The organism is Mycobacterium sp. 852002-51163_SCH5372311, assembly GCF_001667115.1.
In the GTDB taxonomy this organism is placed as follows: domain Bacteria; phylum Actinomycetota; class Actinomycetes; order Mycobacteriales; family Mycobacteriaceae; genus Mycobacterium.
This window is the reverse complement of sequence record NZ_LZIJ01000203.1, coordinates 1-56,371: the sequence shown is the minus strand read 5'-3', so window position 1 is coordinate 56,371 and position 56,371 is coordinate 1. Positions and strand designations below refer to the sequence as shown.

The window sequence follows — 56,371 nt, the reverse complement described above, 5'->3', positions numbered from 1 at the left end:
TGGACGACGTGGCGCAACGTGCGGCCGCCGTGGTCGGGACGCGCGCCTCGACCGCCTACGGCGAGCATGTGGCGGCCGAGCTGGCGGCCGGACTGGCCGAGCGCGACGTCGCAGTCGTCTCCGGTGGCGCCTACGGCATCGACGGGGCGGCTCACCGGGCGACGCTGGACGCCGACGGTATCACTGTTGCCGTCCTCGCCGGTGGGATCGACATCCCTTACCCCGCAGGGCATTCGGCGTTGCTGCATCGCATCGGTCAGCACGGGCTGCTGTTCACCGAATATCCGCCCGGTGTCCGTCCCGCCCGGCACCGATTCCTCACCCGAAATCGCCTGGTGGCAGTCGTCGCGGGGGCGGCCGTCGTGGTGGAAGCGGGCCTGCGCAGCGGTGCCGCCAACACCGCCGCCTGGGCGGCCGCATTGGGCCGGGTGGTGGCCGCGGTGCCGGGGCCCGTGACGTCGTCGGCGTCGGCGGGTTGTCACGCGTTACTGCGCAATGGCGCGGAACTGGTCACCCGGGCCGACGACGTCGTCGAGCTGGTTGGCCGCATCGGTGAGCTGGGGCCAGAGGAGCCGCGGCCCGGCACGCCGTTGGACGGGCTCAGTGCGGCAGAGCGTCAGGTGTACGAGGCGTTGCCAGGCCGCGGCGCCGCCACCGTCGACGAAATCGCCGTGGCATCGGGGCTGGTGCCGGAGCGGGTGCTGGGGCCGCTGGCCCTGCTTGAGCTGGCTGGGCTGGCCGAGCACCGCGACAGCCGATGGCGGATAGTCCGCAGTCGGCCCGGCAAGGCACCCGCCGGGGGCCGGGCGACCCGGCTCGTATAGTCGACGGAGGGTCGGGTCTGGACAGGAGGATAAGTGGCAGGTCGACCGCTGCAAACTTTCGAAGTTGTCGGTATTCAGGAACTCGCACCGCATATGGTTCGCGTAATCCTCGGCAGCAACGATTTCGACAGCTTCGTGCCCAGCAAGTTCACCGACTCCTACGTCAAGCTGGTCTTCGTCGCCGACGACGTCGACGTCGCCGCTTTGCCGCAGCCGTTGACCCTGGACAGCTTTGCCGGGCTACCCGCCGCTAGACAGCCTTCGGTGCGGACCATGACAGTCCGTCACGTCGACGAGGCCGCGGGCCAGATCGCGATAGACATCGTGGTACACGGCGAGCACGGGATAGCGGGGCCATGGGCGCTCTCGGCCCAACCGGGCCAGCGGATCTACCTGATGGGTCCAGGGGGTGCCTACACACCCGATCCGGCAGCCGATTGGCACCTGCTGGCCGGCGACGAGTCCGCGCTGCCCGCCATCGCGGCGGCGCTGGAAGCGCTCCCCGCGAGCGCGGTCGGCAAGGCGTTCATCGAAGTCGCCGGGCCCGACGACGAGATCCCTTTGACGGCACCCGAATCGGTCGAGGTGAGCTGGATATATCGGGGCGGCCGGGCCGATTTGGTTCCCGAGGACCGCGCCGGCGATTGCGCGCCGTTGATCGAGGCGGTCACCACGGCGCCATGGCTGCCGGGTCAGGTGCACGTCTTCATCCACGGCGAGGCGCAAACCGTCATGCACAATTTGCGGCCCTACATCCGCAGCACGCGCGAAGTGGACGCGAAATGGGCGTCGATCTCGGGTTATTGGCGGCGCGGGCGCACCGAGGAGACGTTCCGGCAGTGGAAGAAGGAGCTCGCCGAGGCTGAGGCCGGGACTGAAGTAGCCGGCTGAACCTTAGCTGGCATTCTCTTTCGCATGGCATTTACGCCCCATTTCGGGGACTACCAAAACGAGATCTACTTTCAGGGCCTGGCAGGGGTGGTGCCGTCGCTGCCGATGGCCTTTGCCGAGCTGGAGGCCAAAGCGGAGAACGCGATGCCGCCGTCGGTGTGGTCCTACGTCTCCGGGGGAGCCGGCGACGAACGCACGCAGCGGGCCAACCGCGAGGCCTTCGACCGCTGGGGCCTGATGCCGCGTATGTTCGTCGGCGCCAAGAAGCGCGACCTGTCCATCGAGCTGTTCGGAATGACCCTGCCGTCGCCGCTGTTCACGGCGCCGATCGGGGTGATCGGCCTGTGCGCCCAGGACGGCCACGGCGACCTGGCCACCGCTCGCGCGGCGGCGCGCACCGGCGTTCCAATGGTCGCGTCCACGCTGACCGTCGACCCGATGGAAGACGTCGCCGCCGCCTTCGGTGACACTCCCGGCTTCTATCAGCTGTACACGCCCACCGACCGTGAGGTGGCGGCCAGCCTGGTCGCTCGCGCCGGAGCGGCCGGATTCAGGGGCATCGTCGTCACGCTGGACACCTGGGTCACCGGCTGGCGCCCGCGTGACCTCAGCACCGCCAACTTCCCCCAGTTGCGCGGCCACTGCCTGGCCAACTACTTCACCGATCCCGTCTTCCGGGCCGGTCTGCAACGCCCGCCCGAGGAAGATCCGCAAGGTGCGGTGCTGCGCTGGGCGCAGATCTTCGGAAACCCGCTCACCTGGGATGACCTGGAGTGGCTGCGCTCGCTGACCGACCTGCCGCTAATCATCAAGGGCCTCTGCCATCCCGACGACGTCAGGCGCGCCAAGGACGGCGGCGTCGACGGCATCTACTGCTCCACCCACGGCGGCCGGCAAGCCAACGGCGGGCTGCCCGCGCTGGACTGCCTGCCCGGCGTGGTCGAGGCGGCCGACGGGTTGCCGGTGCTGTTCGACTCCGGGATCCGCAACGGAGCCGACGTCGTCAAGGCGCTGGCGATGGGCGCGACCGCCGTCGGAGTCGGCCGTCCCTACGCGTACGGGCTGGCTCTCGGCGGCCTGGACGGCATCGTGCACCTGCTGCGCATGATCCTGGCCGAAACCGACCTGATCATGGCGGTCGACGGCTATCCGACGGTGAAAGATCTCACCCCGGACACACTGCGGCGCGTCGACTGACACCCGGGACATGGCCTGCGACGGTAGGGACATGCCGGACAAAAGCGAGGCTGTGCTCGAGGAGTTCGACGAGTATCTGAAGCTGCAATGCGGCCGGTCGGCGCATACTCGTCGTGCGTATCTGGGAGATGTGCGTTCGCTGCTGGCATTTCTCGTCGCGCGCGACCTGGAGATGGACGCGCTGAGCCTGCAAATGCTGCGGTCGTGGCTGGCCAGCGCGGCCGGCGCCGGCGCGGCGCGCACGACGCTGGCCCGGCGCACCTCGGCGGTCAAGGCGTTCACCGCCTGGGCCAACCGGCGCGGCCTGCTGTCCAGCGACCCAGCAGTCCGCCTGCAAGTGCCGAAGGCACACCGCACGCTGCCCGCGGTGCTGCGCCAGGACCAGGCCCTGGCCGCCATGTCGGCCGCGAAATCTGGTGCCGAGCAGGGTGACCCGCTGGCGCTGCGGGACCGGTTGATCGTCGAGTTGCTGTATGCCACCGGGATCCGGGTGAGCGAACTGTGCGGTCTCGACGTCGACGACATCGACACCGACCATCGGCTGATACGCGTGCTCGGCAAGGGCAACAAGCAACGCACCGTGCCGTTCGGCCGGCCGGCCGCCGAGGCGGTGCGCGCGTGGTTGCAGCACGGGCGTCCCGCGCTGGTCAACGCGGAGTCGGGGCCGGCGCTGTTGCTGGGCAGCCGTGGGCGGCGCCTCGACGTACGCCAGGCGCGCACCGTGGTACACGAAACGGTCGCGGCGGTGGACGGCGCGCCGGACATCGGGCCGCACGGGCTGCGGCACAGCGCCGCTACCCATCTCCTCGAGGGCGGGGCCGACCTGCGCGTCGTTCAGGAGTTGCTCGGCCATTCCAGCCTGGCAACAACCCAGCTGTACACACATGTCGCGGTCTCGCGGTTGCGGGCCGTGCACGATCAGGCCCATCCGCGGGCTTGACCCCGGCTTTCGGGGCGTCGGCTGTGAACTCAGGGCGTTGAGCGTGAAGCTAGGGCGTCGAGGGTGAAACCAGGGCGGAGAAATGGCAAATCGGCCGCCCTCACTTCACTCCCAAAGCCGTGACTTCACGCTCAAGGCCCTCCGCCCGGTACCGCGGCTTCATCCCCGCAGCGGCTTGAGCCGAATAGGTGTCGACTTCAGCAGGCCCATCGGATCGACGTAGTCGGCCCCCGACGCCGGACCCCACATCGCGCCCCAGTGCAGACACGCCGCGGCCCGGCAACCCGGATGCCCGGCAATCAGCTCACCGATCACAGTTCTCCCGGTGACCAGTTGTCCTACCTGGACCGCCGCCCTAACCGGCTCGTAGCTGGTATGCAAACCACCGGGATGAGCCAGCGACACCACCGGCCGGCCCGCGACCAGCCCGGCGAAGACCACCACCGCACTGGCCGCGGCGTACACCACCTGCCCCGGTACACCGGCCAGATCCACCCCCCGATGCCCGGGATGCCAATCGGGTGACGGCGCGTCGAAATCCCGCACGACGGCAGGGCGCGGCCGCAACGGCCAGTCGAGCCGTCCCCCGTCCGCATGCGCCGCGGCGGCCGTCACAACCGCCCAGCACAGCATCAGCGCGACCCAACGCATCGCTTCAGTTCAGCGCCCCGACGACCAGCGGGCCAGTCACCGCGCAGCCCCTGTGGAATACGACGTGTAAACTTCTCCACGCAGCTCGTTCAGGCGGGCTGACTTCGCGCGTCTGCACCGCGACTCCCGTTGTATTAGGAATTCGCACCGCATGCCGGGCGGTCCCGACCGGGTTTTTCTCGGCTGGGTCCGGCATCGCAGCAGGCGCCAGGGCCTGGCCTCACCCGACGCCGGGCGACAACCGACAAATGAAAGCTGGGCGTGACCATGGCCGTAGTGACCATGAAGCAGCTGCTCGACAGCGGCACCCACTTCGGGCATCAGACCCGTCGCTGGAATCCCAAGATGAAGCGGTTCATCTTCACCGACCGCAACGGCATCTACATCATCGACCTGCAGCAGACACTGACCTTCATCGACAAGGCGTACGAGTTCGTCAAGGAGACCGTCGCCCACGGTGGGACGGTGCTGTTCGTGGGCACCAAGAAGCAGGCGCAGGAGTCCGTCGCTGCCGAGGCGACGCGCGTCGGCATGCCCTATGTGAACCAGCGCTGGCTGGGCGGCATGCTCACCAACTTCTCCACCGTCCACAAGCGGCTGCAGCGCCTCAAGGAGCTCGAGGCGATGGAGCAGACCGGTGGCTTCGAGGGCCGCACCAAGAAAGAGATCCTCGGTCTGACCCGGGAGAAGAACAAGCTGGAGCGCAGCCTGGGCGGTATCCGGGACATGGCCAAGGTGCCCTCGGCCGTCTGGGTCGTCGACACCAACAAGGAGCACATCGCCGTCGGCGAAGCCCGCAAACTGGGCATCCCGGTGATCGCGATCCTGGACACCAACTGCGATCCCGACGAGGTGGACTACCCGATCCCCGGCAACGACGACGCGATCCGCTCGGCCGCGCTGCTGACCAAGGTGATCGCCTCCGCGGTCGCCGAAGGCCTGCAGGCCCGCGCCGGCCTGGGCCGCGGTGACGGCAAGCCAGAAGCCCCGGACTCGCTAGCCGCCGAGCCGCTGGCCGAATGGGAGCAGGAGCTGCTGGCCTCGGCAACGGCGACAGCGGCGCCTGCCGACCCCGCTGCAGGCGCAACCGAACCAAATCCAACGGAAGGCTGAGCATTGGCGAACTACACCGCTGCCGACGTCAAGCGACTTCGGGAGCTGACCGGCGCCGGAATGCTCGACTGCAAGAACGCGCTGGTGGAAACCGACGGCGACTTCGACAAGGCCGTCGAGGCGCTGCGGATCAAGGGCGCCAAGGACGTCGGTAAGCGCGCCGAACGGGCGACGGCCGAGGGTTTGGTCGCCGCCAAGGACGGCGTGCTCATCGAGCTGAATTGCGAGACGGACTTCGTCGCCAAGAACGCGGAGTTCCAGGCGCTCGCGAACGAGATCGTGGCGGCTGCGGTGGCCTCCAAGGCCGCCGACGTCGAGTCGCTCAAGAGTGCGAGCGCGGACGGCCAGACCGTCGAGGAAGCCATCGCCGCGCTGTCCGCCAAGATCGGCGAGAAGCTGGAACTGCGCCGCGTCGCGGTATTCGACGGCACCGTCGAGACCTATCTGCACCGGCGCTCGGCCGACCTGCCGCCCGCGGTGGGTGTGCTGGTCGAGTACCAGGGCGGCGCCGCCGCAGCCAAAGAGGCGGCGCACGCGGTGGCCCTGCAGATCGCCGCGCTCAAGGCGCGCTACCTGTCCCGCGACGACGTGCCGCAAGACGTCGTGGCCAGCGAGCGCCGCATCGCCGAGGAGACGGCCAAGGCCGAAGGCAAGCCGGAGCAGGCGCTGCCCAAGATCGTCGAGGGCCGGCTGAACGGCTTCTTCAAGGATGCGGTGCTGCTCGAGCAGCCGTCTGTGTCCGACAACAAGAAGACCGTCAAGGCCCTGCTCGACGAGGCCGGCGTGACTGTGACGCGGTTCGCTCGGTTCGAGGTGGGCCAAGCCTAGAAATACTTGGGTCGCCCGCTAGCGTCGTTGTCATGCAACGCATCCACGCTTTCGGCGACGATGCCCTCGGCGAGCTGGACGCCGTCGGCCTGGCCGACGCCATCCGCGCCGAATGGGTCAGCAGGACCGACGTGGTCGAGGCGGCCATCTCGCGGACCGAAGCCGTCAACCCCGCCCTCAACGGCCTGGCGCACGAGGCGTTTCAGCGCGCACGGGCCACCGCGTCGCGGGGCGTGGGACGCGGCTTCTTCGGTGGCGTCCCGACGTACATCAAAGACAACATCGACGTCGCAGGGCTGCCCACCATGTGCGGCACCGACGCCTGGGCCCCCTACGGCGCCGTCGCGGACAGCGAGTTCACCCAGCTGTACCTGGCCACCGGGCCGGTGTGCCTGGGCAAGACGCAGTTGTCGGAATTCGGGTTCAGCGCTTCGGCCGAACACCCGCGGTTGGGTCCGGTCCGCAATCCGTGGAACACCGACTACACGGCCGGCGCCTCGTCGTCGGGGTCGGCGGCCTTCGTCGCCGCCGGAGTGGTGCCGATCGCGCACGCCAACGACGGCGGTGGCTCGATCCGAATTCCGGCGTCCTGCAACGGCCTGGTCGGGCTCAAGCCGTCGCGCGGGCGGTTGCCGCTGGACCCGGAGTATCGCCGGCTGCCGGTGGGCATCGTCGCCAACGGCGTGCTGACCCGCTCGGTGCGTGACACCGCTGCGTTCTACCGGGAGGCCGAGCGCATGTGGCTCAACCCCAAGCTGCCGCCGGTCGGCGACGTCATGCGACCCGGCAAGCAGCGGTTGCGGATCGCCGTGGTGACGCGGTCGATCCTGCGCGATTGCAGCCCCGAGCTGCGCGAGCTGACGCTGAAGACGGCCGGGCTGCTCGAGGAACTGGGGCACCGGGTCGAGCAGGTGGACACCTGGGTGCCGACCAGCTTCGTCGATGACTTCGTCATGTACTGGGGCTTTCTGGCGCTGGCGCAGGTGAGCATCGGCCGGCGCAGGTTCGGCAAAACCTTCGACCGCACCCGGCTGGACAACTTCACCTTGGGGTTGGCCCGCCACACCAGACGCAACATGCACCGGCTGCCGACGGCGATCGCGCGGCTGCGCACTCTGCGCCGGCGCAGCGCTCAGTTCTTCGGCACTCACGATGTCTTGCTCACGCCCACGCTCGCCGATCCGACGCCGCCGGTCGGTTACCTGGCGCCCACCGATTACGACCGTCTGCTGGAACGGCTGACCAGCTGGGTCGCTTTCACGCCGCTGCAGAACGTCACCGGGGAACCAGCGATTTCGCTGCCGCTAACGCAATCCGCGAACGGCCTGCCGGTGGGAATGATGCTGGCGGCCGATGTCGGAGGCGAGGCACGGCTGCTGGAACTGGCCTACGAGCTAGAAGAAGCGCGGCCGTGGGCGCGCATCCAAGATTGACCGCTCAGTCGGACCCCAGCCTGCCGAGCAAGCGTTTGAACTCGCGTTGCTGGGCCGCGGTCAGCTTGGCCAGGATGCGGGCATCGGCGACCTGAACAGCGGCCTCGGCGCGCTTCAGCAGGGCCCGGCCGGGGGCGGTCAAGGTGGCCGGCAGCGCCCGTCCCGACGACACCGACTCCGGCCGCGCTACTGCGCCAACGTTTTCCAGCTTGCGCAGCACGGTGTTCATCGCCTGCGGCGTGACGTTGGCGTTGCGGGCCAATTCGGCGCTGGACAATCCCGGAGACATCGAAAGTGCACGCAGGCAAACGAATTCGGGCAGGGTGAGGCCGAGCGGCCGCAGCACGGTGGAAACCTCTGGCCTCAGCGCGGCGGCCACGCGGTAGAGCAGGTAGCCCAGCGGGGCGTCTTCGGCCTGACCCATGTCAACGATATTGACATATCCGCGGATTTACGCCGAGCAGCACGGGGTAATCATGCCGAATGCCCAAGACGACCAAATCCGGCCAGCCGAAGAAGAGCGAGATGCCGAGCACCCTGCAACGGTCCAACGCCAAGGCGCAACGCACTTTCGGCAAAGCGCATGATGCCGCGGCCGAACAATATGGCAGCGAGGAGCGGGCGCACCGAGTGGCCTACTCCGCGCTCAAGCACAGCTTCGAAAAAGTCGGTGACCATTGGGAGCCCAAGGAGGAGAAAGGGCCTTCGGACGAACTCGCCGAGGGTGGCGGTCTGCACAACACCGGCCGCTCAGCCGAGGGCGTGAATGCCAACGCCAGCAAAAAGCATCTGCTCGACGTCGCGCGCCGGCTCGATGTGCGGGGCAGGTCGACGATGACCAAGTCGGAGCTGGTCGAGGCGATCATGAGGGAAAACCGCCGCGTCAGAGGACGTTGAGCGCACCCTCGCCCGCCGGCAGATCGTCAAAGAATCGGCCGGCCGCCGGTGACCGCGACCCGTGCTCCCGAAGATGTAACTGGACTCGTCGGAGGCCAACAGCACATAGATCGGGGCCAGCTCCGCCGGTTGGCCGGCGCGGCCCAGCGGCACATTGTCGCCGAAGGATTCGACGCTTTCAGCGGGCATGGTCGCGGGAATGAGCGGTGTCCAAATCGGGCCCGGTGCGACGCTGTTGACACGAATTCCTTTGTCGCCCAACAGTTGGGCGAGGCTGGCCGAGAAATTGGCGATCGCAGCCTTGGTCGCCGCATAGGGCGCCAGGGTGGGATTGGGCGAATCGGAGTTGACCGAGGAACTCCCGATGATCGACGAGCCCGCGCCCATGAACGGCAAGGCCGCCTTGACGAGATAAAAATAGGCGCCGACATTCAGCCGGAAGGTGTACTCCCATTCTTCGTCGCTGATCTCCTCGAGGCTTTTGCGCATCATCTGGTAGGCGGCGTTATTGACCAGGATGTCGATGTGGCCGAACTCTTCGGCGGCGCGTTCGACCACCGCACGGCAGTGGGCCGGGTCGGACAGATCGCCGGGAACCAGCACGCATTTGCGGCCCGCAGCTTCGACATAGCGCGCCACGTCCCGCGCATCCTCGTCCTCGTTGAGGTAGGAGATCAGCACGTCCGTACCCTCGCGGGCGAACGCGATCGCGACTGCGCGGCCGATCCCGCTGTCGCCGCCGGTGATGATCGCCCGCTTACCGGTGAGTTTTCCGGAGCCCTGGTAACTGTTCTCGCCGCAATCTGGCACTGGATTCATCCGAGCCTGTATTCCGGGCACTTCTTGCTGCTGCGGTGGAAAGCTCATCTCGACTTCCTCTCTGATTCCTCTGAATTCTTCTTGTGCGTCGAATCCCGGACTAAGGCAAATGTTTTCGTAGTTGACGACTCACACGTCTCCGGGTTTTACGATTCGCGGTTGCACAGGACCCGCGGTGGGCACATCCCTGTCGTCGTCGGCCGGCGGCTCCGGATCACGCCATTCCTCGGCGCGGCTGGAGCGGTTGCCCGCCAGTGTGCCGCTCAATTCGTGTTTCAGTTGGTCGTCCTCGCGTGGGCTGTGTTTGGCGTTTCCGCGTTCCATGGACAGTTCTCCTCAGGTGATGGTTCATCGACGTGCCGTATCGATCGGCTACCCGCCAACTGCCCGGCCAATCAACGGCTTCGGCGCCGCCGCATTGGCGGACTGTGGATTTGGTGACATTTGATGCCGATGTTAAGCAAGTGCTGGAACTTAACTTGACGAAAAATATTGGAAAACAACGAAAAACTGGCTGTTTGCGCAGGTAGTTGCGGTGCGCCAGCACATTTCGCCTCGTTGTCCGTGTTTGGCGTTCGGCCAGTTGGGTATCGGACGACCCGTGCGGTTTTAGTACCCGCGTGCTCAGAAGCGGGACAACTGCTCGAACGACACGAATGAAAGGAGTCAACGTGAAGTTCACCGGTAACACAGTGAAAACCTCTGCCAGGACGGCTCTTGCTGCCGCGGGCATTGCGGCGGTTGGTTTTTTCACGGCGGCACCGGCTTCGGCGAATCCCATCATCCAGGGACTCGGTACCAGTGAAACGCTGGTCGACGGGCCACTTGTCACCGCCTACACAGTCAACGATCTCGAGCCGACCAATGTCATGGTCCCCGGCTACACGCCTACCGGACACCTCTGGCAGGCCGACGTCACCGTGCGGGCGAACAGCGGGACCGTCACCCCTGTGGTGTCCAACTTCAACGCCCGGACCAACGACAATCAGACCTACCGGGTGATCAGCACGTCACCGACGCCGAACGCGCTCAGCCCCGCGCCCATCGCTCAGGGCGCCCAGGCGAGCGGGAAGGTCTACTTCGACGTGACCGGCGCACCGCCCACCAGCGTCGTGTACAACGACGGCGTCCAGGACGTCCTGGTGTGGACTTCCAACGCGACGCCGAACTCGGCGCCCGGTCAGGCGCCCAACGGGACGGCACCCGGCACCGCGCCCGGGACAGCGCCCGGCGCATCGCCGAGCCCGGCCCCTAACGCGGCGCCGACGCAGTCGTAAGCACTTCCAGTTCGCGGCAATCGAGTTCCCCGTGCCACAGACCGTGGCACGGGGAACTTCGTGTAGAGACCCGATCGCGTGGGGTACCCCACCGCAATGACTCACACCGATGAAAGGCCATCGAAAGTTCGCAAACAAGCGGAGCACCACGCCGAGGATGCGCGGGCCGCGATGCGGAAACGGCGGCGCGAGCAGGACGGCGGGCTGAGTGGCTGGGTTGCCGAGCGTGCCGGACAGTGGGATCTCGGCGGTCAGGACGAAGCCACCCTGCAACGCCAGAAGTTTTTCTGGAACGTGCTCGTCGACTACTGGTTCCGCATGGAGATCGACGGCTGGGAGAACGTCCCCTCGCCGCCGGCGCTGTTGGTGGGCATTCACTCCGGCGCTCCGTTCGTGTGGGACGCCTGGACCGTGGGGTTGCAGTGGTGGCGGCGTTTCGGCCAGGACCGTCCACTGCACGGCACGGCGCACGACGCGCTGATGGCGATTCCCGTCATCGGACGGTATTTCCGGGCGATGGGAGTGCTTCCGGCCGCCCCGGATGCGATTGCCACGGCACTGGCGCAAGGGCGTGACGTGGCGTTGTGGCCCGGCGGCGAGGTCGATTCGCTGCGGCCTTGGACCGAGCGTGATCGCGCAAACCTCGCCGGACGCAAGGGCTTCGTGAAGATGGCGATTCGGGCAGGCGTGCCGATAGTGCCGATCGCGACCGTCGGCGGCGCCGACGCGATGCCCGTGCTCATCCGCGGTGACCGGCTGTCGCAGGTCTTGAAGCTCGACCGTGTGCTGCGACTCAAGGTGTTCCCGCTGGCGGTCTCGCTGCCCTGGGGCATCGCGCCGGCGGCTCTGCCGCAGTTGCCACTTCCGGCGAAGATCAGGACCCGCTTCATGCCGCCCGTCGAGCTGGACCGTGACCCCGCGCGGGCCGAGGACGACGAGTATGTGGAGCGCAAGTATCACGAGGTGCAGGACAGTATCCAGCGGGGTATGGACGCGCTGGCGCGCAAGCGCGCACTGCCGCTGTTCGCCTGAAGCCGCTATCGCGCGATCGAGTCGGTGGGCGGCGACGGGGCCGGAGTCAACATCGGTTCGCTGACGACCCATTGCGGCTGCGGCGGTGTCACCGCCATGTAGCCCACCCCGCGGACGGTGTCGACGATCGACTCGTACTCGGGCCCCAGCTTGGCCCGCAGGCGCCGCACGTGGACGTCGACGGTGCGCACCCGTCCATTGCAGTCATATCCCCACACTTCGTGCATGAGGCGGGTCCGGCTGAATGCCCGACCCGCATGCTGCACAAGGAAATTCAGCAATTTGAACTCGGTCAGCGTCAGGCCCAGGTCCTTGCCCGACAACGACGCCGTGTAGTTTGCCGGATGCAGGACGAGGTCACCAAATTTCAGAGTGCCGTCCAGTGCGCTGCGCCGACGGGTGATGGCCAGCCGCAGCCGTGTCTGCAATTCCACCGAGCCAGTGGCCGGCAGCAGCACGTCGTCGAAATGCCAGTCGATGTCGACGGCCATGAAATCCGATGGCGCGACGACACCCACCACCGCCACGCCCGGCAGGTTGGCTGTCAGCCGCCTGGACACCCTGCGTGCCGCCGCGGGATCGGTGCGCGCGTCGACAATCGCAACGTCGACGCCGTAGCGGAGCGCGTCAAGGTGGTCAGTGAGCGGTACCTGACGGGTCGTCTGCGCGAACGAGTCCAGCGTCGGCAAAGCCAATTCGAAGTCGTCCGCATCGGTGAGTAGTAGAACGTCCACGGACATCTCCAGACCTCATGCCGGTGAGCCGCCCCTTCGGCGGGATGGGCATCTCCTACGGAGATGTCTGCCGGCGCAGCGCTGAGTACCCGGTTGACCGCAGAACTATTCCACCGCTGTACAACTACCTCGGCTTACCTCGGCTTACCTCGGCTCAGGTCGGCCGAGCCGCAGAAAGTCGATGGATCCGGCCCGTTCATCCGGGCCGGACCCATCCTTCCAACAAGCTAACCGGCGGGACTTCTTGACGTGCTCTAGCGCACTCGACGGCGGTCGATCCGATGAAGCGACGCCGACCGGCCCTTATTCTCAAGGCCGTGGTTTCGCGCCGCGTTGCTCCGGAATTCCCAGGCCGCCAGACGCCCAAACCTGCGAGTCCGGTCGGCTGCCTAGCAGTCGCAGAACCTCCGATTCGCAAGCGTGTGCGCGTGGTGTGGCGCGGTCGGCGATCCGGGGTCACCAGCTGTGCTGATGGTCCACCCGGCCCGTCCCACGCAGCGGGGATGAGGCAGGATGTCAAATGCCGTCCGGGCGGGTGGCCGGGTTGGCACTCTCACGCAAGGAGTCTGATGACGGAGGCCCAGCCGACGAGCACCAACGGGGTGCGTTCCAAGTACGCGCGAGTGTTGCTGAAGCTTGGCGGCGAGATGTTCGGCGGCGGCCAGGTCGGCCTGGATCCCGATGTGGTGGCGCAGGTGGCCCGTCAGATCGCCGAGGTAGTCCGCGACGGCGTGCAGGTCGCGGTCGTCATCGGCGGCGGCAACTTCTTTCGCGGCGCGCAGCTTCAGCAGCGCGGTATGGAGCGCACCCGGTCGGACTACATGGGGATGCTCGGCACCGTCATGAACAGCCTTGCGCTGCAGGACTTCCTCGAAAAGGAAGGCATTGTCACCCGGGTTCAGACGGCGATCACCATGGGCCAGGTGGCCGAGCCCTACCTGCCGTTGCGGGCGGTCCGCCACCTGGAGAAGGGGCGGGTGGTCATCTTCGGCGCCGGCATGGGCCTGCCGTACTTTTCGACGGACACGACGGCAGCTCAGCGGGCACTGGAGATCGGCGCGGACGTGGTGCTGATGGCCAAGGCGGTCGACGGGGTGTTCGCCGAAGACCCGCGGGAGAACCCGCATGCCGAACTGCTCACCGCGATCAGTCACCGCGAGGTCATCGACCGCGGACTGCGAGTGGCCGATGCCACCGCGTTCAGTCTGTGCATGGACAATGGCATGCCGATTCTGGTGTTCAATCTGCTGACCGATGGCAATATCGCCCGTGCGGTCGCTGGTGAGAAGATCGGAACGCTGGTCACCACCTGATCGGCGGCGGCAAGCGATGGAGGAGGAGCGGCGCAAATGATTGAAGAAGCTCTCTTCGACGCCGAGGAGAGGATGGAAAAGGCCGTGTCGGTGGCCAGGGACGATCTGTCGACCATCCGGACCGGTCGCGCGAACCCGGGCATGTTCTCCCGGATCACCATTGACTACTACGGCACCCACACCCCGATCACGCAACTGGCCAGCATAAATGTCCCCGAGGCGAGGCTGGTCGTGATCAAGCCTTATGAGGCGAATCAGCTGCACGCCATCGAGACCGCGATCCGCAACTCCGACCTGGGAGTGAACCCCACCAACGACGGGACGCTCATCCGGGTGGCGGTGCCTCAGCTCACCGAGGAACGGCGACGTGAGCTGGTCAAGCAGGCCAAACACAAAGGTGAAGAAGCCCGTGTCTCGGTGCGCAACATCCGCCGCAAGGCGATGGAGGAGCTGCATCGCATCCGCAAGGACGGCGAGGCCGGAGAAGACGAGGTAGGCCGGGCCGAAAAAGATCTCGACAAGACCACTCACAACTACGTCAACCAGATCGACGAGTTGGTCAAACACAAAGAAGGCGAGCTGCTGGAGGTCTAGCGGTCCCAGCAGCCAAGTCCGTTTCCGCCCGTGGCAACCACCGATGCCGGTACCGGCAGTCCGCCCGACGAGCCACCGCCGGGGGACGATCAGAGCTCGCAGGAGCCTAAGAAGTCCTCGCGTGCGGGACGCAACCTGCCCGCCGCGATCCTGGTCGGGGCAGGTATCGGCGGCGTTCTCATCGCGACTCTGTTGTTCGTTCCACGTTGGTGGGTGGTTTTGTGCTCCGCTGCCGCCCTGGTGGCCACCCATGAGGTCGTCCGGCGACTGCGCGAAAACGGCTACCTGATTCCGGTCATCCCGTTGTTGATCGGCGGGCAGGTCACCATCTGGCTGACCTGGTGGCACCATGCGGTCGGCGCGTTGGCCGGCTTCGGCGGCATGGTGGTGGTGTGCATGATCTGGCGGCTGTTCATGCAGGACAACACCGCACGGGATGCCACGGGTGCGCCGCCGTCGAACTATCTGCGCGACACGTCGGCCACCATATTCCTGGCCGCGTGGGTACCGCTGTTCGGTTCGTTCGCGGCATTGCTGGTGTACCCGAAAGACGGGGGGGCGCGGGTCTTCTGTTTGATGATCGCGGTGGTCGCATCCGACGTGGGCGGCTATGCCGTGGGCGTCCTGTTCGGCAAGCACCCGATGGTTCCCAAGATCAGCCCGAAGAAGTCCTGGGAGGGATTCGCCGGTTCGCTGGTCTTCGGGATCACCGCGACCATCCTGACCGTGCATTTCCTGGCCCATCGCGAGCTGTGGGTGGGCGCGCTGCTCGGTTTGCTGCTAGTGCTGACCTGCACGCTCGGCGATCTGGTGGAGTCCCAGGTCAAGCGTGACCTGGGCATCAAGGACATGGGCCGGCTGCTGCCGGGACACGGCGGACTGATGGACCGGCTGGACGGGGTGCTGCCGTCGGCCGTGGCGACCTGGACCGTGTTTACGCTGCTTCCCTGATACTGGACAGGTCATGGTCCAAGAATTGATCTTTGATGCGCCGCGCCGGGGAAAGCCGCCGCGGCACCTCGCCGACCTCGACGCGGAGGGCCGCGTGTCCGTCGTCGCCGAACTGGGCCTGCCGGCGTTTCGCGCCAAGCAGCTCGCGCACCATTACTACGGCCGGCTCACCGCCGACCCGCGGCAGATGACCGACCTTCCTGCCGGTGTCCGCGACCGCGTCGCCGAGACCATGTTCCCGACCCTGCTCACGGCGGCCGCCGAAGTCACCTGCGATGCCGGTCAGACTCGAAAGACGTTGTGGCGGGCCGTGAACGACCCTGCTGGCACGACCTTCGAATCGGTGCTGATGCGCTACCCGCAGCGCAACACGATCTGCATCTCCTCGCAAGCGGGCTGCGGGATGGCTTGCCCGTTCTGCGCGACGGGCCAGGGCGGTTTGAACCGCAACCTGTCCACCGCGGAAATTCTCGAGCAGGTGCGTGCCGCCGCCGCGGCGCTGCGCGACGACTTCGGCGGTCAACGGCTGTCGAACGTGGTTTTCATGGGGATGGGGGAGCCGCTGGCCAACTATCCCAGGGTGCTGGCCGCCGTCCGGCGCATCACGGAGCGTTCCGGTTTCGGAATCTCGGCGCGGGCGGTGACGGTGTCGACGGTGGGATTGGCTCCGGCGATCCGGAAGCTCGCCGACGAGCGGCTCGGCGTGACGCTGGCGTTGTCGCTGCATGCGCCCGACGACGAGCTGCGCGACACGCTGGTGCCGGTCAACAATCGCTGGAAGATCGCGGAAGCACTGGACGCGGCCCGCTACTACGCCGAGCTGACCGGGCGGCGGATTTCGGTCGAGTACGCCCTGATTCGCGATGTCAACGATCAACCGTGGCGGGCCGACTTGCTCGGCAAGCGGTTGCATCGTGTGCTGGGGCCGCTGGTGCATGTGAACCTGATCCCGCTCAATCCGACCCCAGGCAGTGACTGGGACGCCAGCCCGAAGGCGGTGGAGCGCGAATTCGTCCGACGGGTCCGGTCGAAAGGTGTGTCCTGCACGGTGCGCGATACCCGCGGCCGCGAAATCAGCGCGGCCTGCGGACAGCTGGCCTTCGAAGGAAAGTGAGCGGGCGGGACCCAAGCCCGATCGTCGAGCCCGCAATCGTGGCGTCCAGGCTGCGCTGAAGGCACCCAAACCGCGGGCAGGGCCACCGTCATCGCAGTCTCGATGCCCGCCGAACGGCGATGAACCATCCTGGCGGCTGCCACGTCATCTAGAACATCCGACCAGCAAATGAGGTATGTCATGATTCTTCGCTTGATGTCCCCGCTCAGGTTGTTTGCCGCGGCCGTTTTGTCGGTCGCGGTGTTTTTTGCGCTGGTAAGCGCGCCGCGGGCGGCAGCCGCGGATGACCGTCTGCAATTCACCGGAACCACCCTCAGTGGTGCGCCGTTCAGCGGCGCGACTCTGCAGGGCAAGCCCGCGGTCCTCTGGTTCTGGACGCCATGGTGCCCGTTCTGCAATGCCGAAGCTCCAAGCGTCAGCCAGGTGGCGGGCGCCAACCCGGGAGTCACGTTCGTCGGTATCGCGGCGCACTCGGAAGTTGGTGCGATGCAAGACTTTGTCTCCAAGTACCACCTGAACTTCGTCAACCTCAATGACGCCGACGGTTCGATCTGGGCCCGGTACAACGTGCCGTGGCAGCCGGCATATGTGTTCTACCGGGCGGACGGCAATTCGACGTTCGTCAACAACCCGACCTCGGCGATGTCGCAGCAGGAGTTGTCCGGCCGGGTTGCGGCGCTTGCGTCCTGACTGCCTGAGCGTCCAGTGAACCGCGGCCTGATCGGCCTGGCCTTCGCCGCCGGGCTGGTTGCAGCGCTGAACCCCTGTGGGTTTGCCATGCTGCCCGCGTACCTACTTCTGGTGGTACGCGGGCAGCAGTCCGGCGAACAATCACCGGCGAATCGAGCGGGTCCGGCCCTGCTGGGGGCATCGGCCCCGTTGGGCCGGGCACTGGCGGCCACCGTCGGCATGGCGCTCGGCTTCTTGACGGTGTTCGGTGTGTTCGGCGCGCTGACCATATCGGCGGCCACGACGGTGCAGCGTTACCTGCCATACGCCACGGTGGTGATCGGTGCGCTGCTCGTCGGCCTCGGGGCCTGGTTGCTGGCGGGCCGAAAGCTGACGATCCTGCGACCGCTTGGCGCTCGATGGGCGCCGAATCTGCGGCAGGGCTCGTGGATGACAGGTATGTACGGGTACGGCGTCAGCTATGCGATCGCGTCGCTCTCGTGCACCATCGGGCCGTTTCTCGCGGTCACGGGGGCCGGGTTGCGGGGCGGTTCGGTCCTTGGGACGGTTGCGATCTATGCGGCCTATGTGGCCGGTCTGACCCTGGTCGTCGGCGTCCTTGCGGTGGCTGCCGCGACCGCGAGCTCGGCGCTGGCCGACCGCCTGCGGCGGATCCTGCCCCTCGTCACCCGGATTGGCGGCGTGTTGTTGGTGATCGTCGGACTTTATGTGGGCTACTACGGCCTCTACGAGGTCCGGCTTTTCACTGCCAATGCGAATCCGCAGGACGCGGTGATCACCGCAGCCGGACGCATGCAAGGCGCGCTGGCCGGCTGGGTGCACCAGCACGGCGGATGGCCGTGGGCGGTCGCTTTGCTCGTACTGGTGGGCTGCGTCGTCGCGGGTGCCTGGTACCGCCACCTGCGCCGCAGGGCCTGACACCACCTTTGCACCAGAATGACACTTGCTATGACATCAGAATAGTGTCACCATGACACCATGGATCTGCAACCCTATGTCGACGCTGTCCGTCACGAGCTGAGCGTCGCCGCCGCGGCCGGCGGAGCCGCCGCCCAGGAACTGGCCGACCGGCTGAGCGCCCCGCTGGATTCGGCCGTCCGGCTGGCACTCCTGGAAGCGCTGTCGGCCGCCGCCGAAGAGATCACCGGTGAATTGGCGCCCCGATCTGTAGAGGTCCGGCTGCGCGGGCGTGACCCCGAGTTCATCGTCAGCGCCCCCGTCGACGAGGGGCCGGGTGACACCGACAACGCCAACCACCTGTTCGGCGCCCAATACGACGACGACGGCGGAACCTGGCGCGTCACCCTGCGGCTTCCGGAAGGGCTGCGCACAGTGGTCGAGGGCGCCGCTCGACGCGAGGGCGCGTCGATCAACGCCTGGCTGGTCCGCGCCGCTGCCCTGGCCAGCCAGGGAGCCGCTCAGGCGGGCAGTCAGCACGGCCCAGGCCACGCCGGCCGTAGCGGCGGACGCCGTGTCACCGGCTGGGTGCGCTGACATCATTCCTTCCCCATAACCACAGGAGACTGAAATGCCGACTTTCGAAACCCCCGCGGCGATCGACGCGTGGATCGAAGCCGCCGGTGGTTCGGTGCGCATCGCCGCGACCGATCGCGCCGACACCGTCGTCGCGGTGCGCCCCTGCGACGAATCACGTAGTTCCGACGTCTGGACGGCCGAGCACACCCGCGTCGACTTCCGCGACGGGAAGCTCTCGGTCACCGGTCCCAAACGCGGCCTGCCGCGCTCTCTCGGCGGTGACACCGATATCGAGATCGGTTTGCCCGCCGGATCGCGTCTGCATGTATCGGTGGCCTCGGCCAGCATGCGCGCCGAAGGCGAATACGCCCACGTGCGGTTCGCGGGTGCAAGCGGGGAAGTGGAGATCGACAGCGTCACCGGAAAGCTCAAGGCCACCAGTGCATCCGGGTCGGTCAGCGTGCGAAGCGTGCAAGGTAATGCCTCGATCGCGACGGCTTCGGGCAATGTGGCGATCGGTGAACTCGACGGCAATCTGAGATTCAAGGCCGCCAGCGGCTCGCTGACCGTCGGCCGGCTGCGCGGCAGCGTGAAGTCGCGCTCCGCGTCGGGGTCGGTGGACATCGTCGCGGCCGTTTCCGGTGCGGTGTCGGCGGGCAGCAGTAGCGGCGACGTCGAGGTCGGGGTCGCCGAGGGCACCGCCGCCCGGTTGGACATCAACACCGGATCGGGTCACGTCACCAGCCAGCTGCAGCCGGCGGACGGGCCCCAGGAAGGCGACGAAACCCTGCTCGTACAGGTGCGCAGCGGGTCCGGCGACATCAGGATCCATCGCGCCGTCGAACCGGCGCGCGAGACCGTGACTACCTGATCCAGCCGCGCCGGCGACCCCAGAGGTCACGGACCAGAACGACGAGCGTCAGCGCGGCGAACACGATCAGGAACCAGTCCTCGACGTGGCCGACGTGGTTGCCGCGCAACATCGCCAGCAGAAAGCCAAAGATTACGAACCCGGTGATGTGCCAGGTGCGGTGGTTGATTCGGCTCCATCCCCACCCTGCGGACGGCACCTCGGCGACGTCGACGCCGTCGTAGTGCTCCACCTCTGTACTGGCCACGACGATTCCTCCGGTCGGATTCCTGATGGGAGATTTCTCGACATTCTGGCACATCGTGCGTCCGCAGCAGTGGGGACTTTGCCGTGGGCGACTACATGGGCGGCATCAGGACGGTGTCGATCATGTACACCACCGCGTTCGCGGTCTGCACACCACCGCAGACCACGGAAGCGTTGTTCACCTTGAGGTTGTTACCCGAACCGGTGACCGTCAGGGAAGCGCCCTGCAGGGTGTTGTGTGTGCCGCCGACCTGGGCGGGGCTCATCTGACCTTGCACCACGTGGTAGGTCAGGATCTTGTTCAGCAGCGGCGCATCGGTTTTCAGCCTGTCGACGGTGGCCGCATCGAGCTTGCTGAACGCCTGATCCGTCGGAGCGAATACCGTGTACTGCCCGCTGTTGAGTGTGTCCACCAGGTTCACCTGCGGGTTGAGCTTGCCCGACAGGGCCGACGTCAACGTGGTCAGCATCGGATTGTTCGACGCCGCCACCGCTACGGGGTCGTTCGCCATCCCGGCCACCGACCCAGGTCCGCTCGGCACCTGCTGCGCGTAGGCCGCGCAGCCCGGGCCGACGAGATTGGTGGCGGGGCTGGCCACCGCCGCCGGGGCGCCGATGAGGGCCAGGCCCACGGCCGCGGCCGCCGCGAAACCGGTTGTCGCACAACTCTTCTTGAGTTTCCTGCTATTGGTCTTCATTTGCGTTGCTCCTGAAAGTAGGAATTGACTGACATGAACGATTCGGAGCCACATGCTCTTTGGATGGGTCCTAAATTGACCACCGTGAATTTTTAATCAGCCGTAAGTGAACGAATACACCTGCAGCCCGCGGCTGGGACGCACCTCGACCGTCCCGGAGGCCACCTCGTTGCCGGCGACGACCTGGCGCGATGTCGGCGGTCCGCCGACCGGTAGGGTGAGCGACTTTCCGTCCCGCGTCACCGTCAGGGTTCCGGCGCCGCCGACGACGATGTAGACGTTCTTGGCGCGATAGCTGAGTCGGATGCCGGAGCCGTCGCCATCGGCCGTCGCGCCCTGGTAGTCGAGTTTCCACGGACCGCTCAGCGCGAACGTGTCCCCCGGCTGGGCCGGTGGGTAGCTGAACGCCGCCGAGCCACTGTCATAGACCCCGCCGCCGGCGAAGTTGATCGCCTTGCCTACCCCCAGATACGTCTCGGGCGTCAGTCCTCGGGTCGGCGTATTGTCCGGCGCCCCCACCGGCGGCGGCAGCTTGGCCGAGGGATTCGCGTCGAGCAGCAACTGCCTGATCAAGCGCTCGGCGCCGTCGTAGTCTCCCTCGCCGAACTTGATGTGCCGCACAGTTCCGTTGGCGTCGACCAGATACTCGGCCGGCCAGTACCGGTTGCGGTAGTTCGTCCACGTCGAGTAGTTATTGTCAAGCGCGACAGGGTATTTGATGCCCAGGTCGGCGGCCCCGGCCGCTACGTTGCCGGTGACCTTCTCGAAGGCGTACTCCGGAGTGTGTACGCCGATCACCTCGAAGCCGGCAGCCTTGTAGGCCTGATACCAGCCGACGATGTGCGGGATGGCGCGTTGGCAATTGATGCAGGAATACGCCCAGAAGTCGATCAGCACGACCCGCCCCCGCAGCGAGTGCAGGTCGACCGGTTTGTTGCCGGGAGTGTTCAGCCAGGCGGCGATGCCTTTGATATCCGGTGCGGGACCGCAGGTTTCGAGCCGGGCCGCTCCGTCGGTGCAATTCGACAGTTGCGCGTTCTGGTCGTTGACGATGCCGCCGAGATTGAGCTTCTCCCGCAGCTGGTTCGAGCCGCCGACCTGTTGTTGCAACGCGCTGGTGTAGTCGGGGACGGCCCGCTGCAGCACCGCAGGCAGGTCGAGCACCAGCGCCACCGCCAGCAGGATCGTCACCACCCCGGCCGCGATGCGGATCTCGCGCTGACGGCGCCGAAATGCGCTGACCCGCGCTGCCACCTGCCGGCCGGCAAGTGCGAAAACCAACAACGGCAAGGCGGCCCCGACCGCGAACGCCGCGGTGAGCACGACGGTATTGACACCGATCGTCGAGGTTGCCCCGGCCACCACGATCGCGGCAAGCACCGGGCCCGCGCAGGGAACGTAGAGCACACCCAATGCCAGGCCCAGACCGAACCCGTTGCCGCGGGTGCGGATCTGTCTTTGCGGGATGCGGGAAAAGGGCCGCTCCAGCAATTGCTCGAAGCGGGGAAAGATCAGCCCGGCGCCGATCGCCACCAGCGCGACCAGCGCCACCCAGCGGATCGCGTCCTGCCGAATGTGCAGCAGGGACAACAAGGCCGAGCCCGCCAAGGTGACCAGGCTGAAGCTGAGCACCAGCCCGCCGATCACCCGGTACGGGCGCAGCGCCTCCGACCGGGAACGTTTCGGTGTGGTCTCGATCGCGACAGCAGCCGCTGGTGCGGCCGGCTCAGCGGCGACCGTGCGCGCGCCGGAGAAGAAGATCACCGGCAGCACCGGCAGGATGCACGGGGATATGCCGGTGATCAGGCCCCCGACCAGGCCTATGAGTGCGAGGGTCAACATACCGGCTATTCGCAGCCGCGATACGCACGGATGGGTCCGATCGGGGTATCCGCTTCCGCGTCACCCTTCCAGCGGGTGCCTCCATCGCAGACGCCGAAAACGTGCGGCGCATAAGCGGCCAGATATGCGTCCGCGACATCATTGCCACGCGCTTCGATATCGTTCTGCGAGCTGACGGAACAGCGTCCAATGGCGCTTACCTGTGACGACCCGCATCGTTGCGGGCGCTGCCAGTAGCGCATCGACGGATGCCCAGGCAGCTTCCGAGCTTGTCGGTTGGATGAAAATGCGGCGGTCCGTCACCACCCGGACGAAGCTGCCTCAGCACGCTGGGGCGCGCTCTCGGCGATTGACGACGTCTGGCGGCACAATGGTCAGATGACAAACGAGAGGGTCAGATGACAAACGAGAGGATCGGGTGACAAGCGCCGACCGCCGCCTGCGCGTGCTGGTACTGGGCAGCACCGGCTCCATCGGCACCCAGGCCCTCGAGGTCATCGCCGCCAATCCCGACCGCTTCGAGGTGGTCGGGCTGGCTGCCGGTGGCGCGCATCTCGACACACTGTTGCAGCAGCGTGCCGAGACCGGGGTCAGCAATATCGCCGTCGCCGACGAGCAGGCCGCACGGCTGGCCGGCGACGTCCCGTTCCACGGACCCAATGCGGCGACCCGGCTGGTCGAAGAGACCGAAGCCGATGTCGTCCTCAATGCCCTGGTCGGTGCCCTGGGGCTGCGCCCGACGCTGGCAGCCCTGCAGTCCGGCGCCCGGCTGGCCCTGGCCAACAAGGAATCGCTGATCGCCGGCGGTCCGTTGGTGCTGGCCGCGGCGCAGCCAGGCCAGATCGTGCCCGTCGACTCCGAGCACTCGGCGCTGGCCCAGTGCTTGCGCGGCGGCACGCCCGGCGAAGTCGCGAAGCTGGTCCTGACCGCGTCGGGCGGGCCGTTCCGCGGCTGGTCGGCCGCCCAGCTGGACAGCGTCACGCCCGAGCAGGCCGGCGCCCATCCAACCTGGTCAATGGGCCCGATGAACACACTGAACTCGGCGTCGCTGGTCAACAAGGGGCTCGAGCTCATCGAAACCCACCTGCTGTTCGGCATCGCCTACGACCGCATCGAGGTCGTGGTGCACCCCCAGTCGATCGTCCATTCGATGGTCACGTTCATCGACGGCTCGACGATTGCCCAGGCCAGCCCGCCCGATATGAAGCTGCCCATCTCGCTGGCACTGGGCTGGCCTCGGCGGGTAAGCGGAGCCGCTCCCGCCTGTGATTTCACTACCGCTTCCACCTGGGAATTCGAGCCGCTGGACAGCGACGTCTTTCCCGCGGTGGACCTGGCCCGGCACGCCGGACAGCTGGGTGGTTGCATGACAGCCGTCTACAACGCGGTCAACGAAGAGGCTGCGGCTGCCTTCCTCGAAGGCCGGATCAGCTTCCCCGCAATCGTCCGCACCATCGCCGACGTCTTGCACGTCGCCGACCGATGGGCCGCCGAACCCGCTACCGTGGATGACGTACTCGATGCCCAGCGCTGGGCCCGGGAACGAGCCCGGCGCGCGATCGCCACGGCAAGCCCGGCCCCGGCTGCCGGGACGGCCTCCAGCATGGTCTTAGAAAGGTCCTGACAGCGCAGATGATGTTCGTTATCGGCGTCGCCCTGTTCGCGCTCGCCATCCTGATTTCAGTGGCGCTGCACGAATGCGGCCACATGTGGGTGGCGCGGGCGACCGGAATGAAGGTGCGGCGCTACTTCGTCGGCTTCGGCCCGACGCTGTGGTCGACACGTCGGCCCAACAAGCTGGGATCAACCGAGTACGGCGTCAAGGCGATTCCGTTGGGCGGATTCTGCGACATCGCCGGCATGACGTCGGTCGAGGAACTCACGCCGGACGAAGCCCCGTACGCGATGTACAAGCAGAAGGTATGGAAGCGCGTCGCGGTGCTGTTCGCCGGGCCGGGCGCCAACATCGTCATCGGGCTGCTGCTGATCTACGGCATCGCCGTCGCATGGGGGTTGCCGAACCTGCACGCGGACACCCGCGCGGTCGTCGGCAAAATCTCTTGTGTCGCACCACAAGACGCGAAGGACAAGGAGCCCGCCTGCAATGCGGTGGCGCCCCGCCCGGCCGGGGAGGCCGGTATCCGGCCAGGCGATGTGATCGTCAAGGTCGGCGATCAGGACGTCAGCACTTTCGACCAGATGGCAGCCGAGATCCGCAAGCACTCGGGGCCCACGCAATTCGTGATCGAGCGCGACGGCAAGCGGCAATCCCTCACAGTCGACGTCGTGGCCACCCAGCGTTACCTCGACAACACCGACAAGTCGTCGAGGGTCGGCGCCATCGGGGTGGGTCCGGCGCAGGTCGAGCCGACGCACTACAACGCGCTGACGGCGGTCCCGGCGACGTTCACGTTCACCGGTGACCTGGGGGTCGTCCTGGGTAAGTCCCTGGCCTCCATCCCGAGCAAGATCGGCCCGCTGATACAAGCCGTCAGCGGCGGGCAACGCGACAAGGACACTCCGATCAGCGTGGTCGGCGCGTCGCGGATCGGCGGCGAAACCGTCGACCACGGGCTATGGGTGGTTTTCTGGTTCATCCTGGCGCAGCTGAACTTCGTGCTGGCGGTGGTGAACCTGGTACCGCTGCTGCCGTTCGACGGCGGCCACATCGCGGTTGCCGTCTTCGAGAAGATTCGCAACATGATCCGGTCGGTTCGCGGTATGGCCGCGGCTGGGCCGGTCAACTACGTCAAGCTCATGCCGGCCACTTACGTAGTGTTGGTGGTCGTCGTCGGCTTCGTGCTGCTGACCGTCACCGCCGACGTCGTCAACCCGATCAAATGGTTCCAATAGGAGACACTCATGACCGTCGGCTTGGGATTGCCGACACCCCCGGCTCCCGTGCTGGCCCCGCGGCGCAAGACGCGCCAGCTCATGGTCGGTGACGTCGGCATCGGCAGCGATCACCCGATCTCGGTGCAGTCGATGTGCACCACCAAAACCCATGACGTCAACTCGACGCTGCAGCAGATCGCCGAGCTGACGGCGGCGGGTTGCGACATCGTCCGGGTGGCCTGCCCGCGCCAGGAGGACGCCGACGCGCTCGCCGAGATCGCCCGGCACAGCCAGATTCCCGTCATCGCCGACATCCACTTCCAGCCGAAGTACATCTTCGCCGCCATCGATGCCGGGTGCGCCGCGGTACGGGTAAACCCCGGCAATATCAAGGAATTCGACGGCCGGGTGGGGGAGGTCGCCAAGGCCGCCGGAGCGGCGGGCATCCCGATCCGCATCGGCGTCAACGCCGGCTCACTGGACAAGCGGTTCATGGAGAAGTACGGCAAGGCCACGCCCGAGGCGCTGGTGGAGTCCGCGCTCTGGGAGGCCTCGCTCTTCGAGGAGCACGGCTTCGGCAACATCAAGATCAGCGTCAAGCACAACGACCCGGTGGTGATGGTCTCGGCCTACGAGCAGTTGGCCGCGCAGTGCGACTACCCATTGCACCTTGGTGTCACCGAGGCCGGGCCGGCCTTCCAGGGCACCATCAAGTCCGCCGTCGCGTTCGGCGCGCTGCTGTCGCGCGGCATCGGCGACACGATCCGGGTGTCACTGTCGGCGCCGCCGGTGGAAGAGGTCAAGGTCGGCAACCAGATCCTCGAGTCGCTGAACCTGCGCCCGCGTTCGCTCGAAATCGTGTCCTGCCCGTCCTGCGGCCGCGCCCAGGTCGACGTCTACACGCTGGCCAACGAGGTCAGCGCCGGACTGGACGGCCTTGAAGTGCCGCTGCGGGTGGCTGTGATGGGCTGTGTCGTCAACGGTCCAGGTGAAGCCCGCGAGGCCGACTTGGGCGTGGCGTCGGGCAACGGCAAAGGCCAGATCTTCGTCAAGGGCGAGGTGATCAAGACCGTGCCGGAGGCGCAGATCGTCGAGACGCTGATCGAGGAGGCCATGCGACTCGCCGCCGATCACGGACCTGACACGACAGCGGGCGGTTCGCCTATTGTGACCGTAAGCTGATAGGGGCCAGCGCCCTTTTAGCCCGGCTCGTTTTACCCAGTTCGCACCACTAGAGAGTCACGAGATGTCGGCTCCGCCCATCTTTCGCCTGGTCGGCGAGCGGCGGGTGTCCGTGGTGCGTGACGCCGCCGCCGTCTGGCGGGTATTCGACGACGACCCGGTGGCAGCGTGCATGGTTGCGGCCCGGGTCGCGGACCACGGCGTGGACCCGAACTCGATCGGCGGCGAATTGTGGACCCGTCGCGGCGCGGACGAGTCGCTGTGCTTCGCCGGTGCCAACCTGATCCCGCTGCGCGGCGGCCCGGCCGACCTGAACGCGTTCGCCGAGGAGGCGATGAGTGGGGTGCGGCGCTGTTCATCGCTGGTCGGCAGGGCCGAGCTGGTGTTGCCGATGTGGGAGCGCTTGGAGTCGGGCTGGGGTCCCGCGCGCGACGTGCGCGACGACCAACCGCTGATGGCGCTGACCACCCACCCGAGCTGCGAGGTCGACCCCGAGGTGCGTCAGGTTCGGCCGGACGAGCTGGACGCCTATCTGGTGGCGGCCGTCGACATGTTCATCGGCGAGGTCGGCGTCGACCCGCGCATCGGTGACGGCGGACGCGGCTACCGGCGACGGGTGGCCAACCTCATCGCCGCCGGACGGGCGTGGGCCCGTTTCGAGCACGGCGAGGTCGTCTTCAAGGCCGAAGTGGGATCGCAGTCGCCGGCCGTAGGGCAGATCCAAGGGGTATGGGTGCATCCGCAGTGGCGCGGCCTGGGCCTGGGCACCCGCGGCACCGCGATGCTGGCCGCCGTGATCGTCGCCGGCGGTCGCATCGCCAGCCTGTACGTGAACAACTTCAACACGGTGGCGCGTGCCGCCTACACGCACGTCGGCTTCAAGGAGGTCGGCACTTTCGCCACTGTGCTGCTGGACTGAACGAGCACGTTGCGGCGCTGTCGAGTGTGAAGTGCCGTTGTGCGGTTCAGACGGCGTTGCCGGCGGCGAGTGTGAATCCTGGGATTTGCGCGTGAACACAGGGCGAGATTCCGGCGCGGGTTTCCGCTCAGGCTTCACACGCAACGCCCAGGCTTCACACCCGAAGGCGAGACGACGAATGCCCCCACCGGGACGCACCGGCGAGCGCGCTGCCGACTCGACCTAAACGCGCGGTTGTAACGGTCCGGTCTCGGTGTGCCTCCGGCTTGGCCGCCCGCAAATTGCCTAACATCAGCCTCAATGGCAACTTTAAACTCATCAGTATCACGAGTCGCGGGTCTGCTGGCAGTGCTCGTCGTCGCCGCCGCGGCTCAGGGGTGCACCCCACGGCCCGAAGGCCCGGGCCCGGCTGCGGAGAAGTTCTTGCGCGCGTTGTCCATTGGCGACACGGTTACCGCCGCGCAACTCAGCGACAACCCCAACGAAGCGCGCGAGGCGCTCAACGCCGCGTGGTCCGGCCTGCAGACTAACCACCTGGACGCGCAAATCCTCAGCTCGAAGTACGCCGAGGACACCGGCACGGTCAGTTACCGCTTCACCTGGCATCTGCCCAAGAACCGGACCTGGAGCTACGACGGCCAGCTCAAAATGGCCCGCGACGAGGGGCGCTGGCACGTCCGCTGGTCTCCCACCAACCTGCATCCCAAGCTCGGCGAACATCAGACCTTCGCGTTGCGAGCCGACCAGCCGCGGCGCGCGTCGGTGAACGAACTCGGCGGCAGCGACGTGCTGGCGCCCGGCTACGTGTATCACTACACGCTGGACGCCACCCAGGCCGGACCCGCCCTGATGGGGACGGCGCACGCGGTGGTGGAGGCGCTGCATCCCTTTAACGACACGCTGAACGATCCGCAGCTGCTTGCCGAACGAGCCAGCTCGGCGACCGAGCCGCTGGACCTGGGGGTCACGCTGCATCCCGACGACAACGACAAAGTCGCGCCGGCGATCGGCAGGCTGCCCGGCGTCGTCATCGTCCCCCAGGCCGACATGCTGTCGACTGATCCACATTTCGCGCCCGCGGTCGTCGCCGAGGTGAAGAAGTCCGTGAGCGACCATCTGGACGGCCAGGCCGGCTGGCGGGTGGTCAGCGTCAACCAGAACGGCGTCGACGTCGAAGTCCTGCACGAGGTGGAAGGGTCGCCGGCGCCGTCGGTGTCGCTCACCCTGGACCGGATCGTGCAGAACGCTGCTCAGCACGCGGTGGATACCCGGGGCGGCAAGGCGATGATCGTGGTCATCAAACCGTCGACCGGGGAGATTCTCGCGATCGCGCAGAACGCCGGGGCCGACGCCGACGGCCTGCTGGCCACCAACGGCCTCTTCCCGCCCGGGTCGACGTTCAAGATGGTCACCGCCGGCGCTGCCGTCGAGCGCGACATGGCAACTCCCAACACGATGCTGGGCTGCCCGGGCCACATCGACATCGGCCACCGCACCATCCCCAACTACGGCGGCTTCGACCTGGGCGTGGTCCCGTTGTCGCGGGCTTTCGCCAGCTCGTGTAACACCACGTTCGCCGAGCTGAGCAGCAGGATGCCACCCCGGGGTCTGTCGCAGGCGGCCAGAAGCTACGGGATCGGGCTGGACTATCAGGTCGACGGCATCACCACGGTGACCGGTTCGGTGCCGCCGACGGTGGATCTGGCCGAACTCACCGAGGACGGCTTCGGTCAGGGCAAGGTGCTGGCCAGCCCATTCGGCATGGCTCTGGTGGCGGCCACGGTGGCGGCCGGGAGAACCCCGGTGCCGCAATTGATCGCCGGCCACCCGACGACGGTCGACGGCGACACCACACCGATCTCCTCGAAGATGATCGATGCCCTGCGGCCGATGATGCGGCTGGTGGTCACCAACGGGACCGCCAAGGACATCGCGAACTGCTGCGGCGAGGTGTTCGGCAAGACCGGTGAAGCCGAGTTCCCGGGCGGGTCGCATTCCTGGTTCGCCGGATACCGCGGCGATCTGGCATTCGCGGCGCTGATCGTCGCGGGTGGCAGCTCCGAATACGCGGTCCGGATGACCAAGGTGATGTTCGAGTCGCTGCCGCCGGGCTATCTGGCTTGACGTCGGCCTTCCAACATCGGTAAGCCCGCTCGACAGCGGTAAGTTGCGAGGGTGGGCGAATTTCACGGGGACATGGTGTCTCCGACCTCACTGCGCGTCTCCGACGCCGATCGCAACGGCACGATGCGCCGACTGCACAATGCCGTCGCGCTCGGGCTGATCGACATCGACGAATTCGAACAGCGCTCGTCGCGCGTGTCCTATGCGCGTACCCGCAGCGAGCTTGACAGCCTGGTCGACGACCTGCCCGGACCCGGCGCGATCGTCACCTCCGCGGCCGACCGGGTGGAACTGCGGGGCTGGGTCGGGTCCCTGAAACGGCACGGCGAATGGACCGTGCCCACCCATCTGGCGCTGGTGCGCCGGGTCGGTTCGATCGAACTCGACCTCACCAAGGCGCGCTTCGCGGGGCCGGTGGTGGTCATCGAACTCGACATGAAGTTCGGTTCGCTCGACCTTCGGTTGCCCGACGGCGCCAGCGCCTCGATCGACAACGTCGAGGTTTACGTGGGCAGCGCCAGCGACCGCCGCAAGGATCCCCCGGCCGAGGGCACACCGCATGTGGTGCTGACCGGACGGGTGGTGTGCGGCTCGGTGATCATTCGGGGAGCACGCCGCAAACTGCTGCGCCGGCAGTTGCCGGGAATGCCCTGATCACCCGCATCGCGCCGGCAGCCGGTGGGTCTGGTTAAGCTGAACGGCATGCCCGGCCGCACCGCCCTCTCTCCAGGCGAACTGTCCCCGCCGCTGCCGGTGCCGAAGTCGATCGAGCGCCCGGAATACGTCGGCAAGCCCACGGCCCGGGAGGGCACCGAACCGTGGGTGCAGACGCCGGAAGTAATCGAGAAGATGCGCGTTGCCGGTCGGATCGCGGCCGGGGCGTTGCAGGAGGCCGGCAAAGCGGTCGCGCCCGGTGTGACGACAGACGAACTGGACCGCATCGCACACGAGTACATGGTCGACCACGGCGCATACCCATCAACGCTGGGCTACAAGGGATTTCCGAAGTCGTGCTGTACCTCTCTCAACGAGGTCATCTGCCACGGAATCCCCGACTCGACGGTGATCGCCGACGGCGACATCGTCAACATCGACGTCACCGCCTACATCGACGGCGTGCACGGCGACACCAACGCCACCTTCCTGGCCGGCGACGTCTCCGAAGAACACCGGCTGCTGGTCGAGCGGACCCGGGAGGCGACTATGCGCGCCATCAACGCCGTCAAACCCGGGCGCGCGCTGTCGGTGATCGGCCGCGTCATCGAGTCGTATGCAAATCGGTTCGGGTACAACGTCGTTCGCGACTTCACCGGTCACGGCATCGGCACCACGTTCCACAACGGGCTGGTCGTCTTGCATTACGACCAGCCGGCCGTGCAGACGATCATGCAGCCGGGAATGACGTTCACCATCGAGCCGATGATCAACCTGGGCGCGCTGGATTACGAGATCTGGCCCGACGGATGGACAGTGGTCACCAAGGACCGAAAGTGGACCGCGCAGTTCGAGCACACCCTGTTGGTCACCGACACCGGCGCCGAGATCCTCACACTGACGTGAATTTTTCGGCGCGAGCAGACAGAGAATCGCATTACCCGGGCCCGAATCGTGCGATTCTGCGTCTGCTCGCCGCAATTAGGTTGGCCGCAATTAGGTTGACCGCAATTAGGTTGGCCGCAATTAGGTGAGTGGCGCGTTGCTGGTGGCGGGCACCAGCTCGGACGCGGGGAAATCCGTCGTGGTCGCCGGCCTGTGCCGGCTGCTGGCCCGTCGCGGGATCCGGGTCGCGCCGTTCAAGGCGCAGAACATGTCCAACAATTCCGCGGTCACCGTCGAAGGCGGCGAGATCGGACGGGCCCAGGCCATCCAGGCCCGGGCGGCCGGCCTGCAACCCAGCGTGCGATTCAACCCGATCCTGCTCAAACCCGGCGGCGACCGGACCTCGCAGCTGGTCATGCGTGGACAGGTCGTCGACACCGTCACTGCGGCAAGCTATTTCACACACCGGGACCGGCTCGCCGACCTCGTCGTCAGCGAGCTCTCCGGCCTGCGCCGTGACTTCGATGCGGTGATCTGCGAGGGCGCCGGATCGCCGGCTGAGATCAACCTGCGGCCCACCGACGTGGCAAACATGGGACTGGCCAGAGCCGCCAACCTGCCGGTGGTTCTCGTCGGCGACATCGACCGTGGCGGCCTGCTGGCCCATCTTTTCGGTACGGTCGCGGTGCTTCACCCTGAGGATCAAGCGCACATCTCCGGCTTCATCGTCAACAAATTCCGCGGCGACCCCGCGCTGCTGGAACCGGGGCTACGGCAGCTGTCGAGCATGACCGGCCGTCCCATCTACGGGGTGCTGCCGTACGCGGATCAGCTGTGGCTCGACGCCGAGGACTCGCTGTCGGTGGTTGCGCACCGGGTTGTCGGCACCCCGTCGCCACCGGTGGGCGAGCAGTGGTTGCGGGTGGCCGCGGTCCGGTTGCCCCGGATTTCCAACTCCACCGACGTCGAGGCGCTGGCCTGCGAGCCCGGTGTGCTGGTGCGCTGGGTCACCGACGCCGCCGATTTGGCCGACACTGACCTGATCGTGCTTCCGGGCAGCAAGGCCACGGTCGCCGACCTGGGCTGGCTGCGGGATCGGGGCCTGGCCCGGGGGATCGCCGATCACGCGAGCGCCGGCAAACCCGTGCTGGGTATCTGCGGCGGCTTCCAGATGCTGTGCCGGCGCATCGAGGACCGCGTGGAATCCGGGACCGGGCAGGTCGAGGGCCTGGGACTGTTGGACGCCGACATCGTCTTCGCGCCGGACAAGGTGCTGCGCCGCTGGCATTCACCGCTGAACGGGTACGAAATTCACCATGGGCGCCTGGCCCGGTGCGCCGAGACGGCCTGGTTCGACCTCGACGGCGAGCCACCGGAGCCGCCGGGGGTCATGCGCGGCGCGGTGTTCGGCACCCACTGGCACGGCCTGCTCGACAACGACGAATTCCGTCGCTGTTGGCTCACCCGGGTCGCCGAGGCCGCGGGACGCGGTGGGTTCGCCGTCGCCGGCGACGTGAACGTCGGCGCGCGCCGCGACTCCCAACTGGAGCTGGTGGCCGACCTGTTGGCATCGCATCTCGACGTCGACGCCGTGCTCGGCCTGCTCGACGGCCCACCGCCGCGCAGGCCCCACATCGCCAGCAAGCTGCGCCGCACAGCGCCGTAAAGTGTTGCGCGACAAGGATTTCACCGCAAAACGTCGCGCCGGGCGCCCTGTTCGCTGTAACGTTCGACAATGCCCTCGATGATGACCACGCTCGACGGCGTTCCTGTCCAAGTGGCCGTAGCCGGTCCTGAGAAGGGTGTAGTCGTCGTGATCCTGGGCGCCGAACAGCGCGCGCCCGCCGCCTATGACGCGGTCTGCGAGCGGCTGCACACGGCTTCCCTACGCACGGTCGTCATTGGCCCCGAGCCGCGGCTGACCGCCAAGTCGGTGATCGGCATCCTCGATGTCCTGCGGATCGGGTGGGCGGTGGTGGTCGGCGACCGTACCGGCGGTGAGCTGGCCTGGGAGCTGGCGGCCACGAGGTTGGGACGGTTCGTCGCCCTGGTGGCCATCGACCGCGGGCATCCGCGGGTCGCCGGCGCCGATGGGGTGGTGCAGGACGCCGACTGCCCACCGGTGGAGATCAGCACCACCGTCCTGGTCAGTTCGTCGGCCGCCCGTGCGGTGGCCCGCGACAGCCAGCAATTCGTCTATGCCGACTACCGCATCGTCGATCTCCTCGGGCGGCGCAGCGCACAGGAGTCGACCGCCCAGCTGGCCGCCGAGATCGTCTTGCGCACCAGCACCTGGTAGCGCACTTTCGAGGAGGAAGTGTTGTGACCGGTCCGGGTTCTGCGTTGTTGTCGTGGGCCGACCTGGAACGACTGGTCGGGGCCGGCGACGTCGACACCGTCATCGTGGCGTTCACCGACATGCAGGGCCGGCTCGCCGGCAAGCGGGTGTCGGCCCGGCTCTTCATCGACGAAATGGCCGAGCACGGCGCCGAGTGCTGCAGTTACCTGCTGGCCGTCGACGTCGACATGAGCACCGTGCCCGGGTATGCGCTGTCGAGCTGGGACACCGGCTACGGCGACATGGTGATGACACCGGACCTCACCACGTTTCGCCTCATTCCCTGGCTGCCGGGGACCGCGCTGGTGGTCGCGGATCTGGGCTGGGCCGACGGCAGCGCGGTCACCGTTTCGCCCCGAGCGGTTCTGCGCCGCCAGCTGGACAGGCTCGAGGAGCGGGGACTGACCGCCGATGTCGCCACCGAGCTGGAGTTCATCGTGTTCGACCAGTCCTACCGCGACGCGTGGGCCAGCGGCTACCGCGGCCTTACCCCGGCCAGTGACTACAACATCGACTACGCGATCCTGGCGTCGTCGCGCATGGAGCCGCTGTTGCGCGACATTCGGCTGGGAATGCAGGGTGCGGGCCTGCGATTCGAGGCCGTCAAGGGTGAGTGCAACAAAGGCCAGCAGGAGATCGGGTTCCGATACGACGACGCGCTGGTCACCTGCGACAACCACGCCATCTACAAGAACGGCGCCAAGGAGATTGCCGACCAGCATGGCAAGAGCTTGACGTTCATGGCGAAATACGATGAGCACGAAGGCAATAGCTGTCACATTCATCTCTCGCTGCGGGATACCGACAGTGCGGCGGTATTCGCCGATGACCAAGGGCCGCACGGCATGTCGGTCACCTTCCGCCGTTTCCTCGCAGGCCTGCTGGCCACGCTGCGCGAGCTCACCTTGCTCTTCGCGCCGAACATCAACTCCTACAAGCGCTTTGCCGACGGCAGCTTCGCGCCTACGGCGGTGGCGTGGGGACTGGACAACCGCACCTGCGCGTTGCGAGTTGTCGGCCGGGGATCCAACATCCGCGTCGAATGCCGGGTTCCCGGGGGCGACGTCAACCAGTACCTCGCGGTGGCGGCGCTGATCGCGGGCGGCCTGTACGGTATCGAGCAGGACCTCGAACCGCCGGAGCCGTATACCGGCAACGCATACCAAACCGTCGAGGCCGAGCGGCTGCCCGCCACCCTGGCCGAGGCCGCGGCGCTGTTCGAAGCGTCGGAGCTGGCCCGGGAGGCGTTTGGCGACGACGTCGTCGCGCACTACCTGAACAACGCTCGCGTCGAGCTGACGGCCTTCAACGCGGCGGTCACCGACTGGGAGAGGACGCGTGGCTTTGAACGCCTCTGAGTCCAATGGTGGCGACCCGCAGCGCCCGGCTGCGCCGCGCTCGCGATCGCCACTAAGCCGCCCGGTCGTCGGCTTGACGACCTACCTGGATCGGGCGCAGACCGGAGTGTGGGACGTCATGGCAGGTCTCCTGCCGGCGAGCTACTTCAACGGCATCACCATGGCCGGCGGAATCGCGGTGCTGCTGCCGCCGCAACCGGTCGATCCCGACGCCGCGGGGCGAGTGCTCGACGGCCTGGACGGCCTGGTGATCACCGGCGGCAAAGACGTCGACCCGGCCGCCTACGGCCAGCAACCCCATCCGGAAACCGACCCGCCCGGTGCCGTCCGCGACGCCTGGGAGTTCGCGCTGCTAGCGGGTGCAGTCCAACGCAATCTGCCGGTGCTGGGCATCTGCCGCGGCGCCCAGGTGCTCAACGTCGCGTTCGGCGGGACGCTGCATCAGCACCTGCCCGACGTGCTGGGGCACCACGGCCACCGGGCCGGCAATGCGAGGTTCACCGCGCTGCCGGTGCGCACCGTGGCGGGCACCCGGTTGGCCGGGCTGATCGGGGAGTCCACCGAGGTCCGCTGCTATCACCACCAGGCGGTCGCCGAAGTCGGCGCGGACCTGGTGGTCAGCGCGTGGGATGCCGACGGCGTCGTCGAGGCGCTCGAGCTGCCGGGCGAGAACTTCGTCCTTGCGGTGCAGTGGCATCCGGAAGAGTCGCTGGACGACCTGCGGCTGTTCAGTGCGATCGTCGATGCCGCGCGGGCCTATCGCTTGAGCTCGGTACGGCAGTGACCAACACCGCTCAGCTGATCAATCCCGCCACCGAGGAAGTGCTGCGATCGGTCGAGCACACCGACGCCGCCGCGGTCGACGACGCCGTGGAGCGGGCCCGGGCCGCGCAGCGGCGCTGGGCGCGGTTGTCGCCGGCGCAGCGGGCGGGGAGCCTGCGCGCGTTCGCGGCCGTCGTCGACGCGCACGTCGACGAGCTGGCGGCACTGGAAGTGGCCAATTCCGGACATCCGATCGCGTCGGCCGAATGGGAGGCCGGCCATGTCCGTGACGTGCTTGCGTTCTATGCCGGCAGCCCGGAACGCCTGTCCGGCAAGCAGATTCCCGTCGACGGCGGACTCGACGTCACCTTCAACGAACCGCTGGGCGTAGTGGGAGTGATCACGCCGTGGAACTTCCCGATGATGATCGCCTCCTGGGGCATCGCGCCGGCCCTGGCCGCCGGCAACGCGGTGCTGGTCAAACCCGCCGAGTGGACTCCGCTGAGCACCATGCGGCTCGGCGAGCTGGCAGTCGACGCCGGCTTGGACGCAGACCTGCTACAGGTACTGCCGGGAAAGGGCACGGTGGTCGGGGAGCGCTTCGTCACCCACCCCGACGTGCGCAAGATCGTGTTCACCGGATCCACCGAGGTCGGCAAAAAGGTGATGGCCGGCGCGGCCGCACAAGTGAAGCGGTTGACGCTGGAACTGGGCGGCAAGAGCGCCAACATCGTCTTCGACGATTGCGACCTGGAGCGCGCTGCGGCCAGCGCGCCGGCCGGGGTGTTCGACAACGCCGGGCAGGACTGCTGCGCCCGCAGCCGAATCCTGGTGCAGCGCAGCGTCTATGACCGATTCATGGAACTGCTCGAACCGGCGGTGCGAAGCGTCGTCGTCGGGGACCCCCGTTCCCGTGACACCGACATGGGTCCGCTGGTTTCCGGTGCACACCGCGACAAGGTGGCCTCCTACGTTCCGGACGACGCGCCGGTCGCGTTTCGCGGCGCCTCGCCGTCGGGACCCGGATTCTGGTTTCCGCCAACGGTTTTGACCCCTGAACGCACCGATCGCAGCGTCACCGAGGAAATCTTCGGCCCGGTGGTCACGGTGCTGCCTTTCGAGGACGAGGCCGACGCGATCGCGCTGGCCAACGACACCGCCTACGGGCTGTCCGGATCGATCTGGACCGACGACCTGTCTCGGGCGCTGCGGGTGTCACGGGCCGTCGAATCGGGGAATCTCTCCGTCAACTCGCACTCGTCGGTGCGCTACCACACGCCGTTCGGCGGCTTCAAGCAGTCCGGGCTGGGCCGTGAGCTGGGACCGGACGCACCATTGCAGTTCACCGAAACCAAGAACGTGTTCATCGCTATCCGCGAGGGCGGCCAGTGATGGACCTGACGCAGCGCCTGGCCGGGCGGGTGGCGGTCATCACCGGCGGGGGCAGCGGCATCGGCTTGGCCGCCGGCCGCCGGATGCACGCCGAAGGCGCAACGATCGTGGTCGGAGACATCGACGCTGAAGCCGGTGCGGCCGCGGCCGACGAGCTTTCCGGTTTGTTTGTGGCAGTGGATGTTTCGGACGAGAGCGCGGTCAACGCACTGTTCGACACCGCGGCGCAACGCTGCGGATCCGTCGACATTGCGTTCAACAACGCCGGCATCTCGCCGCCCGAGGACGATCTGATCGAGAATACCGGGTTGCCCGCGTGGCAGCGGGTGCAAGACGTCAACCTCAAGTCGGTGTACCTTTGCTGCCGCGCAGCGCTGCGGCACATGGTGCCGGCCGGGAAAGGCTCGATCGTCAACACGGCGTCGTTCGTCGCGGTGCTGGGCTCGGCGACCTCCCAGATCTCCTACACAGCCTCCAAAGGCGGGGTGCTGGCCATGTCCCGAGAGCTCGGGGTGCAGTACGCGAGGCAGGGCATCCGAGTCAACGCACTGTGCCCGGGGCCGGTCAACACCCCGCTGCTGCAGGAGCTCTTCGCCAAGGATCCGGAGCGGGCCGCCCGCCGGCTGGTGCATGTGCCGCTCGGCCGCTTCGCCGAGCCCGATGAGATCGCTGCCGCGGTCGCGTTCTTGGCCAGCGACGACGCGTCGTTCATCACCGCCTCGACGTTCTTGGTTGACGGCGGTATCAGCTCGGCTTACGTGACTCCGCTATAGCCGCTAGCGGGCAAGTGGCCACAACGGCGGCTCACTGTATTCGACGTCGACGATCTGTTCACAGACCCAGCCCCTGCGTTGCACCGGCGGAGCGACGGACGCTTTCGCCGTGGCCGTCGCCCAACCCCGCGGGACCGACAGGCTCCCCACCGCCCTCCCGCGACAGAAGCCCGCTTCGACTCGGTCACCGAGAACGCCGCTATCCGCACCCGCGGCAGTAGCCGCCTTTGCCACCTTGGCAAATCCGAGCCGCAGCTTCCGCAGTTTCGAGAGCGCCGGCAGGATCGACGCAGCGGCCGCCGCCGCGACGGGTGATGTGGAGAGCGCCCGCAGCGCCCGCGGGACCGCTGGTATCAGCTGGTTGCCGCTGGCCAGGATCTCCTCCGCGTCCAGCAATGCCGAGGTCGCGTACCCCAGCCCGACCGGGTCGGCGGTCATCGGCGGCGAGGCGAACGGCGTCACCTCCGTGGCGCCGGCCGACGTGCCGGCATAGGCATACATGGCGTCAGCGTCCCGGGCCCACATCTGTTCGTATTCGGCGTCGGTGTCCGCGATCGCCGCGCTGATCTGGCCCAGGGGATTCGTCGACGCCAGCTGGGCCCGCAGCGCGCGGTTGGCGTCGATCAACGGCGGGGGGACCATCGCCGCATGCGCCGTCTCGTAGGCGCTGGCAGCTTGTTTTGCCTGGTTGGCGGCGTGCTGGGCCTGTGCGGCGGCGGCGTTCAGCCACGCTATCTGTGGCGCTGCCGCCGAGGCCATCGCCGTCGCACCGGGACCCTGCCAGCCGCCGGCCAGCTGTGCGGTGATCGACTGATAGGCGGTCGCCTGGTCGTAAAGGGCTGCGGCGAGCCGGTCCCAGGCCATGGCGGCATCCAGCAGCGGCGCTGAGCCTGGGCCTTCGTATATTCGCCTGGAGTTGACCTCCGGCGGCAACGCCCCGAAACTCATAGCTATCCGTCCTGACTTCAGATTGCGGCAAGGAGCCGTTCACCTTCTGTACATCTTTTGTTCACCGTGATTTTAATGTACAGGAGTTACGGCCGTTAACCGGCTGGAAACTTCCTTTGAAATCGATTAGAGACTTCGTCGTTGCTGTCGGTGCGGTATCCGACCTCGGCAAACGTCACGGCAAGCAGTTTCCGGCCGCGCCGCACCGGCAATTCGCACCGGCGTGTCATGAGTGCAGACGCTGAACACGTCCGGACAGCGCTGCCCGGTCAGCGCCGGGCGGTGCAGAGTTGGGTCAAGATGTCTTGTCCGCCAAGGGCTGCGGTTACACCCGCGGCAGCGCGCGCATCGCCCGATCGAAATCCGTAGGCGGGCAAGTTGATCGGTCGCAGCCACGAGGCTGATTGTGCGACGACGCGCCCCCAGGGCAGCTGCCGATTGCGTTTCGTCGCAGCGCTTTTGAATGAGACGTGATTGGCCGGTGTGGTACCGGAAAGAGATTCGCGATCGGATTGTGCCGAACCGGAAACCAGAGCCGCTGGTGACTGTGCTGCCACCGCAGTTATCAACTTGGGGCGCAACGGATTACCGCCGAATACGGTAACCAGCAGACACAGCGCGGCAAGGATCGCAATGGTCGATTGCCAGCGCTGGGGTCTGGCCACGCTCGGGACATCCACAGTGGCTCGACTGTACAACAACGAGACCGCTCCGCGGCCGGTCAGAAGGTTTGAAATCGATATGAGGTGCCGTCGGTTTCATCAAATCTGCTGCGCGGCTTGGAACTCGTCAGCCCCCATTGAAAACGATGAGTGGGATCGCCATCTCGGCTGCCGTGGCGCCGCCGTGAAAACCGATGAGCCGAGCCGTTTCCGGCGGTTCACGACCGGTCGCCAGCACCGCCGAGTTGTCAGCGCACACGACGACCACGTCGCCGATCCGTGGCAGGAAACGCGGGTCCACCGGACCGAACATTTCGCTTGCCACGGCCTCGTCGCGGCTGTATACCTCGGCGCGGCCGTCAAGCAGCTCGCGCCATGTGGCCCGCACATCGGTTGCGGCACCCGGCTCGGTGTGCAGGTAGCGCACCCGTGGCTCGCCGGCAACCACTCGTACCCCAGCGGCCAGCCGCGGGTCGCGGTCAATGTCGACACGGGCCTCCGGCGGAACATTCAGGCCGCCGTGGTCAGCGGTCACCAGCAGCGCCGCATCCGGCGGCAGGGTCTCGACTAGCCGGGTCAGCAGCGCATCGACCTGCGCGGCCGCTTCGTGCCACTGCGGCGAACCGATACCGAACAGATGGGCCGCGGTGTCCAGCACGGCGGTGTAGCCGTAGACCAGTCCGGGCGCCGCGCGCAGCTCGTCAGCCACCCGCGCGGCATAGTCCTCGTTCGGGAGTGCCGGAAGAAACTGCGCACCGCGATATGCCGCGTCGGTCAGTCCGCTGCCGATGAACCACTCCGGCAGCACGGCGCGCGCGCTGACCCCGGCCCAAGCCAGCCGTTCGAACCAGCTCGGCAGCGGCTGCCATTCCCGGTGCGGTGGATCGTCGCGCCACGTGATGTGGCTGAGCACGCGATCGGTGCCCGGGACGTTGAGCGTGAACCCAAGGATGCCGTGCTGCCCCGGCTGCGCGCCGGTGCCCAGCGACACCAGGCTGCTCGGTGTCGTCGAGGGAAAGGTGCAGGCAAGCTCCTGCAGTCGTCCCGCGCGGCCGGCGAGCACGGAGGCGAGCAGCGGCGCGTCGCCGGCCAGCTCCGGCAGCAGATGCCAGCCCATCCCGTCGACGAGCACGACCGCTACCCGGTCGACCTGGTCGAGGCCGGCGAGAAGGTCTGAGACCGCCGGCCCGCCGGTCGCATCGGGGACGCCGAGCATTGCCGCCGCGGCCGGCAGCACGTCGCGGATTGAGCCGGGCATCCGGTCAGTCTGGCACGCGCTGGACCCGACTGCGGCGACCCGTTAGACGTGGGCTAGCCGTTGGCTGGTCACCCGCAATTGGCGATCCGTGCTTTCCACTAGCGCCTCCAGCTGCCGCGGCTGCAGCCGGCCGCACAGCCGCCCCCAGTGCATCGCGACATCGTCGCCTACGGCCACGTCGGGCACCGCGCTGTAACCGTCGGCCCACACCTCGAGCCGGCGGTGCGCGGGCTCGGACAGCCGCAGCGCCGCACCGTCCCAGATCAGCTGCCTGCACAACACCTCGATCTGCTCGCCGTCACGGGAAACGACTGTGCCCCAGGTAATCCGGCAATTGTCCAGCACGGTCAGCGGGTGCTCGCTGGTGGTTTGTCCCAAAAAGCGCGTCCACGGATACACCCCGAATACGTGAAAGCAGTGGTTTGCGGCCGCCTCGCCGGCCAGATCCGGTGTCAGATGCGACCAATAGCGTCCCGCCTGCGGCCCGATGATGGCCAGCAACCCGTCGAAGAACTGGTCGGGATCGAGACCGGCGCCGACGCCACCGCCTAGCCAGTACGACTCGACGAGTAGGTAGTCCAGCGGGTCGGCAATACCGGTGAGGTTGGACAGCACCCGCAGATACGGCCAGGCGCCGGAAAACCTCGTCGCCGCGCGCCGCACGTCCTCGACCGAGCCGTCCCGCAACGTCGCGCCCAACGGAGGCCCGCAGAAGCCAAGTGCGTTGGGAGCATAGGCGTAACGGGCGAACATCTCGGCGCCGCTGGTCAATCGGGGGCCAGAGCCGTCCATGTCAGCCGCGTCCGGACTGCCCCACCAGCTTGACCGCATCCCGGTGCAGCCGGCCGAAGTTGTAGTAAGCCGCGCATGCCCCCTCGGGCGACACCATGCATGTGCCGATAGGCGTCTCCGGTGTGCATGCAGTGCCGAAAACCTTGCACTCCCAAGGCTTGAGCACGCCCTTGAGCACCTCGCCGCACTGACATGCCTTGGGGTCGGCGACCCGTACGCCGGGCATGGCGAACTGCAGCTCGGCGTCGAACTCCGCGAAGTCGTCGTGCAGCCGCAGCGCGCTCTGCGAAATGAAGCCGAGCCCACGCCATTCGAAGTGCGGGCGCAGCGCGAACACCTGACCCATCAGCGCGAGTGCGGCGGGGTTTCCGTGCTCGGGGACCACCCGCTTGTACTGGTTCTCCACCTCGCACCGGCCCTCACGGATCTGCCGCAGCAGCATGGCGACCGCGGCCAGGATGTCCAGCGGCTCAAAGCCCGCCACTACCAGCGGCTTTCGGTACACTTCCGGCACGAACCGGTACGGCCGGTTGCCGACGACGGTCGAGACGTGCCCGGGGCCGATGAAACCGGACAGCCGCAGATCTGGTGATTCGAGGATGGCCTTGATCGGCGGCACGATCATGACGTGGTTGCAGAAGACGCTGAAATTGCGCAGTCCCAGGTCGCGGGCGCGCACCAGAGTGACCGCGGTCGAAGGCGCGGTGGTCTCGAAGCCGATGGCGAAGAACACCACCTGCTTTTGGGGGGTGTCGACCGCGATCTTGAGCGCATCCAGCGGCGAGTAGACGAAACGTACGTCGGCGCCTCGGGCCTTGGCGTCCAGCAGGCTGCCGGCCGAACCGGGCACCCGCATCATGTCACCGAAGCAGGTGAAGATGACGTCGGGCTGTCCGGCCAGCCACATCGCGTCGTCGATGCGGCCCATCGGGATCACGCAGACGGGGCAGCCCGGGCCGTGTACCAGTTCGACATTTTCCGGTAGCAGGTGCTCGATGCCGTGCCGGTAGATGGTGTGCGTGTGCCCGCCGCACACCTCCATGAACTTGAAGTGTTCGTCATGGCCGGCCAAGTGCTCTATGGCGGCTAACAATTTGCGGGCTGCGGCCGGGTCGCGGAATTCGTCGACGAATTTCATTGCTTTTCCTTTTCTGATCGCTCACGCGATCGACGACGAGTCGAAGGCTTCGATCTCGGTCGTATAGGTGTCACCGAGTTTCTGGACGGCGGCCAATGTCAGCAACGCTTCGGTTTCGTCGATCTTGGCCATCGCGAAGCCGACGTGTACCAGAACCCAGTCGTCGGGCTCGGGCATGTCATTCTCCAGCAGGCGCACGCTGATCGTGCGCTGCACGCCGCTGACGTCAACCTTCGCCAGATAGTTTGCGGGGTCGGTGATCTCAACGATCCGGCCCGGAATGCCGAGACACATCGCAAGCGCACCTCCTTTTCTGATGTTCAGCAGATTCGCGGCAGGGGGTCCCCGACCAGCATGTCGACAATGCGGGTGCCGCCGAATCCGGTACGCAGCACCACGCTTTCGGCAGGTTCGGCGACGATCTCTCCGACTTCGGCGGCGTCGGCCCCCAACGGGTGCGACCGCAACGCGGCCAGCCCAGCCTCGGCCTCCTCCGGTGCGACGACGGCGACGAACTTGCCCTCGTTGGCGACATAGAGCGGGTCGATGCCGAGCAGCTCGCACGCGCCGCTGACCATGGGCCGCAACGGAAGTCGCTCCTCTTCGAGCAGTACCCCGAGTCCGCAGGCCTGCGCCAGTTCGTTGCAGACGGTGCCCACCCCGCCGCGAGTGGCGTCGCGCAGCCAACGGGTGGACGGCGCGGCCGTCATCAGCAGTTCCACCAGGGGGCTCACGGCGGCGGTGTCGGAGCGGATGTCGGCCTCGATGGCCAGGTCGCCGCGGGCAAGCATGACGGCCATGCCGTGATCGCCCATCGTTCCGGACAGCAGCACCTTGTCGCCGGCCCGCACCGCCTGAGCCGCCAGCCGTCGGCCCGCGGGAATGACGCCGGCCCCGGTGGTGGTGACGAACAGCCCGTCGGCGGCGCCTTTGGGCACCACCTTGGTGTCACCGGTGACGATCTGCACGCCCGCGTTCGCGGCGGCGGCCGCCATATCCGCGACGATCTCCTTGAGTTCGGCGATCGGAAAGCCCTCTTCGAGCACGAATGCCGCCGAGATCCAGGACGGTACGGCTCCGGCCATGGCCAGATCGTTGCAGGTGCCATTCACCGCGAGTTCCCCGATCGAGCCGCCGGGAAAACGCCTGGGCTGCACCACAAATGAGTCCGTCGACAGCGCCAGTCGCTCACCGCTGGGCAAGGAGAGCACCGCTCCGTCGCCGAGTGACTCGAGGAGCGGATTGCGGAAAGCCTCCAGGAACACCGCGTCCACCAGCGCCGCCGAGGCCTTACCGCCCGCTCCGTGCGCCAGGGTTACGTGTTCGTCGAGCAACCGGGGCCGACGCCTGCGGAACGACTCGATCCGCTCGATCACCTCACCCTCGGCGAATCGTGGGCCGGAGGACAGGTATTCGCCCGCTGCTGTGCCCACTGCGCCGCTCCTCATCGCTCGTTCTGCATCGTCGCTGGCGCGGCTCATGCCGCCCCCACGCCTCGGTCGTCGTGCTCGTGTACCGCCAACCACAGTTGATATCCCAACAGCGCTTGCGATTCCTGGATCCGGTGCACGCTCTGCGAGCGAACGACGAAGCAGGAATCCACATTCGGGTTGTTCACGAATGCGCCGCCGTCGTATCCGGCGAATCCGATGGTGTACAGGCCGCGCTGCCGCGCCTCGGCGAGCGCGGCCAGCAGATTGGGTGAGCCGCCGCTGGTCGACATGGCGATGGCGATGTCGCCGGCCTTCGCGCGGGCGATCAGCTGGCGGGCGAAGACGAGCTCGAACCCGACGTCGTTGCCCAGCGCGGTGATGATGGCCTGGTCGGCGGTCAACGACCAGGCAGGAAGGGGCCGACCTGTCGGAGGGCGGGCGAACAACCAGGCCAAAGTGGTGCAGTCGGTACAGCTGCCGCCGTTTCCGAAGGTGAACATCCTTCCACCCGAGGCGAATCGGCGCGCTATCTCGGTGGCGGCCCGGGTGAGCAGGTCGGCGTTGGCTTCCACCGTGGAGCGCCGCAGCGCGAGGCTTTCGGCCGCCTTGGCCTGCGCGGAGGCGGTCAGGTCGGCGAGCAGCGACTGAGAATCGTCCTCCTGCGCATCGATGAACGGGTAGAGGAAGTTGGTGGGTTCGTCGCTCATGGAACGTCCTCCTTGACCCGGCTGATCGCCGTACCGGCGTGCACCAGCACCAAATCGCCGGCGGCGACCGGACCGATCAGCGTGGTCACCACGTCCTCGGCGCCCCGCGCGGTGCGCACCCTGGCCAGTCCGGAGGCCGGGCCCCCTACCGACGCAGCCATCACCTCACCCAGCCGGCCCTCGTCGCTGCAGGTGACGCAAACGTCTTCGGAGCGTTCGGGTTTGAGTAACCCGGAATGCTCGAAACATACGTGGGTCAACTCCCACAGCAGGTGGTAGAAGAGCACGAAGCCACCGGTCGCGGGTATCCGCGGGTCGGGATCGTCCAGCCACAGCACATGGTCGGCCAGGCCCGCTCTGGGCCGCTGTCCGCAGCCGATCCAGACGGTGCTTGCACCCCACGCCGGGCTGCGTTGCATCACCGAACACACAGCAGGGTCGTCGGCGGGGGAGACGGCAATCACGATGTCGCCGGGCCGCACCGACACCCGGACCAGGTCCACCAGGTCGGGTCCGATCAGGGCGACGGCGGGCAGTGCACGTTTGCCCATGATCACGGGATGTACGAACTCGACCGCGATGTGCATGGCATGCGGTTGCCACGACGGTGCGATGGACCACATGGTGGCTCCGGCCGCGAATCGCTTGGCCAGGGTGAACGCGGTGGCGGCCAGGTCCGCGGCGAGTTCTGCGCCCAGGCCGCGGTCGATCGCGGTGATGGTGTTCAACGGTGAGCCTCCTCCCGTGCCGTCAGCATGGAGATCGCCGCCTGGCCCAACGCCAGCCCGCCGTCGTTGGGCGGCACCAGATGATGGGTCAGCACTTCAAAACCGGCTCGCTGCAACCGTTCCCGGCATGCCCGCAGCAGCAGCACGTTCTGGAACACGCCGCCGGTGAGGCCCACCAGTCGGACCGCGCCGGCAACCTGGCGGACCACCGCGGCGACCGCATCGGCGACCGCCTCGTGGAACGCCGCCGCCAGCGACGCCGGCTGCGCGCCGGACTTCAGGGCCGACACCAGCGCCCGCGTCATGGTGGCAGGATCGATCACCCCGTCGGGGCGCACCGTCAGCGGCAGCGACGGCAGCGGGTGCTCCGGATCGTCGCCGGCCGAGTCGGCCAACGCCTCGAGTTCGATTGCGGCCTGGCCCTCGTAGTCGATGCGGTGCCTCACCCCGAGCAACGAGGCGACCGCGTCGAACAGCCGGCCCATGCTCGAACACGGCACACATCCGGTTCCGCTCTCCAATTGCGAACGGATGAACCGTAATTCGTCCGGGGTTGTCGCCGCGACCGGCGCCAGATCCGGGGTCCAGTCGATGCCGGCCATCCATAGTTGGGACAACGCCATCCGCCATGGATTGCGTACCGCCGCGTCACCGCCTGGCAATGGAACCGGCAACAAGTGGGCGACCCGAACGAACCGGTGGCTGTCGCGTCCTAGCCGCAGGATCTCCCCGCCCCAGATCGTCTGATCGCAGCCGTAGCCGGTGCCGTCGAAGGCGACCCCGATGATGGGTTCACCGATGCGGCTGTGTTCGGCGAGCAGCGAGACCACATGCGCGTGGTGGTGCTGGACCAGATCCAGCGGGCGTCCCTGCGCGTGCCGTTCAGCCCAGCTGCGGGTGTGGTACCCGGGATGCAGATCGGCGGCCAATCGCGCTGGGCTGCCGCGAATTTCGCTGAGCTGTCCTACGGCCCGTTCGAACGCCCGCAGCGTCTCCCAGGTGCCCATGTCGCCGATGTGCCCGGACAGATACGCCCGTGGGCCGTCGGTAAGGCAGAACGTGTTCTTGAGCTCTCCGCCCACTGCCAGCACGGCGGGCCCGTCGATGCCGAGATCAACGGGCAGCGGGGCATACCCACGGGACCGCCGGATGGGCAACTCGTCCGCGCGAGCAGACGCAAAAGCACGCGACACGCCGTGCGTGTGCGTGCTTTTGCGTCTGCTCGCGCCACTCACGACCCGCACCACGGAATCGTCACAGGGCACGTGTATCGGACGGTCATGGTCGAGTACGGCGTCGCACAGCGCCGGAAGCCTGCGCGCGGCGTCGTCTTCGGTGAAGCAGATCGGTTCGTCGGAACGGTTGGCGCTGGTGAGGACGAGCGCGTCCGGGACCGGCGTGGCCGCACCGGGCAGGGGCGCCAGCAGCAGGTGGTGAATCGGGGAGTAGGGCAGCATCAGCCCGAGCAGCGGACTGCCGGGCGCGACCGCCGGAGCCACCGGTGCGCCGGGGCGCCGCCGCAGCAGCACGATCGGCCGCGCAGGACTGCCCAAAACCGCGGTCTCGCTGTCGTCGATGAACGCGTAGCGCCCCGCGACATCAAGGTCACGCACCAGGACGGCGAAAGGCTTTGCTCCGCGGGCTTTCCGGCGCCGCAGCGCGGCGACCGCCGAATCATCGCCGACTGCGCACGCCAGGTGGTAACCGCCGATTCCCTTGATCGCGACCACCGCGCCCGTTCCCAGGGCCCGTTGGGTGGCCGCGAGCGCCGCATCGGCCCGGTCGATGCGGCCGTCCGGTGACGAGAACCACAGCGACGGGCCGCAATCCGGGCAGGCTATCGGTTGTGCATGGAACCGGCGGTCGGCCGGATCGTGGTATTCGGCCGCGCACCTCTGGCACATGGCGAACGTCGACATGGTGGTGGCCGGACGGTCATACGGCAACGCGCGGATGATGGTGAACCGCGGTCCGCAGTTGGTGCACGTGACGAAGGGGTGCCGGTAGCGTCGGTCGGTCGGGTCGAACAGCTCGGCCACGCACTCGTCGCAAGCCGCGATATCAGGGGGAATGGGAGTACCGGCACCGGGCGCGGTCCGACTGGCTACGATGCGGAACCGATTGCCGCACAAGGATTGTGGTGCGACGTCGACCACCGAGACCGCGTCGATCCGCGCCAGCGGTGGTGCCTGTGCGTGCAGCCGCCGGGCGAATTCGTCGACGCGGGCGGGGTCGCCCTGAACCTCGAGAAAGACCGCGCCCGAATCGTTGCCGACGAATCCGGCCAGGCCCAATTCGGTGGCGGTGCGGTGAACGAATGGGCGAAAGCCCACGCCCTGGACCACGCCGGTCACGGTGAAGCGCTGCCGAATATCGGCGGGCCCCGCAACCAAGGCGGGCAGCACGGGGGTTTCGGTCATGTCAGCCTGTCCCTGGATCGCAGGTACCCCGGCCCATCAGCTCAAGTCCGGCCATCGCCTGCTCTGCTCCGGCACGGTCCGTCTTTTCGACGACGAAGCCCATATGGATGATCACCCAATCGCCGGGCGCGAACGTCTCGTCGGGAAGCATGCCGACGTTGACCTTGCGCTGCTCGCCGGTGACGTCGACCAGTGCGAGTTGGCCGTGGTAACCCTCCAGCATCCGGATCACTTGACCGGGTATACCCAGGCACATATGTTCAACACTCCTTCTGCATCGGCGCAGCGGTGGCCGGGGTACGTAGCGCCGCGACGATCTCTTCCACCGCGCGGGCGGCCCGGGGCACGGCCTGGGCTACCGGATCGGTGAGGCCGATCCCCTCCTCGACGTTTCCCGCCTCGCAGCCGACGACCACGGTGTAGGGCGGGCTGCCGCCCAGCGCGCGAAGGCTGGCGAACACCGTTTCCGGATCCATGCTGTGTGCATCCAAACCCGGTGCACTGGAACCTGTTTGGTGGTCTACCTGGAAGACGTGCAGAGTGCCCGGGCGACCCCGGCTCGGAACCGCGTCGACGAGAACCAGCGTGTCCCAATCCTCGAGCAGATCGTAGGCCAGATGCATGCCGCCGATACCGTAGTCGACGACGCGCACGGAGTCATCATCCTGCGGTATCTCGGCATGCCGAACCACTTCGGACCCAAAGCCGTCGTCCCCCAGGAAGATATTGCCGATTCCGGCGACCAGAATGCGTGCTGCCATTGGCTACTTACCCAGCTACATGCGCCTCAGCCTGAGATAGCGTTTAGCGTCAGGCAACGACACCAGTCCCATCGCCACTGCCGCCAGTACCACGATCGCGATGAGGGCAACGAACACCCAACCTAAGACTTCCATGTCGCATTCCTTTCGGTTGTTTTCCGTCCTTCAATTGTTTTCCGTCTTTCAATTGTTTCCTGTGTTGTCAGAGGCTCTATTTCGTCGGGGGAGAAATACAGGTAGCGGCCGTACCAGTCGTGCAGGTCGGCGGCCGGGTCGTCCTCCACCACCACACCGACATGCTTCTCACCCTCGACATCCTCGTGGACGGACGTGACGATCGCCGTTTTGCCGGCGACGAAGATGTCTTGAGCATCGGCATGTCGCCGCGGCCGCAATATGACGCGGCTGCCCCGGGCGACCGCCGTACCGTTCACCAGCACGGCGTCGATTTCCGGCCGAACCGCATTGTCGGCCAGCGGATCCCACCAGTCGACTCCCTCCGGAATCTCCGGGACCAGACCCGCGGCATGGTGCGGATCCCTGAGCACACCGTGCAGCCGCGCCATGGCCTCGGGTGACATGGCGTCACATTGGTCGATGATCTGCGCCGCCCGCGGATCGGTGGCGCGGGCCTGCGCCTTCTCCTCATCGGTCATCGTCATCACCCGCAGGGTGAGGATTTCGTCGATCTCCGTGCAGTCGTACAGCGCGGTATTGCTCTGTTCGGCGACCTCAGGATGATCGTAGAGAATGATCGGAGAAATCAGCAGTATGTCGTGGATTCCGGGCGGGCCGGCCAGCACCGGGAAGCAGCGGTGCTGGCTGCACCGGGACACCGCGTCGGCCGCGTCGGGCGGCGGATCGATCATCGATATGAATTGCCCACCAACGACTTCGACGATGATGTGAGCGCCGATCAGTGAGCGCGCAATCGCCTCGTTCTTATCGCGTGCGGGTTCGCCGACGTTGGTCAGTCGCGCAGAGACTCGCAGCAGGCTGCCGTCGGGCTCGGTGGATACGGTCAGCTCGCCATGCACTGCCTGCCGCTCGCGGACCAGGCGGCCGCCGTCGACCCGCTCGATCTCGGTGTCAGCGGAAGCGGTCACCGGCAGCGTCCATGGCTGTTCGGCCTCGTCGAAAGCAAGCGGACCAAAGGACACTTCACATTCGACCGCCTCGTCCCAGGTCAGCCATGACCCCGATGCGGTGGTCAGCTCGTCGACAGGTACGAACATGGCCGGGCCTTCTGGGAACTCGCGTTCCGCACGGCGGTGCTGCAACTGCAGGAACCGCACCGCCAGGGTGATCGCTTGGGCGCCGTCGACCAGGAACTGTGCGGCCAGCGTGTCGTCTTCGCCCAGGCCGGCATCGACGGCACCGGGCGGCCCCAGAACGCCGAATTGCCAACGAGATTGGTTCTTGCTCGAGGTTCCCCGGTAAGGGTAGAGCAGATAGCCCTCGTACAGCACGGCGTCGGCGACGGCGCGGACACGGTCCCAGGTTGATGACGCGGGTGTCACTTTGCGCCCTCCCGCTCGGAGGCATCGGCAACCAGCGTGGTGACCGCATGGTCGAGGTCCAGCATCCCGCGTGCCGATTTGTAACGGGAGAGCGCGGCGATGGTGTCGTGGCTGAGCCGCACCCAGCCGGTGTTCGGATAGTGCTGGGCGATCAGGTCCCGCCACGCCGTGACCGGCATGTCGTAACGGTCCTCACAGTCCCAGGACACCTGCTGGACCGAGAAGCCGCGTTCGGATTTGACGAAAAGTGTCCCGCTGAACAGGAATTGAAGCGGCAAGGAGCCGTCGCCTAGAGCGTGCAGATACTTGGCGGCGGCAACCTCGAAGTCGTAGGTGCAGGGCAACTGGAGCCCGACGGTGGTGTGGCCGGCGAAGCCGGGCACCATCGCGCTGCAGTGCTGCCAGAGGAAGGTGCGTTGGGTGGTCGCCCAGCGCTCGCGGGGGCCGAACAGGTCAGTCAACCCGGCGGCTTCGTCGTCGGAGTAGGAACGGCGCAGCGGCTCGATACGGACCTGGCAGCGCAGTGCGATCGCGTGCACCGGGTCGTCACTGTTCGCAGCCACACCGATGCGGGCGGTGAGCACCGGGGTGACAGTGTACGGTTCGGGCGCTACGTCCAGAACAGTGAAGCTCAACTCGATTGGCTGCGTCATCGCGGCGCCTCCGGGGGCGTCCGCGAGGCGCGGGCCGCGACCCGGCTGAAGAAGTCGTCGATGAACTCCCGCGCCTCCTGCCCGCCGTCGAAGCCCCGCCACAGCATGCGCAGTCGTCCCACAAACTCGTAACACACGTCGATCGGGACGAGATATGTCTGAGGCTGGGCCGATTCATCGCTCTCGGGCAGCCGGACCAGCAACGCCTCCACATCGTCGGCCAACAGGCCGGTTCGAGAGTCTTTGCCGCGCAGTGTGTTCCAGTAATCCAGGTCCAGCTCGGATTCGCATGCCCCGGCCGGTCCGGGATAGAAGGCGACGGTTCGGCCCAGCGCCGAGTTGGTGAAGAAGAAGGCGACGCCGACCGGAATCTGCAGCGCCTCCCATGCGCGACGGTCCAGCGCGAAATCCGGGAAGGCCAGATACCGGTCCGGCACCGCGCGGTAGCGCAGCTCGGCGTGTGAGTCGGTGAACAGCAGATAGCAGGCGCGGCAGACGCACATCAATTGGCGGCCCGCGACATTGACGACGTGCTGATGCTCGTCGGCGATCAGCTCGGAGCACATTTCACACCGCTCACCGGCCGGGTCGGCGGGTTGCCGGTTGCTGGTGATGCGAGCCAGCACATCGTAAGGACTGGTCATGCCGGCACCGTCGTGCCTTCGCTCTGCAGCGCCACCGACAGCACGCCGTCACGAGTCAGCAGCGGCAGCGGCTCGAGGTGAACCCCGCCTGGACCGGCCCCCGCGCGCACGACGTCGAAATCCGTCTGACAGCGGGGGCAACGCAGCATCGTCTGTGTTGTGCCGGCGCGCAATTGCGCACCAGCCAGCGAGTCTTGGCAGACCGGACAGTGGTCGCGGTAGGCCAACGTCTGGTCATCAACCCGGCACGCGAGCACCGTCGTCTCCGCGACCAGAAAGCCGCCGACCTCGCCGGGCTCCAATTCGCCCACCTCGGGGATCGGGTGCCATCTGGTCGGGCCGTGCCCGTTCGAACGTAGCGGTGCCCACAGCGATTCCGTTGGGATGATCCCTGCGGGCGTCGCGGTCACCACCTCGATCGAAGAAATTTCCGGCGCCGCCGCCCGGACCGCGTCCTGCACGGCCAGCTCCAGCGTCGCCGCTGACGATGGGCAGCTCTTGCAGCTACCGGTGAATGCCAACCGCACGACGCCGTCGTCCGTTATCTCGCGCAGGTCGACGTCGCCACCGTGCGAACCCAGGTAGGGCCGCACCCGGTCCAGCGCATCGGATACCCGACGGTGCACATCGTGCGGGTGCAGGCCGTGCACCAGGAGCAGGCTGGCCACCAGGTCGTCGGTGGCCAGCCGCTCGGTCAATCCTCCCTCAGGACTTGATGTTTCGGCGGCGAGCTGCATGATCCTTTCCAGCCCGGCCCCGTACAGCCCGACCACCTCCCGGACCAGTTCCTGGGCGCGTTCGTACGCGGTCGCACCTCCCGCCGCGCATGAATCCAGCAGAGTCTGGATCCGATCGCCCGCCGTACGCCATTGCGTGCCAGGGCCTTCCGGGCGACCCGCCATCAGTCACTCCTCGACGGGCGACTGAGTCGGCGTGTGCAGTCTCTCCAGCGTCTTGCCCTTGCCCAGGTACATGTGCACACCACAGGGCAGGCACGGGTCGAAGCTGCGCACCGTGCGCATGACGTCGATGCCCTTGAAGTTCTCCCGGTCGTTCTCCTCGAAGATCGGCTGGCCCTGGACCGCGTCCTCGTAGGGGCCCGGCGTGCCGTAGCTGTCGCGCGGGTTGGCGTTCCACGGCGTGGGCGGGTACGGGTGATAGTTGGCGATCTTGCCGTCCCGGATCACCATATGGTGACTCAGCACACCGCGGACCGCCTCGGTGAAGCCGCAACCGATAGCCTCGTCGGGCACCTCGAACTTCTCCCAGGTCTTGGTACGCCCGGCGCGGATCTCGGCGAGCGCTTTCTCGGCGAAGTGCAACGCGCATGCCGCCGCGTACGCCTGGAAGTAGGTCCGCGCTCGGTCACGTTCGATCGTGTTGCTGCCGTGTTGGGGAATCTTCCACTCCAATTCCACCGGACCCTTCAGCACAGTCTTGGGCAGGTTGATCTGCACGCTGGAACCAGTCGCCTTCACGTAGCCGATGTCGACCAGTCCGGCCAGGGCGGTCGCCCACAACCTGGCCAGCGGGCCCCCGCCGGTGTCCAGCGCCAAGTGGTCCGTGCCGTCGAACCAGCGCGGCGACATCACCCAGCTGTACCTGCCGCCGTCCATGTCCCGCTTCTGCGGGTGCGGGTTGGTGTGCTGGTTCCACGGGTGACGCCGGTCCACCGGGTTACCCAGCGGATCGGTCTTGACGAACATCTCCTGGTCGGTCCAGTCGTCGTAATACGAACTGCCCAGCAGGATCCGGATGCCGAGGTTGATGTCCACCAGCGAGTGGGTGACCAGCTTGCCGTCGACGACCACGCCGGGGGTGACAAACATCGCGTTGCCCCAGCGCTCCATGTCCTTGTACGCGAAGTTGCACACCTCGGGATCCTGGAAGGAGCCCCAGCATCCGAGCAGGGTGCGGCGCAGCCCGACCTTCTCGTAACCGGGCAGTGCTTCGTAGAAGAAGTCGAACAGGTCGTCGTGCATGGGGACGACTTTCTTCATGAACTCCACGTAGCGCATCAGCCGGGTCATGTAGTCGGTCATCAGCTGGATGGTCGCCACCGTGCCGACCCCGCCTGGGTACAGCGTGGACGGGTGCACGTGGCGGCCCTCCATGAGGCAGAACATCTCTCGCGTCCAGCGGCTGACTTGCAGCGCCTCCCGGTAGAACTCGCCGCTGAACGGGTTGAGCGACCGCATGATGTCGGCGATGGTCTTGTACCCGTGCGCGTCGGCGTGCGGCGCCGCGGTGTTCTCCGCCTTGGCCAGCACGCCCGGGTTGGTCTCGGAAACCATCTTCTCGCAGAAGTCAACGCCGACCAGGTTTTCCTGGAAGATGTTGTGGTCGAACATGTATTCCGCGGCCTCGCCGAGGTTGACTATCCATTCTCCGAGGTGTGGTGGCTTTACCCCGTACGCCATGTTCTGCGTGTAGCAGGAACAGGTGGCGTGGTTGTCGCCGCAGATGCCGCAGATGCGGCTGGTGATGAAGTGGGCGTCGCGCGGATCCTTGCCCTTCATGAAGATCGAGTAGCCGCGGAAGATCGACGACGTGCTGTGGCACTCGACGACTTCTTTGTTCTCGAAATCGATCTTGGTGTAGATGCCGAGGCTGCCCACGATCCGGGTAATCGGGTCCCACGCCATCTCGACGAGCTGGCCGGGTTCCCGCTTAGAAGTTGACGGCTCAGGGATGATCGTTGTCATCGGTCTTCGCTCTCTAATAGCGATGATTGAAATACTTTGGTGTCACCCGGATGGCGCTGCTTGCTCAACGCCGACGTACCTACCAGGTGCGACGGGCTCCGGTGGTGAGTTTCGTGCCCTTGTGGCGCCAGCTGGGTTCCTTGTCGAGGGTGCGCCCGGTGATGCCTCTCAGGCTGCGGATCATGGTCCCGTACAGACCCGAAGCGGTGCTCGAGAGCTTGCCGCCCGGCGGCTCGTCCATGAACGGCATGAACTTGTCCGGGAAGCCGGGCATCGTGCATCCGATGCAGATGCCGCCGACGTTCGGGCAACCGCCGATTCCGTTGATCCACCCGCGCTTGGGCACGTTGCACTTGACAACGGGGCCCCAACAACCAAGTTTGACAATGCATTTCGGCGAACCGTACTCGGTGGCGAAATCGCCCTGCTCGTAGTAGCCGGCCCGGTCGCAGCCTTCGTGCACGGTGGCGCCGAACAACCAGCTGGGGCGCAGCGCCTCGTCGAGCGGAATCATCGGTGCCTGGCCGGTCGCCATATAGAGCAAGTAGGTCAGCGTCTCAGAAAGGTTGTCCGGATGGATCGGGCAGCCCGGGACGCAGACGATCGGGATCCCGGCCTTGCTCTTCCAATCCCAGCCGAGGTAGTCCGGCACACCCATCGCCCCGGTGGGGTTGCCGGCCATTGCGTGAATGCCGCCGTAGGTGGCGCAGGTCCCCACCGCGACGACCGCGGTGGCCTTGGGCGTCAACCGGTCGAGCCACTCGCTGGTGGTCATCGGCTGCCCGGTTGCCGGGTCGTTGCCGAACCCGCACCAGTAGCCCTCGTCCTTGATCTTCTCGTTGGGGATGGACCCTTCGACGACCAGCACGAAGGGCTCCAATTCGCCGCGGTCGGCTTTGAAGAACCATTCGAGGAAGTCGTCCGCCCCTCCACTGGGTCCGCATTCGAAGTCGATCAACGGCCAGTGGACAGCGACCTGCGGCAGGCCGGGGAGCGCGCCTAGTGCGATCTCCTCGACGCTGGGTTGGGTGGCGGCAGTCAACGCCACCGAGTCGCCATCACAACTGAGACCTGCGTTGATCCAGAGAACATGGATCAACGTTTCTTCCGCTTTGACTGCTGCTTCTGTTGGCATGATGCAGCTTTCCGGGGCGGGCTGACGCCCCTTGCGCTACCGGAGTCGACCGTCGGCCCACTTGCACAGCGCTGTTTCTGGGTCTACCCCCGCTAACGGGCGTTGTCAATCGTTTCCAGCGGTCCGCGGCCGGCCGAAAGATGCAGCTGGACTATCGGGTTTCATTGTCTTGCAAGTCATTTGCAAAAACGCCGGACCGAGTTCGGTTGAACTAGTCAAACGGCCCTTGAGTGAACCTCCGTAGCCAGCCGAACCAGGCGTCCATGCCGGCGCCGGTGCGCGCGCTGATCGGCAGGATCGTCGCGGACGCGTTGACTTCGCGCACATGCGCGATGTAACGGTCGACGTCGACGTCCAGATGGGGCACCAAATCAATCTTGTTGAGCAACACCAAATCCACCGATCGAAACATGACCGGGTACTTCAGCGGCTTGTCCTCACCCTCGGTGACGGAGTAGACCATCGCCTTCGCGTGTTCGCCGACGTCGAACTCCGCCGGGCAGACCAGGTTGCCCACGTTCTCGATGATCACCAGGTCCAGTGCGGGCAGGTCGAGTCCCGGTAGCGCGCGGTTGATCATCGGTGCGTCGAGATGGCACTCGCCGCCAAACCCATTGCTGGTGTTGAGCAGAGACACCTGTGCGCCGCGGCCGCTGAGCTTGGCGGCGTCCAGGTCGGTGGCGATGTCGCCTTCGATCACTCCGATCGCGAACTCGCGGGCCAGCGCGTCGAGTGTGGCCTGCAGCACCGTCGTCTTACCGGAGCCGGGCGAGCTCATCAGATTGAGCGCACGGATCCCGTTGCTCTCGAACGCCGCTCGGTTGATATTGGCACGGAAGTCGTTCTCCGCGAAGATTGATTCCAGCACGTCGATCCGCTGGCTCCCGGTCTCATAGCCGTGAAAGTCGCCGTGATCCCCATGGTCATCGTCGTGGCCGTGGCCGTGGCCGTGGTCATGGTCATGGTCATGGTCATGGGAATGCACGGTGCCGTCGTCGTGCCGATGGAACCTACCCATAACTAAATCCGTTCACAGTGACCACCTTTCACGAGACGTCCATCGACGTCACCAGAAATTCGTTGCCGCTCAGCACCTCGACATCGGAGCTGTCACACTGCGGACACCAGATCGACCACGCCGAGGTGAAGTGCCGGTCCTGCGGCGCGCAATCGGAAATCACCTCGGCGTGGTCGATCTGGTGTCCGCAGTGTGA

General features: G+C 66.8%; 55 protein-coding genes and 4 pseudogenes (1 of these 59 cut by a window edge). 31 read left to right on the top strand and 28 right to left on the bottom strand.

Going from position 1 to position 56,371, the window contains the following annotated elements:
• The 4 genes in view from dprA to A5791_RS25385 are tightly spaced (at most 33 nt apart) and all read left to right on the top strand, a layout consistent with a single transcriptional unit that may run on beyond the window.
• Positions 1-824 carry the 3' portion of a DNA-processing protein DprA gene (gene dprA, locus A5791_RS25400; RefSeq protein WP_067243019.1) on the top strand. The gene continues 346 nt to the left of window position 1, outside the view, so the window shows 824 of its 1,170 coding nt (coding positions 347-1,170); the start codon falls outside the window, past its left edge; it ends in the stop codon at positions 822-824.
• Positions 825-857: 33 nt separating this feature from the next.
• Positions 858-1,715 carry a siderophore-interacting protein gene (locus A5791_RS25395; protein WP_067243017.1) on the top strand — a complete coding sequence of 286 codons (858 nt, stop codon included), beginning with the start codon at positions 858-860 and terminating at the stop codon, positions 1,713-1,715.
• Positions 1,716-1,739: 24 nt separating this feature from the next.
• Entirely contained in the window at positions 1,740-2,912 is a 1,173-nt protein-coding gene (locus A5791_RS25390; protein ID WP_067243015.1) for a lactate 2-monooxygenase, read from the top strand.
• Positions 2,913-2,943: 31 nt separating this feature from the next.
• Positions 2,944-3,852 (top strand): tyrosine recombinase XerC, encoded by a 909-nt coding sequence (locus A5791_RS25385; protein ID WP_067243013.1) that lies wholly within the window; start codon positions 2,944-2,946, stop codon positions 3,850-3,852.
• A gap of 168 nt (positions 3,853-4,020) precedes the next feature.
• On the opposite strand, the pseudogene A5791_RS25380 reads toward A5791_RS25385, so the two are convergent.
• Positions 4,021-4,488 (bottom strand): annotated as a pseudogene (locus A5791_RS25380) (M23 family metallopeptidase); the annotation flags it as partial.
• A gap of 282 nt (positions 4,489-4,770) precedes the next feature.
• Here A5791_RS25380 and rpsB point away from each other — a divergent pair.
• The 3 genes from rpsB to A5791_RS25365 are packed head-to-tail and all read left to right on the top strand — an operon-like array spanning position 4,771 to position 7,877.
• Positions 4,771-5,616, top strand: coding sequence for a 30S ribosomal protein S2 (rpsB, locus tag A5791_RS25375; protein ID WP_067243009.1), 846 nt, complete (start codon positions 4,771-4,773; stop codon positions 5,614-5,616).
• 3 nt (positions 5,617-5,619) lie between these two features.
• A complete protein-coding gene (gene tsf / locus A5791_RS25370; protein ID WP_067243007.1) occupies positions 5,620-6,444 on the top strand; it encodes a translation elongation factor Ts in 825 nt (274 codons plus the stop codon).
• A 32-nt stretch (positions 6,445-6,476) separates the two neighbouring features.
• A complete protein-coding gene (locus A5791_RS25365; protein ID WP_067243005.1) occupies positions 6,477-7,877 on the top strand; it encodes an amidase in 1,401 nt (466 codons plus the stop codon).
• Between the two features lie 4 nt (positions 7,878-7,881).
• On the opposite strand, the gene A5791_RS25360 is transcribed toward A5791_RS25365, so the two are convergent.
• Positions 7,882-8,301 (bottom strand): MarR family winged helix-turn-helix transcriptional regulator, encoded by a 420-nt coding sequence (locus A5791_RS25360; RefSeq protein ID WP_067243003.1) that lies wholly within the window; start codon positions 8,299-8,301, stop codon positions 7,882-7,884.
• Positions 8,302-8,360: 59 nt separating this feature from the next.
• On the opposite strand from A5791_RS25360, the gene A5791_RS25355 reads away from it, so the two are divergent.
• Positions 8,361-8,774, top strand: a complete 414-nt coding sequence (locus A5791_RS25355) for a ChaB family protein (protein ID WP_067243001.1) — start codon at positions 8,361-8,363, stop codon at positions 8,772-8,774.
• Positions 8,775-8,800: 26 nt separating this feature from the next.
• Here A5791_RS25355 and A5791_RS25350 read toward each other — a convergent pair.
• Together A5791_RS25350 and A5791_RS25345 are read right to left on the bottom strand one after the other, a co-directional pair.
• A pseudogene (locus tag A5791_RS25350) lies at positions 8,801-9,641 on the bottom strand (SDR family oxidoreductase).
• A gap of 81 nt (positions 9,642-9,722) precedes the next feature.
• Entirely contained in the window at positions 9,723-9,917 is a 195-nt protein-coding gene (locus A5791_RS25345; protein ID WP_067242999.1) for a hypothetical protein, read from the bottom strand.
• 347 nt (positions 9,918-10,264) lie between these two features.
• Between A5791_RS25345 and A5791_RS25340 the strand changes: the two genes are divergently transcribed.
• Entirely contained in the window at positions 10,265-10,870 is a 606-nt protein-coding gene (locus A5791_RS25340; protein WP_067243058.1) for an MPT63 family protein, read from the top strand.
• Between the two features lie 96 nt (positions 10,871-10,966).
• Positions 10,967-11,902, top strand: a complete 936-nt coding sequence (locus A5791_RS25335) for a lysophospholipid acyltransferase family protein (protein WP_067242997.1) — start codon at positions 10,967-10,969, stop codon at positions 11,900-11,902.
• Positions 11,903-11,907: 5 nt separating this feature from the next.
• Here A5791_RS25335 and A5791_RS25330 read toward each other — a convergent pair whose 3' ends face one another.
• The gene (locus A5791_RS25330; protein WP_067242995.1) at positions 11,908-12,642 is read right to left on the bottom strand and encodes a response regulator transcription factor; all 735 of its coding nucleotides are present in this window, start codon (positions 12,640-12,642) and stop codon (positions 11,908-11,910) included.
• 563 nt (positions 12,643-13,205) lie between these two features.
• On the opposite strand from A5791_RS25330, the gene pyrH reads away from it, so the two are divergent.
• From pyrH to A5791_RS25290, 8 genes are all read left to right on the top strand, one after another.
• The gene (pyrH, locus tag A5791_RS25325) at positions 13,206-13,949 is read left to right on the top strand and encodes a UMP kinase (RefSeq protein WP_067242992.1); all 744 of its coding nucleotides are present in this window, start codon (positions 13,206-13,208) and stop codon (positions 13,947-13,949) included.
• A gap of 36 nt (positions 13,950-13,985) precedes the next feature.
• Positions 13,986-14,543, top strand: coding sequence for a ribosome recycling factor (frr, locus tag A5791_RS25320; protein ID WP_067242990.1), 558 nt, complete (start codon positions 13,986-13,988; stop codon positions 14,541-14,543).
• Positions 14,544-14,573: 30 nt separating this feature from the next.
• Positions 14,574-15,494 (top strand): phosphatidate cytidylyltransferase, encoded by a 921-nt coding sequence (locus A5791_RS25315; RefSeq protein WP_067242988.1) that lies wholly within the window; start codon positions 14,574-14,576, stop codon positions 15,492-15,494.
• Between the two features lie 13 nt (positions 15,495-15,507).
• Positions 15,508-16,608: a 23S rRNA (adenine(2503)-C(2))-methyltransferase RlmN gene (gene rlmN, locus A5791_RS25310; protein ID WP_067242986.1), complete on the top strand. Its 1,101-nt coding sequence runs from the start codon at positions 15,508-15,510 to the stop codon at positions 16,606-16,608.
• A 180-nt stretch (positions 16,609-16,788) separates the two neighbouring features.
• Positions 16,789-17,298 (top strand): protein disulfide oxidoreductase, encoded by a 510-nt coding sequence (locus A5791_RS25305; RefSeq protein WP_067242984.1) that lies wholly within the window; start codon positions 16,789-16,791, stop codon positions 17,296-17,298.
• Between the two features lie 15 nt (positions 17,299-17,313).
• A complete protein-coding gene (locus tag A5791_RS25300; RefSeq protein ID WP_067242981.1) occupies positions 17,314-18,216 on the top strand; it encodes a cytochrome c biogenesis CcdA family protein in 903 nt (300 codons plus the stop codon).
• A 60-nt stretch (positions 18,217-18,276) separates the two neighbouring features.
• Positions 18,277-18,792, top strand: coding sequence for a histidine kinase (locus tag A5791_RS25295; RefSeq protein ID WP_067242979.1), 516 nt, complete (start codon positions 18,277-18,279; stop codon positions 18,790-18,792).
• A gap of 34 nt (positions 18,793-18,826) precedes the next feature.
• Entirely contained in the window at positions 18,827-19,645 is an 819-nt protein-coding gene (locus tag A5791_RS25290) for a DUF4097 family beta strand repeat-containing protein (protein WP_067242977.1), read from the top strand.
• Here A5791_RS25290 and A5791_RS25285 read toward each other — a convergent pair.
• The 4 genes and pseudogenes from A5791_RS25285 to A5791_RS27825 form a co-directional block, all read right to left on the bottom strand.
• Positions 19,638-19,892: a DUF2631 domain-containing protein gene (locus A5791_RS25285; protein WP_067243056.1), complete on the bottom strand. Its 255-nt coding sequence runs from the start codon at positions 19,890-19,892 to the stop codon at positions 19,638-19,640. The two genes, A5791_RS25290 and A5791_RS25285, sit on opposite strands and share 8 nt — an antisense overlap.
• Positions 19,893-19,983: 91 nt before the next feature.
• Positions 19,984-20,589: a fasciclin domain-containing protein gene (locus A5791_RS25280; RefSeq protein ID WP_067242975.1), complete on the bottom strand. Its 606-nt coding sequence runs from the start codon at positions 20,587-20,589 to the stop codon at positions 19,984-19,986.
• A 96-nt stretch (positions 20,590-20,685) separates the two neighbouring features.
• Positions 20,686-22,431, bottom strand: a complete 1,746-nt coding sequence (locus tag A5791_RS25275; protein WP_067242973.1) for a cytochrome c biogenesis protein DipZ — start codon at positions 22,429-22,431, stop codon at positions 20,686-20,688.
• Between the two features lie 60 nt (positions 22,432-22,491).
• Positions 22,492-22,746 (bottom strand): annotated as a pseudogene (locus A5791_RS27825) (VapC toxin family PIN domain ribonuclease); the annotation flags it as partial.
• Positions 22,747-22,849: 103 nt separating this feature from the next.
• Here A5791_RS27825 and dxr point away from each other — a divergent pair.
• The 13 genes from dxr to A5791_RS25205 all read left to right on the top strand — a co-directional run bounded on the left by dxr (position 22,850) and on the right by A5791_RS25205 (position 37,653).
• Positions 22,850-24,055 carry a 1-deoxy-D-xylulose-5-phosphate reductoisomerase gene (gene dxr, locus A5791_RS25265; RefSeq protein ID WP_067242970.1) on the top strand — a complete coding sequence of 402 codons (1,206 nt, stop codon included), beginning with the start codon at positions 22,850-22,852 and terminating at the stop codon, positions 24,053-24,055.
• Positions 24,056-24,063: 8 nt separating this feature from the next.
• A complete protein-coding gene (locus A5791_RS25260) occupies positions 24,064-25,284 on the top strand; it encodes an RIP metalloprotease (RefSeq protein WP_067242968.1) in 1,221 nt (406 codons plus the stop codon).
• Positions 25,285-25,293: 9 nt separating this feature from the next.
• Positions 25,294-26,448 (top strand): flavodoxin-dependent (E)-4-hydroxy-3-methylbut-2-enyl-diphosphate synthase, encoded by a 1,155-nt coding sequence (gene ispG, locus A5791_RS25255; protein WP_067242965.1) that lies wholly within the window; start codon positions 25,294-25,296, stop codon positions 26,446-26,448.
• A gap of 64 nt (positions 26,449-26,512) precedes the next feature.
• Entirely contained in the window at positions 26,513-27,367 is an 855-nt protein-coding gene (locus A5791_RS25250; protein ID WP_067242963.1) for a GNAT family N-acetyltransferase, read from the top strand.
• A 300-nt stretch (positions 27,368-27,667) separates the two neighbouring features.
• Positions 27,668-29,491 (top strand): penicillin-binding transpeptidase domain-containing protein, encoded by a 1,824-nt coding sequence (locus A5791_RS25245; RefSeq protein ID WP_067242961.1) that lies wholly within the window; start codon positions 27,668-27,670, stop codon positions 29,489-29,491.
• Positions 29,492-29,563: 72 nt separating this feature from the next.
• Positions 29,564-30,145, top strand: coding sequence for a DUF1707 domain-containing protein (locus A5791_RS25240; RefSeq protein ID WP_369828143.1), 582 nt, complete (start codon positions 29,564-29,566; stop codon positions 30,143-30,145).
• Positions 30,146-30,193: 48 nt separating this feature from the next.
• Positions 30,194-31,051, top strand: a complete 858-nt coding sequence (map, locus tag A5791_RS25235; protein WP_067243055.1) for a type I methionyl aminopeptidase — start codon at positions 30,194-30,196, stop codon at positions 31,049-31,051.
• A 124-nt stretch (positions 31,052-31,175) separates the two neighbouring features.
• Positions 31,176-32,696 carry a cobyric acid synthase gene (locus A5791_RS25230; RefSeq protein WP_067242957.1) on the top strand — a complete coding sequence of 507 codons (1,521 nt, stop codon included), beginning with the start codon at positions 31,176-31,178 and terminating at the stop codon, positions 32,694-32,696.
• Positions 32,697-32,765: 69 nt separating this feature from the next.
• Positions 32,766-33,329 (top strand): alpha/beta hydrolase, encoded by a 564-nt coding sequence (locus A5791_RS25225; RefSeq protein WP_067242955.1) that lies wholly within the window; start codon positions 32,766-32,768, stop codon positions 33,327-33,329.
• A 23-nt stretch (positions 33,330-33,352) separates the two neighbouring features.
• Positions 33,353-34,726: a glutamine synthetase family protein gene (locus tag A5791_RS25220; RefSeq protein WP_067242953.1), complete on the top strand. Its 1,374-nt coding sequence runs from the start codon at positions 33,353-33,355 to the stop codon at positions 34,724-34,726.
• Positions 34,707-35,510 carry a gamma-glutamyl-gamma-aminobutyrate hydrolase family protein gene (locus A5791_RS25215; RefSeq protein ID WP_231996010.1) on the top strand — a complete coding sequence of 268 codons (804 nt, stop codon included), beginning with the start codon at positions 34,707-34,709 and terminating at the stop codon, positions 35,508-35,510. The genes A5791_RS25220 and A5791_RS25215 overlap by 20 nt, the downstream gene beginning before the upstream one ends.
• Positions 35,507-36,880 carry an aldehyde dehydrogenase gene (locus tag A5791_RS25210; RefSeq protein ID WP_067242945.1) on the top strand — a complete coding sequence of 458 codons (1,374 nt, stop codon included), beginning with the start codon at positions 35,507-35,509 and terminating at the stop codon, positions 36,878-36,880. Before A5791_RS25215 ends, A5791_RS25210 begins: the two co-directional genes overlap by 4 nt.
• Positions 36,877-37,653: a 3-oxoacyl-ACP reductase gene (locus tag A5791_RS25205; protein ID WP_197504774.1), complete on the top strand. Its 777-nt coding sequence runs from the start codon at positions 36,877-36,879 to the stop codon at positions 37,651-37,653. The genes A5791_RS25210 and A5791_RS25205 overlap by 4 nt, the downstream gene beginning before the upstream one ends.
• Positions 37,654-37,656: 3 nt before the next feature.
• Here A5791_RS25205 and A5791_RS25200 read toward each other — a convergent pair whose 3' ends face one another.
• The 19 genes and pseudogenes from A5791_RS25200 to A5791_RS25105 form a co-directional block, all read right to left on the bottom strand.
• Positions 37,657-38,601, bottom strand: coding sequence for a PPE family protein (locus A5791_RS25200; protein WP_067242940.1), 945 nt, complete (start codon positions 38,599-38,601; stop codon positions 37,657-37,659).
• Positions 38,602-39,390: 789 nt separating this feature from the next.
• Positions 39,391-40,521, bottom strand: a complete 1,131-nt coding sequence (locus A5791_RS25190) for an alkaline phosphatase family protein (RefSeq protein ID WP_067242937.1) — start codon at positions 40,519-40,521, stop codon at positions 39,391-39,393.
• Positions 40,522-40,563: 42 nt separating this feature from the next.
• On the bottom strand, positions 40,564-41,313 hold the full coding sequence (locus tag A5791_RS25185) for a DUF6390 family protein (RefSeq protein WP_067242936.1): 750 nt from the start codon (positions 41,311-41,313) through the stop codon (positions 40,564-40,566).
• Position 41,314: 1 nt separating this feature from the next.
• Positions 41,315-42,451, bottom strand: coding sequence for a hydrogenase formation protein HypD (gene hypD / locus A5791_RS25180; protein ID WP_067242932.1), 1,137 nt, complete (start codon positions 42,449-42,451; stop codon positions 41,315-41,317).
• Positions 42,452-42,472: 21 nt separating this feature from the next.
• Entirely contained in the window at positions 42,473-42,745 is a 273-nt protein-coding gene (locus A5791_RS25175; protein ID WP_067242929.1) for a HypC/HybG/HupF family hydrogenase formation chaperone, read from the bottom strand.
• Positions 42,746-42,771: 26 nt separating this feature from the next.
• Positions 42,772-43,884, bottom strand: a complete 1,113-nt coding sequence (gene hypE, locus A5791_RS25170) for a hydrogenase expression/formation protein HypE (RefSeq protein ID WP_156661606.1) — start codon at positions 43,882-43,884, stop codon at positions 42,772-42,774.
• A 44-nt stretch (positions 43,885-43,928) separates the two neighbouring features.
• Positions 43,929-44,591 carry an SIS domain-containing protein gene (locus A5791_RS25165; RefSeq protein ID WP_067242927.1) on the bottom strand — a complete coding sequence of 221 codons (663 nt, stop codon included), beginning with the start codon at positions 44,589-44,591 and terminating at the stop codon, positions 43,929-43,931.
• Positions 44,588-45,319, bottom strand: coding sequence for a HypC/HybG/HupF family hydrogenase formation chaperone (locus tag A5791_RS25160; protein ID WP_067242926.1), 732 nt, complete (start codon positions 45,317-45,319; stop codon positions 44,588-44,590). The genes A5791_RS25165 and A5791_RS25160 overlap by 4 nt, the downstream gene beginning before the upstream one ends.
• Complete coding sequence (gene hypF, locus A5791_RS25155; protein ID WP_067242925.1) at positions 45,316-47,739, bottom strand: carbamoyltransferase HypF; 2,424 nt, start codon at positions 47,737-47,739, stop codon at positions 45,316-45,318. The genes A5791_RS25160 and hypF overlap by 4 nt, the downstream gene beginning before the upstream one ends.
• Before the next feature lies 1 nt (position 47,740).
• Positions 47,741-47,995 (bottom strand): HypC/HybG/HupF family hydrogenase formation chaperone, encoded by a 255-nt coding sequence (locus tag A5791_RS25150; protein WP_067242924.1) that lies wholly within the window; start codon positions 47,993-47,995, stop codon positions 47,741-47,743.
• A 4-nt stretch (positions 47,996-47,999) separates the two neighbouring features.
• Complete coding sequence (locus A5791_RS25145) at positions 48,000-48,500, bottom strand: hydrogenase maturation protease (RefSeq protein WP_067242923.1); 501 nt, start codon at positions 48,498-48,500, stop codon at positions 48,000-48,002.
• A 122-nt stretch (positions 48,501-48,622) separates the two neighbouring features.
• On the bottom strand, positions 48,623-50,020 hold the full coding sequence (locus A5791_RS25140) for a hypothetical protein (RefSeq protein WP_156661605.1): 1,398 nt from the start codon (positions 50,018-50,020) through the stop codon (positions 48,623-48,625).
• Positions 50,017-50,673, bottom strand: coding sequence for a DUF6084 family protein (locus tag A5791_RS25135; protein ID WP_067242922.1), 657 nt, complete (start codon positions 50,671-50,673; stop codon positions 50,017-50,019). Before A5791_RS25135 ends, A5791_RS25140 begins: the two co-directional genes overlap by 4 nt.
• Positions 50,670-51,317 (bottom strand): DUF5947 family protein, encoded by a 648-nt coding sequence (locus A5791_RS25130; RefSeq protein ID WP_067242920.1) that lies wholly within the window; start codon positions 51,315-51,317, stop codon positions 50,670-50,672. The genes A5791_RS25135 and A5791_RS25130 overlap by 4 nt, the downstream gene beginning before the upstream one ends.
• Positions 51,314-52,219 (bottom strand): NifU family protein, encoded by a 906-nt coding sequence (locus A5791_RS25125; protein ID WP_067242918.1) that lies wholly within the window; start codon positions 52,217-52,219, stop codon positions 51,314-51,316. Before A5791_RS25125 ends, A5791_RS25130 begins: the two co-directional genes overlap by 4 nt.
• Before the next feature lie 3 nt (positions 52,220-52,222).
• On the bottom strand, positions 52,223-54,022 hold the full coding sequence (locus A5791_RS25120) for a nickel-dependent hydrogenase large subunit (protein ID WP_067242916.1): 1,800 nt from the start codon (positions 54,020-54,022) through the stop codon (positions 52,223-52,225).
• Between the two features lie 79 nt (positions 54,023-54,101).
• Positions 54,102-55,157 (bottom strand): hydrogenase expression protein HypE, encoded by a 1,056-nt coding sequence (locus A5791_RS25115; RefSeq protein ID WP_067242914.1) that lies wholly within the window; start codon positions 55,155-55,157, stop codon positions 54,102-54,104.
• Positions 55,158-55,368: 211 nt separating this feature from the next.
• A complete protein-coding gene (gene hypB / locus A5791_RS25110; RefSeq protein ID WP_067242912.1) occupies positions 55,369-56,175 on the bottom strand; it encodes a hydrogenase nickel incorporation protein HypB in 807 nt (268 codons plus the stop codon).
• Between the two features lie 28 nt (positions 56,176-56,203).
• A pseudogene (locus tag A5791_RS25105) lies at positions 56,204-56,302 on the bottom strand (hydrogenase maturation nickel metallochaperone HypA); the annotation flags it as partial.
• Between the last annotated feature and the right edge of the window lie 69 nt (positions 56,303-56,371).

What these genes read in the sequence shown, in the direction of transcription:
- A5791_RS25390 (WP_067243015.1), top strand. Translation starts at nt 1,740, where the DNA reads ATGGCATTTACGCCCCATTTCGGGGACTACCAAAACGAGATCTACTTT.
- A5791_RS25385 (WP_067243013.1), top strand. Translation starts at nt 2,944, where the DNA reads ATGCCGGACAAAAGCGAGGCTGTGCTCGAGGAGTTCGACGAGTATCTG.
- rpsB (WP_067243009.1), top strand. Translation starts at nt 4,771, where the DNA reads ATGGCCGTAGTGACCATGAAGCAGCTGCTCGACAGCGGCACCCACTTC.
- A5791_RS25365 (WP_067243005.1), top strand. Translation starts at nt 6,477, where the DNA reads ATGCAACGCATCCACGCTTTCGGCGACGATGCCCTCGGCGAGCTGGAC.
- A5791_RS25360 (WP_067243003.1), bottom strand. Translation starts at nt 8,301, where the DNA reads ATGGGTCAGGCCGAAGACGCCCCGCTGGGCTACCTGCTCTACCGCGTG.
- A5791_RS25355 (WP_067243001.1), top strand. Translation starts at nt 8,361, where the DNA reads ATGCCCAAGACGACCAAATCCGGCCAGCCGAAGAAGAGCGAGATGCCG.
- A5791_RS25345 (WP_067242999.1), bottom strand. Translation starts at nt 9,917, where the DNA reads ATGGAACGCGGAAACGCCAAACACAGCCCACGCGAGGACGACCAACTG.
- A5791_RS25335 (WP_067242997.1), top strand. Translation starts at nt 10,967, where the DNA reads ATGACTCACACCGATGAAAGGCCATCGAAAGTTCGCAAACAAGCGGAG.
- A5791_RS25330 (WP_067242995.1), bottom strand. Translation starts at nt 12,642, where the DNA reads ATGTCCGTGGACGTTCTACTACTCACCGATGCGGACGACTTCGAATTG.
- pyrH (WP_067242992.1), top strand. Translation starts at nt 13,206, where the DNA reads ATGACGGAGGCCCAGCCGACGAGCACCAACGGGGTGCGTTCCAAGTAC.
- frr (WP_067242990.1), top strand. Translation starts at nt 13,986, where the DNA reads ATGATTGAAGAAGCTCTCTTCGACGCCGAGGAGAGGATGGAAAAGGCC.
- rlmN (WP_067242986.1), top strand. Translation starts at nt 15,508, where the DNA reads ATGGTCCAAGAATTGATCTTTGATGCGCCGCGCCGGGGAAAGCCGCCG.
- A5791_RS25305 (WP_067242984.1), top strand. Translation starts at nt 16,789, where the DNA reads ATGATTCTTCGCTTGATGTCCCCGCTCAGGTTGTTTGCCGCGGCCGTT.
- A5791_RS25295 (WP_067242979.1), top strand. Translation starts at nt 18,277, where the DNA reads ATGGATCTGCAACCCTATGTCGACGCTGTCCGTCACGAGCTGAGCGTC.
- A5791_RS25290 (WP_067242977.1), top strand. Translation starts at nt 18,827, where the DNA reads ATGCCGACTTTCGAAACCCCCGCGGCGATCGACGCGTGGATCGAAGCC.
- A5791_RS25280 (WP_067242975.1), bottom strand. Translation starts at nt 20,589, where the DNA reads ATGAAGACCAATAGCAGGAAACTCAAGAAGAGTTGTGCGACAACCGGT.
- A5791_RS25275 (WP_067242973.1), bottom strand. Translation starts at nt 22,431, where the DNA reads ATGTTGACCCTCGCACTCATAGGCCTGGTCGGGGGCCTGATCACCGGC.
- A5791_RS25260 (WP_067242968.1), top strand. Translation starts at nt 24,064, where the DNA reads ATGATGTTCGTTATCGGCGTCGCCCTGTTCGCGCTCGCCATCCTGATT.
- ispG (WP_067242965.1), top strand. Translation starts at nt 25,294, where the DNA reads ATGACCGTCGGCTTGGGATTGCCGACACCCCCGGCTCCCGTGCTGGCC.
- A5791_RS25250 (WP_067242963.1), top strand. Translation starts at nt 26,513, where the DNA reads ATGTCGGCTCCGCCCATCTTTCGCCTGGTCGGCGAGCGGCGGGTGTCC.
- A5791_RS25245 (WP_067242961.1), top strand. Translation starts at nt 27,668, where the DNA reads ATGGCAACTTTAAACTCATCAGTATCACGAGTCGCGGGTCTGCTGGCA.
- A5791_RS25240 (WP_369828143.1), top strand. Translation starts at nt 29,564, where the DNA reads ATGGTGTCTCCGACCTCACTGCGCGTCTCCGACGCCGATCGCAACGGC.
- map (WP_067243055.1), top strand. Translation starts at nt 30,194, where the DNA reads ATGCCCGGCCGCACCGCCCTCTCTCCAGGCGAACTGTCCCCGCCGCTG.
- A5791_RS25225 (WP_067242955.1), top strand. Translation starts at nt 32,766, where the DNA reads ATGCCCTCGATGATGACCACGCTCGACGGCGTTCCTGTCCAAGTGGCC.
- A5791_RS25200 (WP_067242940.1), bottom strand. Translation starts at nt 38,601, where the DNA reads ATGAGTTTCGGGGCGTTGCCGCCGGAGGTCAACTCCAGGCGAATATAC.
- A5791_RS25190 (WP_067242937.1), bottom strand. Translation starts at nt 40,521, where the DNA reads ATGCCCGGCTCAATCCGCGACGTGCTGCCGGCCGCGGCGGCAATGCTC.
- A5791_RS25185 (WP_067242936.1), bottom strand. Translation starts at nt 41,313, where the DNA reads ATGGACGGCTCTGGCCCCCGATTGACCAGCGGCGCCGAGATGTTCGCC.
- hypD (WP_067242932.1), bottom strand. Translation starts at nt 42,451, where the DNA reads ATGAAATTCGTCGACGAATTCCGCGACCCGGCCGCAGCCCGCAAATTG.
- A5791_RS25175 (WP_067242929.1), bottom strand. Translation starts at nt 42,745, where the DNA reads ATGTGTCTCGGCATTCCGGGCCGGATCGTTGAGATCACCGACCCCGCA.
- A5791_RS25165 (WP_067242927.1), bottom strand. Translation starts at nt 44,591, where the DNA reads ATGAGCGACGAACCCACCAACTTCCTCTACCCGTTCATCGATGCGCAG.
- hypF (WP_067242925.1), bottom strand. Translation starts at nt 47,739, where the DNA reads ATGACCGAAACCCCCGTGCTGCCCGCCTTGGTTGCGGGGCCCGCCGAT.
- A5791_RS25150 (WP_067242924.1), bottom strand. Translation starts at nt 47,995, where the DNA reads ATGTGCCTGGGTATACCCGGTCAAGTGATCCGGATGCTGGAGGGTTAC.
- A5791_RS25145 (WP_067242923.1), bottom strand. Translation starts at nt 48,500, where the DNA reads ATGGCAGCACGCATTCTGGTCGCCGGAATCGGCAATATCTTCCTGGGG.
- A5791_RS25135 (WP_067242922.1), bottom strand. Translation starts at nt 50,673, where the DNA reads ATGACGCAGCCAATCGAGTTGAGCTTCACTGTTCTGGACGTAGCGCCC.
- A5791_RS25130 (WP_067242920.1), bottom strand. Translation starts at nt 51,317, where the DNA reads ATGACCAGTCCTTACGATGTGCTGGCTCGCATCACCAGCAACCGGCAA.
- A5791_RS25125 (WP_067242918.1), bottom strand. Translation starts at nt 52,219, where the DNA reads ATGGCGGGTCGCCCGGAAGGCCCTGGCACGCAATGGCGTACGGCGGGC.
- A5791_RS25120 (WP_067242916.1), bottom strand. Translation starts at nt 54,022, where the DNA reads ATGACAACGATCATCCCTGAGCCGTCAACTTCTAAGCGGGAACCCGGC.
- A5791_RS25115 (WP_067242914.1), bottom strand. Translation starts at nt 55,157, where the DNA reads ATGCCAACAGAAGCAGCAGTCAAAGCGGAAGAAACGTTGATCCATGTT.
- hypB (WP_067242912.1), bottom strand. Translation starts at nt 56,175, where the DNA reads ATGGGTAGGTTCCATCGGCACGACGACGGCACCGTGCATTCCCATGAC.